This window comes from Candidatus Pantoea multigeneris (assembly GCF_011752615.1).
Classification (GTDB): domain Bacteria; phylum Pseudomonadota; class Gammaproteobacteria; order Enterobacterales; family Enterobacteriaceae; genus Pantoea; species Pantoea multigeneris.
Window position 1 is genome coordinate 1 of the sequence record NZ_VWXF01000007.1, and the last position, 57,170, is coordinate 57,170.

Consider the following 57,170-nt stretch of genomic DNA (forward strand, 5'->3'; position numbering starts at 1 on the left):
TGCCGCAGACGGTGGTGCAGTTCCGCTACGACGCGCTGGGACGCCGGACGGAGAAACAGGTGCACTACGTCAGCCGCAACCGGTCGTGGCATCCGGTGGTGCCGCTGCCGGCGTCTTACCGGGTGCGTTTCGTGTGGGACGGCCTGCGGATGGTGCAGGAGATACGCCGGGACGGGAGTACGACGTACGTTTACAGCGACACGGACAGCTACGTGCCGCTGGCCCGCATCGATACGCCGGACAGGGCGCGGGAGTACACGCGGATTTACTGGTATCACACCCGGCCGGACGGGACGCCGGAGCAGCTGAGCGACAGCAACGGGGAGGAGGTGTGGCGCATCGTAAACGACGCCTGGGGCCGGGTGGACACGGCGTGGGGCGAGATAAACTCGGCGGCGGTGCGGGAAGACAACCTGCGGATGCAGGGCCAGTACCTGGACCGTGAAACGGGGCTGCACTACAATCTGTTCCGGTACTACGACGCGGACAGCATGCACTTTATCAGCCCGGATCCAATCGGACTGGCGGGTGGTCTGAACCTGTATGCGTATGCGCCGGATCCGGTTAACTGGGCGGATCCGTGGGGTCTTTCTAAATGCCCAACAGTAACTTGTGGTCAAAATGGTGAAGTTCTGACAGCGAGAGCAACAGTTTCACCTGCAGATTTAAAAACTGGCACAGGAATTAATGCCAGTGCGCGAGCTGCAGCCAGAGCTATGGGCTTCCAGACAGATGATGCTGGGCATATTTTAGCTAAAGCTCTTGGTGGGCAAGGTGGGAAAAATAATGTATTCCCTCAGTTAGCCTCGATTAATCGTGGTGATTATAGAATGTTTGAAAAATCCGTGAGGGATTATATTGGACAGAAAGGAGCTGTTGACATTGAATGGACATTTAAATATGCAAATGGAGGGACGCGGCCAACAGGTATAAAATACGAAGTTTTCCAAAATGGTAAGAAAGTTCTTGGGCGTGTTTTTAATAACTAATGGTGTATATGATGAATGATATTAACGGAGCAAAAGAAACGCTAACCACCTTTATTTTTGAAATGAATAAATGGGAGGTGGAAAGCTATGGTCTTCTGGCCGAGGGTGGAACGGATGAGATTAAAAATAAAATAAAAATTGAGTTGGACTCTATATTTAATACATATTGTACCTTGAGAGACAGAAAGCAAGGTCGACAAGTATCTCTTTCATGTAGTGAGCCGCCGGAATATTCACTGGATGAAGAAATAACCAGCGCCGCGATTGCTAAAAATAAAGCAATTATTGAAACGCAGCAAAAAACTGGGTTCGAGAATGTTTTTAAATACACTCTTAATCATACAGCTTTAGGATGGCGGATAGATAAAAAGGAGCGGTTCAGTGAATTTGAAAGTAAGTGGGTTAAATATAATATTTGATAAGTTAATTAATCATTAAATTGTAACGTTATTATCAACGACGCCTGGGGCGAGCTGAACTCGGCGGCGGTGCGGGAATACAACCTGCGGATGCAGGGCCAGTACCTGGACCGGGAAACCGGGCTGCACTACAATCTGTTCCGGTACTACGACGCGGACAGCATGCACTTTATCAGCCCGGACCCAATCGGGCTGGCGGGTGGTCTGAACCTGTATGCGTATGCGCCAGATCCGGTTAACTGGGCGGATCCGTGGGGGGTGAGTAAGTGTAACTCTCCAAATGGGTATAAAGCGGGCGATGTAGATCCTCATGGAAATTTATCTCCCGGAGCTAATCGTGCGATGGGACATAAAAATAGTAAAGCAGATGGCTTTGTTCAAAGTCACCACCCTATACAGGATGCATGGGCTAAGAAAAGAATCAGTGGATATCAAAGAAATTCAGCGCCAGCAACGTTGTTAAAATCATCATCTGGAAGTCCTCACGCAATCATTAGTGCAGCCCAGCGAGCCAGAAGAGCTTCAACAGGAGAATGGGATACAACATTGAAGCAAGAATTTAATATAATTTATAAAGAAATGCTTGATGCAGGCGTTCCAGAAGCTCAGGCCCGGAAATCACTTATTGATGCATGTAAGTATTTTGATGGTGTCAGAGAGAGTAATCTTGGTAATTATTTCTTTGATATTTGGTTTTTCAAAAACAAAAGAGGTGGACTATGGTTGGTGTTAATGTCTTAAAAGAGATAGAGGGTTTAGAAGAAAAGTTGAATGTAAAACTCCCTTTTGTTTACAAGAGGTTTTTGTGCGAAGAGGTTAAAGATATTGATTCTTATGAAGTCGAAAGTAAGAAAGGTGATTTTATTTACATATTTAACTTCAAGGACCTTCTTGAAAGGAATGAAACGTATACTATTCAAGATGTTGAACCGGATTGTCTAATGATTGGCCAGGATGGGGATCTTGGTTATTTTATAAGGTTGGATAATGAGAGTGATAAAATTTACAGCTTAGATTTAGGCGCTTTAGGTAGTTTGGCAATGGATGAAGAGGCTAGTGATATATACGATTTAATAAAGTAGTCATTTTCATCTAATAAGGGTCGATTATTATTTGAGCTTGTCGACCTTTATGTTTTTTATTGTGTTTTTATTAATTTTTTTTGAGGTAATTCTACCAATTCACTGATAGTGTTTTGTGTTGAGGTGATATTCAATATCTTTATCATGAACTTCCATCAATTTTTTTAGTACGATTATGATAGAGCCACTGGAATGCAGCGCCATCTGAACGGGTAGAATGGGAACACCGCACACTACCTTGCACTCCCATCCTTCCGCACTCCGCGTTTTATCACATACCTGCATGGCCATTGTGGCCTGCTGTCGCCGGGACGGTGAACTCCACCGTTTTACTGTCGAGTGGCTTGTGGATGGCATTGGCCAGAATCAGCGTCACTTTATGCTTACCGGGCGTCAGTCCGACCAGAATAATCGGTTCGCCGCTGGTGTCAGCCCAGTGCCACGGATTGCCATCAACAATGACATGCAGATGGCCGATGCGTGGTGTCACTTTCAACGCATCTGGGCCAAATACCGGCTCAATGCGCAGGTTTTCGGTGCGGTACTGAATAAAAACGGCCCCTTTGCTTAACGGGCCGGGCAAAGGCGGATCGACAATCAGTTTAGCCGGAGGCTGAGGCTGTGCCAGTGGGGCAACCGCAGCGGGGCCGAGAACATCGGCGGCGCTTAACTGGCTGAGATCGGCTGACGATGCGGCGAAGGTGCTGAGAGAGAGCAAGCTGATGAGCAGGGATTTGTACATGGTCTGGCTCCAGAGAGGTTTGGGTCTGGGGCTATCTCATCAGCTTGATGTATCTGGTATTTGTCTGGCGGTCGCATTTTTGCATCATGCTGTATCTGCCAGCGGCAAGATACAGACAGGTACAAACCCTAGCGGACTGGCGGAGTAAACCAGGCGGATTTAAAGTCAAACCAGCCCAGGGTATTCATTCTTACGCCGCGCATACTGCGCTCTCCTTCCAGCCGCAACCAGTGGTGAAACAGTGGGTGCAGATAGTTATTTTCCACCAGCGTTTTGCTCCACTCTGCCAGGGGCAATTGTTGATGATGCCAGCGCGTCAGATCAGTTTCCCAATCGATGGGCAGGCAGTGGCGCAGCAGCGGCAGTTCATAAAGCTGGGCAAAGACGGAATATTCCAGCGGCAGGGTAAAGTTAACGCTGCCGAGCCAGATATCGCTTTCTGCTTCTCCCGCGTGCCACTCTTCATAACTGATTTCACGGACCTGAAGGCGGACACCATGCTGTGCTAACAGTGGGCGTAGCGCGTCAGCAATGCCCTGATGTTCAACATGATGGCTGTACCAGGTCAGCGTCAGGCTATCCAGCCCAACCGGCTTGCTGACCTCCGCCAGATCGCGCCGATGATGCCAGCGTGGCAGCAGTCCCCAGGCGGGGAACCAGTAACGTTGATAGCCAACACCAGCGTGGTTAAGCATTGAAACCGGGTTGAGCAGATAGCTAATCCAGCGGCGGATAGCCGGATCGCGCCCGACCAACGAACGCTGGTCGAACAGCAGAAAATAGCAGCCCTCTTCGAGCCGGCTCTCCTCTGATTTTTCACTCTGACTCGCCCCTTCCAACCTTACGCCGGAATAGACCAGCTCATCGCTGATTTCAGGCAGCACCCAAAAGCTCACGTCATCAATCAGCGCCCGGTAGCCAAAATAGTCGTCAAATGCCTGAATTTTCAGATGGCTGCGCTGGTTGCTGCTGATGCGATAGGGGCCTGTGCCAATCGGTTCACGGGCAAAATGGCGTTGATCCTGCCACTCTTGCGGCAAGATCATCGCACTGCTGCTGGCCAGCAACCAGGGGAGCCAGGCATCGGGTTCGCTCAGCGTGATATCCAGCGTCCAGGCGGCGGGTGAGTGGATGTGACGAATATGCTGAAACAGCGGCTGCGCCTGAGCACGCGTCAGGCTGCTGATAACATCGGTCATGTCCAGTTCGCGACCATGGTGAAAACGGATCGCCGGGCGTAAATAAAAGCGCCATTCCAGCGGCGAAAGTTGCTGCCAGTGATGGGCAATATCTGGCTCAATTTCCCCCTTTTCCTCATTTACCTGGGTCAGTGTGCTGAAGATTTGCCGCGCCAGATGGGTTTCAGACCGGCGCAGCGGGGAACCCGGTAACAGGTTGAGCATCGGGCGATAGTAAAGAATGCGCAGAATATGTTTGCCCTGGCGAAAGCTGCGGCCAAGGTGGGCCGCAATCATTTGTCGCACCTGCTCTTTATCGCCAACCAGTTTGACCAGCTGATCGATGCGATCCTGCTCCAGCAGATCTTCCGCTCTCTGGTTCTGCAACGCCAGCCCGGTGTAATGGAAGCTCAGTAGCGAACGTTTACCGCGACCCGCTTCGGCTTGCCAGGTGAGCCAGCCCGCTTGCTGCATGCTGTTGAGCAGATTACGCATATGGCGGCGCGAACAGTGCAACAACAGGGCTAAATCGCTGAGTGTGGTTTCCTGAGCTTGTCCATTGCAGCTTTGCCACAGGCGAATAAATTGCTGCTTCAGGCGTGACGAAGGCATAAAAGAGGAACTCCATGTAAATAATTCTCAGTTTTATTTACCCTATATCTGCGGCGCACTCAACGCCACCCGCAGTGTGGGTATTCCGTAAGATGCCCGTCTGGTGCATTTTTCTAGTGTCAATGGTTTCTCAATGCGGGCTTTTTGATTACCCTGAGAAACCCCTATCGGCGGGTTCATGTTTTCCATTTAAGGGACTATTCATGCGTGTGTTACGCGGTATCAATCCGCTCTATCTTGCCTTTATGTTGGTATCTTTCGTCAGCGGCGTGGCCGGGGCTTTACAGGCACCGACGCTGAGTCTGTATTTAACGCGTGAAGTCGCGGTTCCCCCCTTCTGGGTCGGCCTGTTTTTTACCGTTAGCGCGGTGGCGGGCATTGTCGTCAGCATGTTGGTGGCAAAGCGTTCTGACAGCATGAAAGACCGACGCAAGCTAATTTTGTTTTGCTGCGCGATGGCGGTCGCCAATGCGCTGGTGTTTGCGTTTTCACGTCACTACCTGACCCTAATTACCCTCGGCGTGTTGCTCACTTCTTTGGCGAGTGTGGCGATGCCGCAGATTTTTGCTTTGGCGCGCGAGTACTCTGACCGTGAAGCCAAAGAGGCGGTGATGTTCAGTTCCGTAATGCGTGCACAGCTGTCGCTTGCATGGGTTATTGGGCCGCCGCTCTCCTTTATGCTGGCACTGAATTATGGCTTTGTGACGCTTTATTTGGTGGTGGGCGTGATGTTCTTGATCACCATGTTGCTGGTCGGATTCACGCTCCCTTCGATTACGCGTGAACCGGGGCTGATGCAAAGCGGCGGGATGCCCGTTAGCGGCTGGCGCAACCGTGATGTGCGTTTACTGTTTATTGCTTCGGTGATTATGTGGACCTGCAACACCATGTATATCATTGATATGCCCCTGTATATCAGCTCAACGCTGCAACTGCCGGAGAAGCTGGCAGGCGTGTTGATGGGACTGGCTGCGGGCCTGGAAATTCCGGTGATGCTGTTGGCGGGGTACCTGGCAAAGCGTATCGGCAAACGCAATCTGGTGCTGATTGCATTGGCGGCGGCGGTGCTGTTCTACATCGGCATGGTGTCATTGACGTCACGTAACGCACTGCTCTATTTGCAGCTGTTTAATGCGGTGTTTATCGGCATTATTGCCGGGATTGGGATGCTGTGGTTTCAGGATCTTATGCCGGGTCGGCCTGGTGCGGCGACCACCATGTTCACTAACTCTATCTCCACCGGGATGATTTTAGCCGGGGTAATTCAGGGCGTGTTGAGCGAACAGTACGGCCATGTTTCGGTGTACTGGTTAGCGCTAGTGATGGCGATAGTGGCATTTGCGCTTTCGACGCGTGTGCGCAACGCGTAACGGATGTTGCGATGATTCTCTCCCTCGGATAAGGGAGAGAATCAGATGACTCAGCGGAAAAATGCGGGCTGATGTTGCTCGTATTGGGCAATAGCCTCTTCGTGCTGCAAGGTCAGGCCGATGCTGTCCAGCCCGTTTAACATGCAGTGGCGATGGAAGCTGTTAATCTCAAACGGATAGGTCTTATCCCCGGCAATGATCGCCTGAGCTTCGAGATCAACCGTAAAACTCACGCCGGGTTCAGCGGCGGCAAGTTTAAACAACTCATCCACCTGGTCTTCACTCAAACGCACGGGTAGCAGTTGGTTATTGAAACTGTTGTTATAGAAGATGTCGCCAAAGCTCGGGGCAATGACGGTATGGAAACCGTAATCGGTCAGTGCCCAGGGTGCATGTTCGCGCGAGGAGCCACAACCAAAGTTTTCCCGCGCCAGTAAAATGCTGGCACCTTTATAGACCGGCAGATTCAGAATAAAGCTCTCGGTCGAAATGGTGCCTGCGTCATCTTCATACCGCCAGTCGTGAAACAGATGGGTACCAAAGCCGGTGCGTGTCACCTTTTGCAGAAACTGCTTCGGCAGAATCGCATCGGTATCGACGTTGGCTGCATCTAACGGCAGTACTTTGCCGGTCTGACGGACAAATTTGTTAGCCATGGTTTACGCTCCTGTCGTCAAATCACGGATGTCAGCAAAGTGACCCGTGACAGCTGCGGCTGCGGCCATTGCCGGGCTGACCAGATGCGTACGGCCCCCGCGCCCCTGACGTCCTTCAAAATTGCGGTTACTGGTAGAAGCGCAACGCTCGCCAGGTTGCAGGCGGTCGTTATTCATCGCCAGGCACATTGAACAGCCAGGCAAACGCCACTCGAAACCGGCATCGAGGAAAATTTTATCCAGGCCTTCGGCTTCCGCCTGCGCTTTTACCGGACCTGAACCCGGCACCACCATAGCAACGACGCCTGGTGCGACTTTACGCCCTTTCGCCACCGCAGCGGCAGCACGTAAATCTTCAATGCGCGAGTTAGTACAGGAACCGATAAAGACTTTATCAATGCTCACTTCGGTCATACGGATGCCGGGATGCAAATCCATATAAGCCAGCGCTTTCTCTGCTGAGGCACGCTCAATCGGATCGGTAAATGAAGCCGGATCGGGAATCGGTTGATCAACGCCCATCACCTGGCCGGGGTTGGTTCCCCATGTTACCTGCGGCGCAATGTCGGCTGCGTTCAGCGTCACGACCGTATCGAATACCGCATCGGGATCGGAACGCAGCGTACGCCAGTATGCGACGGCCTGCTCCCATTTCTCACCCTGTGGCGCGAACTGACGACCTTTCAGGTAGGCGAAGGTGGTGTCATCCGGTGCAATCAAACCGGCTTTGGCACCCAGCTCAATGGCCATGTTACACACGGTCATACGGCCTTCCATACTCAGCGCTTCAATCACCGGACCACAGAATTCGACTACGTGGCCAGTACCGCCTGCCGCAGTGGTTTTGCCGACAATCGCCAGTACGATATCCTTCGCGGTAATGCCAGGTGCGGCGGTACCTGTGACTTCGATTTTCATCGATTTAGCACGTGTCTGCTTCAGCGTTTGCGTGGCTAATACGTGTTCAACTTCGGAAGTCCCGATGCCAAACGCCAGCGCACCAAAGGCACCGTGGGTCGCAGTGTGTGAATCACCACAGACAATCGTCATGCCGGGCAGGGACAAACCTTGCTCTGGCCCCATCACGTGCACAATGCCTTGATAAGGGTGGTTCAGGTCATACAGCTCGACCCCAAAAGCGGCGCAGTTTTTGATCAGCTCTTGCATCTGAATTCGCGCCATATCACCGGATGCGTTGATATCGCGCGTTTGGGTCGAGACGTTGTGGTCCATGGTCGCAAACGTTTTTGACGGTTGGCGGACCGGACGTCCCTGCGCCCGCAAGCCATCAAAGGCCTGCGGGGACGTTACCTCATGGACCAGGTGGCGATCGATGTACAGCAGTGGTGTTTCTTCTGGAGCTTCGAAAACGACATGTGCATCAAATAACTTCTGGTATAAGGTCTTCATTATTTTATTTTTCCTCAGTGATGAAACGGGCAATGATGCTGCCCATTTCATCGGTACTCACTGCCGGGCCGTTGCCTGCTAAATCGCGGGTGCGGTGACCAGCTTCCAGTGCCTGAGTAATCGCGTGTTCGATGCTATCAGCAGCGGCATCGGCATTCAGGCTGTAACGCAACAGCAGGGCCAGCGAGCGGATCTGGGCAATCGGGTTGGCAATGTTCTGTCCCGCGATATCCGGTGCAGAACCGCCGGCCGGTTCATACAGGCCAAAGCCCTCTTCATTCAGGCTGGCTGATGGCAGCAAGCCCATTGAGCCGGTGATCATCGCGCACTCATCAGAGAGAATGTCACCAAACAGGTTAGAGCACAGCACCACATCAAACTGAGACGGGTCTTTAATAAACTGCATCGTAGCGTTATCGATGTACATATGGCTCAGCTGCACATCAGGATACTCTTGCGCAATTTCCGTCACGATCTGACGCCATAAAATCGAGGTTTGCAGCACATTCGCTTTATCGATAGAGGTTACAATGCCACGGCGTTTGCGGGCAGATTCAAAAGCGATGCGCGCGATGCGTTCAATCTCAAAACGGTGATACACCTCGGTGTCGAAAGCACGCTCGTGTGGGCCGCTGCCTTCACGGCCTTTTGGCTGACCGAAGTAAATACCGCCAGTGAGCTCACGTACCACCAGAATGTCAAAACCACGCGCTGAAATATCGCTGCGCAGCGGTGAGAAAGATTCCAGACCTTTGTATAAAGAGGCTGGACGCAAGTTGCTGAACAGTTTGAAGTGCTTGCGCAGGGGCAGCAGAGCACCACGCTCTGGCTGCTGATCTGCTGGCAGGTGTTCCCACTTCGGGCCACCTACTGAACCGAAGAGAATCGCGTCTGCTTGTTCGCAACCGCTGACGGTTGCTGCTGGCAACGGTTCACCATGACGATCAATGGCGATGCCGCCCGCATCATATTCGCTGGTAGTGATACGCAGGCCAAAGCGTTGACGAATAGCGTCCAGTACTTTGTGCGCCTGCGCCATAACTTCCGGGCCAATGCCGTCACCTGGAACGACCGCGATATGGAATGACTCAGACATGATTACACCGTTTCCTTTTTGTCAGCGTTAGATTTGCGTTGCAGTTCAATCTCAACTTGTTTTGCACGCCAGATGTTGTTCAGGGCGTTGACCATCGCTTTCGCGGAGGACTCGACGATATCCGTCGCCAGACCTACACCGTGGAATTTACGGTTGTTGTAACCGACGACGATGTCCACCTGGCCCAGCGCATTTTCGCCGTGACCTTTGGCCGTGAGTTTGTAGTTCACCAGCTCGGCATCAAAACCAGTGATGCGGTTGATGGCCTGATAAACTGCATCGACCGGGCCGTTGCCGGTGGCCGCTTCAGATTTTGCTTCTTCACCGCAGCCCAAATTGACGGACGCAGTGGCAGTGATGCTGGAACCCGACTGGACGTTGAATTCGTTCAGCTCGAAGTACTCTGGCTCTTCGTTCTGCTTGTTGATAAAGGCCAATGCTTCCAGGTCATAGTCAAAGACCTGACCTTTCTTATCGGCCAGTTTCAGGAAGGCGTCATACAGCGCGTCCATGCTGTATTCCGTCTCTTTGTAACCCATCTCTTCCATGCGGTGTTTCACGGCGGCACGGCCAGAACGGGAGGTCAGATTCAGCTGGATTTTGTGCAGGCCAATCGATTCTGGCGTCAGGATCTCGTAGTTCTCGCGGTTCTTCAGAACGCCATCCTGGTGAATACCGGAAGAGTGTGCGAAGGCACCAGAGCCGACAATCGCCTTGTTAGCCGGGATAGGCATGTTGCAAATCTGGCTGACCAACTGGCTGGTGCGATAGATTTCCTGATGCTTGATGTTGGTATGCAGGTTGATGATCTGCTGGCGGGTTTTGATCGCCATGATCACTTCTTCCAGCGCACAGTTACCGGCACGTTCACCCAGGCCGTTGATGGTGCCTTCGACCTGGCGAGCACCTGCTAAAACACCCGCCAGCGCATTGCCGGTCGCCATGCCGAGGTCATCATGGGTGTGTACGGACAAAATCGCTTTATCGATATTCGGTACGCGGTTCAGTAACTGGGTGAAGATGTTGGCGTATTCGGCTGGCAGGTTATAACCCACGGTGTCCGGGATGTTGATGGTGGTAGCACCGGCATTGATGGCCGCTTCCACGACGCGACACAAGTCATCAATCGGGGTACGACCACCGTCTTCACAGGAGAATTCCACGTCATTGGTATAATTACGTGCACGCTTGATTGAGGCACAAGCGCGGTCAATCACGTCTGGCAGGGTGCTGCGCAGCTTAGTGGCAATGTGGCCCGGTGAAGTGGCGAGGAAAGTGTGAATACGGAACGCTTCAGCGACGCGCAGCGCTTCATATGCTGCATCAATATCTTTGTCCACACAGCGTGCCAGAGCCGCAACGCGACTGTTCTTCACGCTGCGAGCGATGGTCTGAACCGACTCAAAATCGCCAGGCGATGAGATAGGGAAGCCCACTTCCATCACATCCACGCCCATGCGCTCAAGCGCCAGTGCAATTTGCAGTTTTTCTTTGACACTCAGGCTGGCCTGTAAAGCCTGTTCGCCATCGCGCAGAGTGGTATCGAAAATAATGACTTGCTGGCTCATGGTAATCTTCCTTATGCGTTAACTTCACCGTGCAACGAGCATAAAAAAACCCGCGCAAGGCGCGGGTTTCTTAACTTCAGCAGGTCCGAATCAGTGTTTAATTCCGCCCACAAGTCTACCGCGCAAACTAAGTGCGTTTAGTAGTAGAACTAGTAGACGAAATGAATGGAACATTGATTCGGGCCTCGTAAATTTTGTGCTGCCTATATTGGTACTGCAAACGCAGAGTGAAGTCAACCTAAAAACCAGGGTTAATTGTTTTGGCTCACAAGGAAAAAATCCTGTGTTTACCGTGCGGTACAGAGTTATGAAAAGGGGACTAACACGCGTTCAGGAACAGGAAGGAATCACAGCGATAAGTTTATCTTATGTATATGATAATTAAGTTTTTTATAGAGTATGGCTGAGTGGCTGACGCAAGGGTAATTCCCGTGATGATAGAATAATCTCACGCCATTGAATGATTTATCAGAATAATAACTTAAGAAATTAATCGTTTGGTAACATTGTAGTCTGAGCCTCTTCCCGATAACTTTTTGCTAATTCTTATATCACGCTAAAAATAAAATTTTTGGCAGCATTTTATTCTGTGAATATCACTCGTCATTAGTTTAATCCGCGCTCTGTTAGTCAGGGGCGTAGTGGCTTTAAAAGTGATGTTACGCCAGGCCGCGGGTTTGCCGTTTGCCTGCTGAGTTTTCTACGGTTATGGTAATTAACCAGATCTGAAAAGATGGTCTTAGCGTAAAAATTCCCTTTATCCAGGTGGCGGAAACGATTTCTGCCACTTGAGCATAGGCATAAGTTGTTGATCTGAATTGGCGAAATAAGGTGCAACCCGTTGTCGTACGCTGGAGCAGCGTATGAAGTGGACTGCGCCTTTAAGCCGGGAGGCAAAAAATGGAGATGTTGTCAGGAGCCGAAATGCTCATCCGGTCGTTAATCGACCAGGGCGTGAAACAGGTATTCGGTTATCCCGGCGGAGCGGTGTTAGATATCTACGACGCTCTGCAAACGGTAGGTGGTATTGACCATATTTTAGTCCGTCACGAGCAAGGCGCCGTACACATGGCGGATGGCTATGCACGCGCAACCGGTGAAGTGGGCGTGGTGTTGGTTACCTCAGGACCGGGTGCAACCAATGCGGTAACCGGTATTGCCACTGCCTACATGGACTCAATTCCGATGGTTGTATTGTCGGGCCAGGTGCCTTCGTCCCTGATTGGCTACGATGCCTTCCAGGAGTGCGATATGGTCGGGATCTCCCGCCCGGTGGTCAAACACAGCTTCCTGGTGAAAAGCACCGAAGAGATCCCTACGGTACTGAAAAAAGCCTTCTGGCTGGCTTCTACTGGCCGTCCTGGCCCAGTGGTCATTGACCTGCCGAAAGACATTCTGAACCCCGCCAACAAATTGCCTTACGCCTGGCCGGAAACTGTCAGCATGCGTTCCTACAACCCTACGGTGCAGGGGCATAAAGGGCAGATTAAGCGCGCATTACAAACGCTGCTCGCCGCACATAAACCGGTGATCTATGCCGGTGGCGGGGCAATTACTTCGGCTTGCGAAGCAGAGCTGTTACAGCTGGCAGAAACCCTGAATATTCCGGTCACAACCTCGTTGATGGGCCTGGGTGTTTTCCCTGGCACACACCGTCAGTGTGTCGGCATGTTAGGGATGCACGGCACCTACGAAGCCAACATGACGATGCACAATGCCGACGTGATCTTCGGTATTGGCGTCCGTTTTGATGATCGTACGACGAATAACCTTGCCAAGTACTGCCCGAATGCGACCATTCTGCATATTGATATCGATCCGACGTCAATTTCGAAAACCGTCTCAGCAGATGTGCCGATCGTCGGCGATGCAAAGCAGGTACTGGAGCAGATGCTGGAACTGCTGGCGCAAAGCGATACCAAACAACAGTTAGATAGCCTGCGTGACTGGTGGCTGAGCATTGAAGGCTGGCGTAGTCGTCAGTGCCTTGAATTTGATCGCACCAGCGATCAGATCAAACCTCAGGCGGTGATTGAAACCCTGTGTCGCCTGACCAAGGGCGATGCCTATGTCACTTCCGATGTTGGCCAACATCAGATGTTTGCCGCCCTGTATTACCAGTTCGACAAACCACGTCGCTGGATCAACTCCGGCGGCCTCGGCACCATGGGCTTTGGCCTGCCCGCGGCTTTGGGGGTCAAACTGGCGCTGCCAGAAGCTACCGTGGTCTGCGTGACCGGTGACGGCAGTATCCAGATGAACATCCAGGAACTGTCGACAGCGCTGCAATATGGCTTGCCGGTACTGGTACTGAGCCTGAACAACCGCGTGTTGGGCATGGTGAAGCAGTGGCAGGATATGATTTACTCCGGCCGCCATTCGCAATCTTACATGGAGTCCCTGCCGGACTTTGTACGGCTGGCAGAAGCGTATGGCCATGTCGGGATCGCGATTCAGCACCCTTCAGAACTGGAAGCGAAGCTGGCTCAGGCACTGGAGACAGTGGCACAAGGCCGCCTGGTGTTTGTTGACGTTACCGTCGATGGCAGTGAGCACGTCTACCCGATGCATATTCGCGGTGGCGGTATGGATGAGATGTGGCTGAGCAAAACGGAGAGGACCTGATTATGCGGCGTATTTTATCAGTTCTGCTGGAGAATGAATCTGGCGCATTATCCCGCGTGGTTGGTTTGTTCTCCCAGCGTGGCTACAACATTGAGAGCCTGACTGTGGCACCAACGGATGACCCAACGCTGTCCCGGATGACCATCCAGACGGTGGGTGATGAGAAAGTGCTGGAGCAGATCGAGAAGCAGCTGCATAAGCTGGTTGATGTACTGCGCGTGACCGAACTGGGGCAGGGCGCCTACGTCGAGCGTGAAATCATGCTGGTGAAGCTGCAAGCCAGTGGCTATGGCCGTGAAGAGGTGAAGCGCAGCGCTGAAATCTTCCGTGGTCAAATCATTGATGTCACGCCTACGCTTTACACGGTTCAGCTGGCAGGGAGCAGCGATAAGCTCGATGCATTCCTCAACACGGTACGCGAAGTCGCAGAAATCGTTGAAGTCGCACGTTCGGGAGTAGTTGGCGTGTCACGCGGCGACCGCATCATGCGCTGACAGATCTACTGTTTAAGCAGAGAATCACATCCTAACCCGGCGAATTGCCGGGTTTTTTCTTTTCCTCGCGCCAACTCACGGCATGAACAAAAGCGGTTGCTACGCGCCGTTTTCTGCTGTTAGATGTAACAAATGTAGAATTCCCTGGACCTGGCGCGGCTATTATTGCCCCAAACGGTTCAGCGTGCCTGTGGAGTTACCGTGAAACTGGATGAAATCGCGCGTCTGGCGGGTGTGTCACGCACAACGGCCAGCTATGTCATTAATGGCAAAGCGCGGCAGTATCGTGTCAGCGAAAAAACCGTCGAGAAAGTCATGGCGGTAGTGAGAGAACATAATTACCACCCTAATGCGGTGGCTGCGGGTTTACGCGCAGGCCGCACGCGATCGATCGGCTTAGTGATCCCCGACCTGGAAAACACCAGCTATACGCGTATTGCTAATTATCTTGAGCGTCAGGCGCGTCAGCGTGGCTATCAGTTGCTGATCGCCTGCTCGGAAGATCAGCCAGATAATGAAATGCGCTGTGTCGAACACCTGCTACAGCGTCAGGTTGATGCGATCATCGTCTCGACCTCGTTACCCCCGGAGCACCCGTTCTATCAGCGCTGGATTCATGACCCGTTGCCAATAGTTGCGCTGGATCGTGCGTTGGATCGCGAGCACTTCACCAGTGTGGTGGGGGCCGATCAAGACGATGCGTTTGCTTTGGCGAATGAACTGCGCCAGCAGCCGGTGAAAGATGTCTTATTCCTCGGTGCATTGCCGGAGCTTTCCGTCAGTTTCCTGCGTGAAATGGGCTTCCGTGATGCCTGGAAAGAGGATGAAAGGCCAATCAGCTACCTTTACTGCGACAGTTTTGAGCGTAGCGCAGCCGCAGCACGGTTTGAAGAGTACCTTGAAACCCATCCGATGCCGGAAGCGCTGTTCACCACCTCGTTCGGTTTACTTCAAGGGGTAATGGATATTGCGCTGAAGCGCGAAGGGCGTCTGCCAAAAGACCTGGCGATTGCCACTTTCGGCGACCATGAGCTGCTGGATTTCCTCGAATGCCCGGTGCTGGCGGTAGGGCAGCGTCATCGCGATGTTGCTGAACGCGTTTTGGAGTTGGTATTGGCTTCTCTGGATGAACCCAAAAAACCGAAACCGGGATTAACGCGTATTCGACGTAATTTATTCCGCCGCGGTCAACTAGGTCGGAAATCCAAATGAACCACAGGGTGTAAAATTAGCGCCTGTTAAAACTTATCGCTTATGAGATAAAAAAAATTGTTTCATAAGCGGTAAAAAAACGTAAATCTGCTACGCATCAACTGACAAATTAAAAAGCCCACTAAATTTCATCCGCTTAGAACACCCACTTCACCGTTTTCCCCGTGGCAACGGGTTCTGCTGGGCAAAGATTAGGAAATCCCCTAAAATGCCGCCGCCGTCGCAGAAATTGTGATAGCTGATTTTCTCGCCTCGCTGCGTTAATTTTCGCCATTTTTTGGTCGTAGAGAATTTTTATTCCATTATTCATCAGGTTAATTTTATAGAAATCGTCTTCTTCTGATTCATTCCCCTTAAATGGACCTTTTGTCTTAACGGAAATAGTGATTTTCTCCTGTCGTTGCGGCTTGACAATGATTTCATCGGCTCCGTAAACTCTTTTAGTGGTAAAAAGTGGGATAAAGTGGTGAAAAAGGGCGGCTGAGGAGAGGACTGGCATGTTCCGAGGTGCGACATTAGTCAATCTCGACGGCAAAGGGCGACTGGCGGTTCCAACACGCTATCGCGAATTGCTGATCGCTGAGTCTCAAGGTCAGATGGTTTGCACTATCGACCTTCACCAGCCATGTCTGCTGCTTTACACGCTTCCTGAATGGGAAGTTATTGAAAAAAAGTTGTCCCGCTTATCCAGCATGAACCCCGCAGAGCGTCGAGTACAACGCTTACTGCTCGGACATGCCAGTGAGTGCCAGATGGACAACGCAGGCCGTCTGTTATTAGCCAACACGCTAAGACAGCATGCAAGCCTGACAAAAGAAGTGATGCTGGTTGGGCAGTTCAATAAGTTTGAGCTGTGGGATGAACAGACCTGGTATCAACAAGTCAGGGATGATATTGACGCAGAACACGCTGCTCAGGAGCCTTTATCTGAGCGCTTGCAGGATTTGTCGCTATAGCTATGCAGGAAAATTTCAAACACACCACCGTGCTGTTAGATGAAGCCGTAAATGGCCTCAATATCAGGGAAGACGGTATTTATATTGACGGCACTTTTGGCCGTGGCGGGCATTCGCGCCTGATTCTTTCGCAGTTGGGTGCCGCCGGGCAACTGATCGCCATCGATCGCGATCCCCAGGCGATTGCCGCAGCGGCTAAAATTCAGGATGCGCGGTTTTCCATTATTCATGGTCCGTTTTCTGCCTTGGCGGAGTACGTCGAAGAGCGCGGACTGACCGGCAAAATTGACGGTATTTTGCTGGACCTTGGTGTTTCATCGCCGCAGTTGGATGATGCAGAGCGCGGGTTCTCATTCATGCGCGATGGACCGTTGGACATGCGCATGGACCCAACGCGCGGACACTCCGCAGCAGAATGGTTACAGCATGCAGAAGAAGCGGATATCGCTTTTGTCCTGAAGGCCTACGGCGAAGAGCGTTTTGCTAAGCGCATCGCCAGAGCCATTGTTGAGCGTAACCGTCTGGACCCAATGACGCGTACCAAAGAGTTGGCGGACGTCATTGCAGCGGCAACGCCGGTAAAAGATAAGTTCAAGCATCCGGCAACCCGCAGTTTCCAGGCGATCAGAATCTGGATCAACAGTGAACTGGAAGAGATCGAAACCGCCCTGAAAGGCTCGCTGGCAGCGCTGGCACCCCGTGGCCGGTTATCCATCATCAGCTTCCACTCACTGGAAGACCGCCTGGTGAAGCGCTTTATGCGTGACCAGAGCCGGGGTGTTCAGGTTCCACACGGTATTCCGATGACGGAAGCACAGCTCAAAGCGCTGGGCGGCCGGGAGTTAAAAAGTTTAGGTAAGCTGGTGCCGGGGGAAATCGAAGTGGCCGATAACCCGCGTGCACGTAGTTCAGTGTTACGTATTGCGGAGAGAACGGACGCATGATCGGAAATGAGCGGCATAGCCTGCCCGGTGTGATTGGCGGAGATTTACTGCGCTTCGGCAAAATCCCGGTGCTGTTACTGCTGGCCGTTCTGGTTTCGGCGATCATGGTCGTTACTACGACGCATAAAACCCGTCTGCTCACCGCACAGCGCGAGCAGTTGGTGTTGGAGCGTGATTCACTGGACATTGAATGGCGTAACCTGATTCTCGAAGAGAATGCGTTAGGCGATCACAGTAGGGTCGAGCGTATAGCAACGGATAAATTGCATATGCAGCACGTCGATCCTTCACAGGAACACATAGTGGTACAGCAATAAGGAATTCCGTAACGCAATGAACAGCGCTAGCAAAACGCTGAAGTTGAAAAAACAGGAAAACAAAGCCAGCTTTATCAGCTGGCGTTTTGCGTTGCTGTGCGGCGGAATTCTGCTCGCGCTTTGTGGCCTGCTTTCGCGCGTGGCCTGGCTGCAAGTGATCAACCCCGATCGTCTGGTCAAAGAGGGCGACTTGCGCTCTCTGCGTGTGCAGGCGGTGCCTACTGCCCGCGGCATGATCAGCGATCGCGCTGGGCGTCCACTGGCGGTTAGTGTACCGGTTAATGCCGTTTGGGTTGATCCAAAAGAGCTGAATGAACACGGTGGAGTCACGGCAGACACCCGCTGGAAAGCGCTGGCTGATGCCATCAATATGCCGCTGGATCAACTCTCCACGCGCGTTAACGCCAACCCGAAAGGCCGTTTTGTTTATCTCGCCCGCCAGATCAACCCGGCGATTGGCGAATACATCAAGAAACTCCGCCTCCCCGGCGTTTATCTGCGCGAAGAATCCCGACGTTATTACCCGGCAGGCCAGGTGACTTCTCATCTGATCGGCTTCACCAACATTGATGGTCAGGGCATTGAAGGCATTGAGAAAAGCTTCGACAAATGGCTGACCGGCGCGCCGGGTGAACGTACGGTGCGTAAAGACCGTCAGGGCCGCGTGATTGAAGATATCTCCTCGGTGGACAGTCGTGCTGCACATAACCTGACGCTGAGTATTGATGACCGACTACAGGCGCTGGTTTACCGCGAGTTGAATAACGCCGTCGCGTTTAACAAAGCAGAATCGGGCACGGCAGTGCTGGTTGACGTCAACACCGGCGAAGTGCTGGCCATGGCTAACAGCCCAGCCTATAACCCTAACAATCTTGCCAACACGCCAAAAGACGTGATGCGTAACCGCGCGATTACCGACATCTTCGAACCGGGCTCGACCGTCAAGCCAATGGTTGTCATGACGGCGCTACAGCGCGGTGTGGTAAAAGAGGGCAGCGTACTGAATACCGTGCCTTACCGTATCAACGGGCACGAAATCAAAGACGTTGCGCGCTATAGCGAATTGACCCTGACCGGGGTACTACAGAAATCGAGTAACGTCGGTGTTTCACGTCTGGCGTTAGCGATGCCGTCCTCAGCGTTGGTAGAGACTTACGCGCGCTTTGGGCTGGGTAAACCAACCAATTTGGGGTTGGTCGGAGAAAGTAGTGGCATATATCCGCAAAAACAACGGTGGTCTGACATAGAGAGGGCCACCTTCTCTTTCGGCTACGGGCTAATGGTAACGCCGTTACAGTTAGCGCGTGTCTACGCAACCATCGGCAGCTATGGCATCTATCGCCCGCTGTCGATTACCAAAGTTGATCCCCCTGTTGCAGGCGAGCGCGTCTTCCCGGAGCCTCTGGTGAAGACGGTGATGCACATGATGGAAAGCGTGGCGTTGCCTGGCGGCGGCGGTATCAAAGCGGCGATCAAAGGTTATCGCATTGCGATTAAAACCGGTACGGCAAAAAAAGTCGGCCCGGATGGACGTTACGTCAATAAATACATTGCTTATACCGCAGGCGTAGCGCCTGCCAGTCACCCTCGTTTCGCGCTGGTGGTGGTCATTAATGATCCCCAGGCCGGTAAATATTATGGCGGCGCGGTTTCTGCTCCGGTGTTTGGTGCCATCATGGGCGGCGTTTTACGCACCATGAATATTGAGCCGGATGCATTACCCACTAATGAGAAGAACGATCCGGTGAATAACGGAAGTGAGGCAACAAGTGAAAGATCGTAACCTGCGCGACTTACTGGCTCCCTGGGTGCCGGACGCGCCGGCGCGTCCCCTGAGTGACATGACACTGGACAGCCGCACGGCGGCTGCTGGCGATCTTTTCGTGGCGATTGCCGGTCACCATGCTGACGGACGGCGGTTTATTCCACAGGCGATTGCTCAGGGCGTAGCGGCAGTGATTGCCGAAGCAGAAGGCGAAGCCAGCGATGGCGATATCCGTGAAATTCACGGCGTTCCAGTAATCTACCTGGCACAGCTCTCTCAGCGTCTTTCGGCGTTGGCCGGGCGTTTTTACCAACATCCCGCAGAGAAAATGCAGCTGATTGGTGTCACTGGCACCAACGGAAAAACCACGACCACCCAACTGCTGGCCCAATGGGCACAACTGCTCGGGGTCACCAGTGGTGTCATGGGAACCACCGGTAATGGTCTGTTAGGACACCTGGTGGCGACGGAAAATACCACCGGTTCGGCGGTGGATGTTCAGCACGTGTTGCAAGACTTAGCGCAACAGGGTGCTGCGCTGACCGCCATGGAAGTCTCTTCACATGGCCTGGTACAACATCGTGTTGCGGCGCTGCCTTTTGCTGCTGCGGTGTTCACCAACCTGAGTCGCGATCATCTCGATTACCACGGTGATATGCAGAGCTACGAAGCCGCGAAATGGCAGCTGTTCTCTGAGCATCAGGTCGGCGAAATGATCCTGAATGCGGATGATGAAGTCGGGCGTCGCTGGCTGGCACAGTTACCGGATGCGGTAGCCGTGACGATGGAAAATAACCTGCAATCGGGTTGCCATGGCCGCTGGTTAAAAGCCACGGACGTTGATTACCACGACAATGGCGCGCGGATTCGTTTCAGCTCTAGCTGGGGCGAAGGCGAAATTGAGAGCCGCCTGATGGGCGCATTTAACGTCAGCAACTTACTGTTGGCGTTAGCCACCTTGCTGGCGCTGGATTATCCGCTGGCTGAATTGCTTCAGGTTGCGGGCCAACTGCAGCCGGTCTGTGGTCGAATGGAAGTGTTTAACGCGCCGCATAAACCCACCGTAGTGGTGGATTATGCCCATACGCCTGATGCCCTGGAAAAAGCTTTGCTGGCGGCTCGCCTGCACTGTAGCGGGAAATTGTGGTGTGTGTTTGGCTGCGGTGGCGACCGTGATAAAGGCAAACGGCCTCTGATGGGCGCGATTGCTGAACAGTTTGCTGATGTGGTGGTGATCACCGATGACAACCCACGCAGCGAAGAACCTAAGGCAATTGTGGCGGATATCCTCACCGGTTTGCTCGATCCTGGTAAAGCCCACGTGGTGCTGGGACGCGCGCAGGCCGTCACTAATGCCGTGATGCAGGCACAGGAACAGGACATTGTGTTGGTTGCGGGTAAAGGTCACGAAGACTATCAGATCATCGGCCAGAAACGTTTTGACTACTCTGACCGCACCACAGTGGCTGCATTGTTGGGGGTGATGGCATGATTTCTATCACGCTCGATACCCTGGCTCAAATCACCAGCGGTGAGCTTTTAGGCGACAATGGTAGCTTGCAGGATGTGACGACGGATACACGCAAAGTGACGGCGGGTAGCCTGTTTGTCGCCTTGATTGGCGAGCGTTTTGACGCGCATGATTTCGTCAACGATGCGATTGCTAACGGCGCTCAGGCGCTGCTGGTCAGCCGTCGCCTTGACGTCAACGTGCCGCAGGTCGTGGTAGCTGATACCCGCATCGCGTTTGGTAAGCTGGCTGGCTGGGTTCGCCAGCAGTCGAAAGCGCGCGTTGTGGGTCTTACGGGTTCATCCGGTAAAACCTCGGTCAAAGAGATGACCGCAGCGATTCTGCGCCAGTGTGGTGAAACGCTCTACACCGCCGGAAACCTGAATAATGACTTCGGCGTGCCGATGACACTGCTGCGCCTGACGCCGCAACATCAGTATGCCGTGATTGAAATGGGTGCCAACCACCAGGGTGAAATTGCCTACACCACTGAGCTAGTGCGTCCTGAAAGTGCGTTAGTGAATAACCTGGCGGCGGCCCACCTTGAAGGGTTCGGCTCGCTGGCTGGTGTGGCAAAAGCCAAAGGTGAGATCTTCCAGGGATTACCGGCTCAGGGCACCGCCATCCTGAATGCTGACAGCAATGACTGGCCACACTGGCAGGAGAAGCTGCATGGCAAACGCGTCTGGCGGTTCTCTCCACAGGGTGAGCACAACGATTTTTATGCCAGCCAGATCCAAATTAAAGCCGACGGCACGCATTTCATCCTGCATAGCCCGCAGGGTGAAATTGCCATTACGCTGCCGCTGCCGGGGCGACATAACATTGCCAACGCCCTCGCTGCAACAGCGCTGGCGCTCTCTGTTGATGCCCCGCTCAGTGCGGTACAGGCTGGATTAAAAACGCTACAGGCCGTTCCTGGCCGTCTTTATCCCATTCAGCTCGCAGAACACCAGTTGCTGTTAGACGACAGTTACAACGCCAACGTCGGTTCGATGACGGCGGCAGCGCAGGTGTTGGCAGAGATGCCAGGCTACCGCGTGATGGTGGTCGGGGACATGGGCGAGCTTGGCGATGAAGCAGAACAGTGCCATCGCGAAGTGGGTCTGGCAGCAAAAAATGCCGGGGTGGATCGCGTACTCAGTACCGGCCATCTCAGCCATCTCATTAGTGAAAGCAGCGGCGTTGGCGAGCATTTTGCTGACAAGCCTGCTTTAACTGAACGTTTGCGGGCACTGTTGTCCGAGCATCGGGAAATAACCGTTTTGATTAAAGGTTCACGTAGTGCCGCTATGGAGCAGGTAGTACAGAGCTTACAGGAGAAAGGAACATGTTAGTCTGGCTGGCCGAACACCTGGCTACTTTTTATACTGGCTTTAACGTCTTTTCATATCTGACGTTTCGCGCCATTGTCAGCCTGCTGACTGCTCTGTTCCTCTCGCTGTGGATGGGACCGCGTTTAATCGCCTGGTTGCAGAAATTGCAGATTGGCCAGGTTGTGCGTAACGATGGCCCAGAGTCACACTTCAGTAAGCGTGGTACGCCGACCATGGGCGGCATCATGATCCTCTCCTCCATCACGATTTCAGTGCTGATGTGGGCCTATCCTTCCAACCCGTACGTCTGGTGTGTATTAGTGGTGCTGGTCGGCTTTGGCGTGATTGGCTTCGTTGATGACTACCGTAAAGTGGTGCGCAAAGATACTAAGGGACTGATTGCTCGCTGGAAATATTTCTGGATGTCAGTCATTTCCATCGGCGTGGCTTTTGCCCTGTTTGTGGCCGGTAAAGGCACTCCTGCGACACAGTTAGTGGTTCCCTTCTTCAAAGACATCATGCCGCAGTTAGGGCTGTTCTATGTGGTGCTGGCCTACTTCGTGATTGTGGGTACCGGTAACGCGGTGAACCTGACAGATGGTCTTGATGGTTTGGCTATCATGCCGACGGTGTTTGTTTCTGCTGGTTTTGCGCTGGTGGCGTGGGCCACGGGTAACGTTAAGTTCGCTGAGTATCTGCATATTCCTTATCTGCGCCATGCAGGTGAGCTGGTGATTGTCTGCACCGCGATTGTTGGTGCTGGCTTGGGCTTCCTATGGTTCAACACCTATCCGGCTCAGGTCTTTATGGGCGATGTCGGCTCTCTGGCACTCGGTGGCGCGCTGGGAACCATTGCTGTTCTTCTGCGTCAGGAATTTTTACTGCTCATCATGGGCGGCGTATTCGTGGTTGAAACCCTGTCGGTGATCCTGCAAGTGGGATCGTTCAAGCTGCGCGGACAACGTATTTTCCGCATGGCACCGATTCACCACCACTATGAACTGAAAGGCTGGCCGGAGCCGCGCGTTATCGTGCGCTTCTGGATTATTTCACTGATGCTGGTGCTGATTGGCCTGGCAACGCTGAAGGTGCGTTAATTATGGCTGACTATCGGGGCAGAAAAGTCGTCATCATCGGGTTAGGGGTCACGGGCCTCTCCTGTGTTGATTTCTTTTTAGCGCAGGGCGTTACGCCCCGCGTGATGGATACCCGTGTGTCGCCACCGGGCCTGGATCAGCTTCCCGCTGAGGTTGAGCGTTGGGTGGGTGATATCAACATTGACTGGCTGCTGGCGGCGGATCTGATTATCGCCAGCCCAGGCATTGCTCTGGCGCATCCTGCCCTGAGTGAAGCGGCTGACGCAGGCATTGAGATCATCGGTGATATCGAGCTGTTCTGCCGGGAAGCTCAGGCCCCAATTGTCGCGATCACCGGATCTAACGGCAAAAGCACGGTAACGACGCTGGTGGGTGAAATGGCACGTGCTGCCGGTTGGCAGGTGGGGGTAGGGGGCAATATTGGCCTGCCCGCACTGACGCTGCTGAAATCCCCGGCACAACTTTATGTCCTGGAGCTTTCCAGTTTCCAGCTTGAGACCACGCACAGCCTGAAAGCTGCCGCTGCCACGGTGCTCAACGTCACGGAAGATCATATGGATCGCTATCCGTTGGGAATGCAGCAGTACCGTGCGGCTAAACTGCGCATCTATGAAAACGCGCAGGTCTGTGTGGTCAATGCCGATGACGCCTTGACCATGCCGGTGCGTGGCGCAGACAAACGCTGTGTCAGCTTCGGTATCGATTTTGGCGACTATCATCTGAATCAGCAGCAGGGGAGTACCTGGCTGCGCGTTCAGGGTGAGAAAGTCCTGAACACCGCTGAGATGCAGTTAGTCGGTCAGCACAACTACACCAATGCGCTGGCAGCGCTGGCCCTGGCGGATGCCGTGGGCATTCCTCGCGCTTCTGGCCTCGCCGCGTTAACCCATTACAGCGGGCTGCCACATCGCTTCCAGCTGGCTTATCAGCACAAAGGTGTGCGCTGGATTAACGACTCCAAGGCCACCAATGTGGGGAGCACCGAAGCCGCGCTTAATGGGCTTCAGGTAGCCGGAACGTTATGGCTTCTGTTGGGTGGTGATGGCAAATCCGCTGATTTCTCACCGCTGTTGCCGTATCTGCAAGGCGATAATGTGCGTCTGTTCTGCTTCGGCCGTGATGGCGACGAACTGGCTGCGCTGCGTCCTGAAGTGGCGGTACGTACCGAAACCCTACAGCAGGCCATGGAACAGATCGCCGCTCAGGTACAGAGCGGTGACATGGTGGTCTTGTCCCCCGCCTGCGCCAGCCTCGATCAGTTCCGTAATTTTGAGCAGCGTGGCGATATCTTCACGCAACTGGCGAAGGAGTTAGGCTGATGCGTATTCCTGGTTCTGCCATCGCGCTGTGGTTTGGCATTCGCCTGAAAGACTGGGTGATGGGCCCGCGTGAAAGCGAAGACGCACCAACGGTCTTGTATGACCGTACGCTGTTATGGCTGACGCTCGGCCTGGCGATTGTGGGCTTTGTGATGGTGACCTCCGCTTCGATGCCTGTCGGGCAGCGTAACTCGGGCGATCCTTTCTACTTTGCCAAACGTGATGCGTTCTATCTGGCACTGGCGACGGGGATGGCGTTAGTCACGCTGCGCGTGCCAATGGCGTTCTGGCAACGCTACGCCAATGTGATGTTAGTGGCCTCCGTTGTCATGTTGCTGATCGTATTGGTTGTGGGGAGTTCCGTTAACGGGGCATCACGCTGGATTGCCCTTGGACCACTGCGTATTCAGCCTGCGGAACTGTCGAAACTCTCCCTGTTCTGTTACCTCGCCAGCTACCTGGTGCGAAAAGTCGATGAGGTGCGCAACAACTTCTGGGGCTTCTGTAAGCCGATGGGGGTGATGGTTATCCTCGCCGTGCTGCTGCTGGCGCAGCCAGACCTTGGCACCGTGGTTGTATTGTTTGTTACCACGCTAGCGATGCTGTTCCTGGCCGGGGCCAAACTGTGGCAGTTCCTGGCGATTATCGGCTCGGGCGTCTTTGCCGTCGTCTTGCTGATCATGGCGGAACCTTACCGTATGCGCCGCGTGACCTCCTTCTGGAACCCGTGGGAAGATCCCTTCGGGAGTGGCTACCAGTTAACCCAGTCTCTGATGGCCTTTGGGCGCGGTGAATTCTGGGGGCAAGGGCTGGGTAACTCAGTGCAAAAACTCGAGTATTTACCTGAAGCGCACACCGATTTTATTTTCTCAATTATTGGTGAAGAGCTGGGCTATGCCGGTGTGGTTTTAGCGCTGTTAATGGTATTCTTCGTCGCTTTTCGCGCTATGTCGATTGGCCGCCGCGCGCTGGAGCTCGATCAACGCTTTTCCGGCTTTTTAGCCTGCTCAATTGGCGTGTGGTTTAGCTTCCAGGCTCTGGTTAATGTGGGTGCGGCAGCGGGGATGTTGCCGACCAAAGGACTGACATTGCCACTGATCAGTTACGGTGGTTCCAGTCTGATCATCATGTCGACGGCGATAGTGTTTCTTCTGCGTATTGATTTTGAGACGCGCCTGGCGAAAGCGCAGGCGTTTACCCGGAGTGCCCGATGAGTGGTAAGCGACTGATGGTAATGGCCGGTGGCACCGGAGGACATGTGTTCCCTGGGCTGGCGGTTGCTCATCATTTAATGGAACAAGGCTGGCAGGTGCGGTGGCTGGGAACGGCTGACCGTATGGAAGCTGACCTGGTGCCGAAGCACGGCATTGAGATTGAATTTATTCGTATCAGTGGCTTACGTGGCAAAGGCCTGAAGGCGTTGATACAAGCACCGCTGCGCATCTTTAATGCCTGGCGTCAGGCGCGCCGCATTATGAAAAGCTGGCAGCCCGATGTGGTGTTGGGGATGGGCGGCTATGTTTCCGGGCCGGGTGGCCTGGCAGCATGGAGTTGCGGCATTCCGGTGGTACTGCATGAGCAGAACGGGATTGCCGGATTAACCAATAAATGGCTGGCAAAGATTGCCACCAAAGTTATGCAGGCGTTTCCCGGCGCATTTCCCAGCGCGGATGTCGTAGGAAACCCGGTGCGCACCGATGTATTGGCATTACCCCTGCCCGCTGAACGTCTGGCGCACCGCTCCGGCCCGGTTCGGGTACTGGTGGTGGGAGGAAGCCAGGGGGCGCGCATTCTGAACCAGACATTGCCGCAGGTTGCGGCGCTAATGGGCGACAACATTACGCTCTGGCACCAGTCTGGCAAGGGTGCGCAGACAGAAGTGCAGCAGGCTTACCAGCAAGCCGGGCAGCCGCAGCATAAAGTCACCGAGTTTATCGATGACATGGCTGCCGCTTATGCCTGGGCTGACGTCATTGTGTGCCGTTCTGGTGCGTTGACGGTGAGTGAAGTGGCTGCCGCAGGTTTACCGGCGATCTTCGTGCCTTTCCAGCATAAAGATCGTCAACAGTACTGGAACGCACTGCCGCTGGAAAAGGCGGGGGCGGCCCGTATTTTTGAGCAACCGCAGTTTAACGCTGAAACGGTAGCCGACACATTAAGCGGCTGGGACCGCGCAACCTTGCTGGAGATGGCGCAAAAGGCGCGGCAGGTAGCGATTCCAGACGCAACGCAGCGAGTGGCTCAGGAAGTGGTTCGCGTCGCAAAGCCTTAATCCCACCGCATGACGGTGAGTGCCGAACATCGGCACGGTAATGAATGAACAGGTAAGCAGGAAAGATGAATACACAACAACTGGCAAAACTACGCTCAATTGTGCCCGAGATGCGTCGCGTCCGGCACATCCACTTTGTTGGCATCGGTGGTGCTGGCATGGGCGGTATTGCCGAAGTGTTGGCGAATGAAGGCTACCACATCAGCGGTTCAGATCTGGCGCCAAATGCAGTGACTCAGCACCTGACTGACTTAGGTGCCACGGTGTATTTCAATCACCGCCCGGAAAACGTCACAGACGCCAGCGTGGTGGTGGTATCGAGCGCGGTAGCACAAGACAACCCAGAGTTGGTTGCCGCCCGCGAACAGCGTATTCCGGTGATTCGCCGCGCAGAAATGCTGGCCGAACTGATGCGTTTCCGTCACGGCATTGCGGTAGCAGGCACACACGGTAAAACCACGACCACAGCCATGGTCACCAGCATTTATGCGGAAGGCGGACTGGACCCTACGTTCGTCAACGGTGGCTTAGTGAAAGCCGCAGGAACCCATGCGCGTCTGGGCAGCAGCCGTTACTTGATCGCTGAAGCCGATGAGAGTGATGCGTCGTTTTTGCATCTGCAACCGATGGTAGCAATTGTTACCAATATCGAAGCAGATCATATGGATACTTATCAGGGTGATTTTGAAAACCTGAAACAGACGTTCATTAATTTCCTGCACAACCTGCCTTTCTATGGCCGTGCGGTAATGTGTATCGATGATGTGGTGATTCGCGATCTGCTGCCACGCGTTGGCCGTCAGACCACCACCTATGGTTTCAGTGACGATGCCGACGTACGCATCGAAAACTATGAACAGCATGGCGCACAGGGACATTTCACCCTGGTTCGTCAGGATAAACCGCTGTTGCAGGTTACGCTCAATGCACCAGGACGCCACAATGCGTTGAACGCCGCTGCCGCCGTTGCCGTGGCAACGGAAGAGGGCATTGAAGACAGCGCGATCTTAGCTGCGCTGGAAAGCTTCCAGGGAACCGGACGCCGCTTCGATGTGCTAGGTGAATTTGACACTGCTGCGGTGAATGGCACTGCCGGTGTGGCAATGCTGGTGGACGACTATGGCCACCACCCGACGGAAGTGGAAGCGACAATTCGCGCTGCCCGTGCAGGCTGGCCGGATAAGAATTTAGTGATGGTGTTTCAGCCGCACCGCTACACCCGTACGCGCGATCTGTTTGATGATTTTGCGAACGTCCTGTGTCAGGTCGATGTGCTGCTGATGCTGGATGTTTATGCCGCGGGTGAAGCCGCGATTCCAGGTGCAGATAGCCGGGCTCTGTGCCGCGCTATCCGTAGCCGTGGCAAAGTCGATCCGATTCTGGTGCCAGATCACGACGACCTACAGCAGATGCTGGCACCGCAGCTCACCGGTAACGATCTGATTCTGGTGCAGGGTGCAGGCAACGTGGGTCGTGTCGCACGCAAACTGGCGGATAACCGTCTGCAAGCACCACGCAAAGCGGAGGAGCGTCATGGCTGATAAAGTTGCCGTCCTGATGGGCGGAACCTCAGCAGAGCGTGAAGTCTCTCTGGCGTCAGGAGCAGCAGTGCTGGCCGGTCTGCGTGAAGCAGGCATTGATGCCCATGCGGTTGATACGCGTGATAGCTCGGTGCTGGAATTGAAGCAACAGGGTTTCACCAAAGCGTTTATTGCGCTGCATGGTCGCGGTGGCGAAGATGGCACGTTGCAGGCTATCCTGGATTTCCTGCATATCCCTTACACCGGCAGTGGCGTCATGGCCTCAGCCATCAGTATGGATAAAGTGCGTACCAAACTGTTGTGGCAGGGCAGGGGACTTCCTTCTGGTCGCTTTGTCTGGCTAACCCAGCAGCAATATGCGGCGGGACTGGATGCCGCCACAACGCATGCCATTGAAGCATTGGGTATGCCGGTGTTTGTGAAACCGGGCAGTGAAGGCTCTAGCGTGGGCATCAGTCGGGTTAACAGCCCGGAAGCACTGCCTGCGGCACTGGCAGAAGCTTTCCGCCATGATGAGGATGTGCTGATAGAAGCCTTTCTCAGCGGTGGTGAGTATACGGTCGCGATTGTTGGTGATGAAATCATGCCATCGATCCGGATTCAGACCGCCAGTGAGTTTTATGACTATGAAGCAAAATACATTTCGGACGATACCCAGTACTTCTGTCCGAGTGGTTTAAGTGACGAACGTGAGGCTGAACTGAAATCGCTGGTGGCGGAAGCGTGGCGAGCGCTGGGTTGCAGCGGTTGGGGCCGCGTGGATGTCATGATGGATGGCAACGGAGAGTTCCAGTTGCTTGAAGTGAATACGTCGCCAGGGATGACCAGCCACAGTCTGGTACCGATGGCCGCAAAACAGGCCGGTCTGCCGTTTGCACAACTGGCGGCGAGAATTCTGGAGCTGGCTAACTGATATGTCTCAGGCTGCGCTGAACGTTCGCAACAACCGAGAGCCACAGGAGCGTGCCAGCTCGGGCCGTAGTAATGGCGCCAGGCTGTTTGGCATGGTGTTCCTGTTGCTGGTGCTAGGGGTAATGGCCGCAGGCGGTGTGGTGGTGGTGAAGTGGATGAACGATGCTTCACGCTTACCGCTGTCGAAGCTGGTAGTAACCGGGGAAACCCATTACACCACTAACGACGATATCCGCCAGGCGATCCTGTCACTGGGACCACCGGGCACATTTATGTCACAGGATGTGAATGTGCTGTTGCAGCAAATTGAGCGTTTGCCATGGATTAAACAGGTAAGCGTGCGCAAACAGTGGCCAGATGAACTGAAGATCAATCTGGTGGAGTATGTTGCTGTTGCGCGCTGGAATGACCAGAAAATGGTGGATGCCGATGGCACCTCCTTCGGGATTCCAGCCAGTCAGATGGGCAAAGGAAACTTGCCCATGCTCTATGGGCCAGAAGGCAGCGAGAGCGAAGTTCTGGCGGGCTATCACCAGATGAGTGATGTGCTAAAAGCCGGAAAGTACTCATTGAAGGCGGCGTCCATGACGGCACGACGTTCATGGCAGCTGATCACCAGTGACGATGTGCGTATCGAACTGGGGCGAACGGATGTGATGAAACGCCTGAACCGATTTATTGTCCTTTATCCTGATTTGCTGCAGGAAGGGCAAAATGAGCATAAGCATGTCAGCTATGTCGATCTGCGTTATGACTCCGGTGCGGCAGTGGGTTGGATTCAAGACCCGATTGAGCCACAAGACAGTAAACAGCATCAAAACCAGGCACAGGTTAAACAACAATGATCAAGGCAACGGACAGAAAACTGGTAGTTGGACTCGAAATTGGCACCGCCAAGGTTTCTGCCCTGGTTGGGGAAATTCTGCCCGATGGTATGGTCAATATTATTGGGGTAGGCAGTTGCCCTTCCCGTGGTATGGATAAAGGCGGCGTAAACGATCTGGAATCGGTGGTGAAATGCGTGCAGCGTGCCATCGATCAGGCGGAGTTAATGGCAGATTGCCAAATCTCCTCGGTTTATCTGGCGCTGTCAGGTAAACATATTAGCTGTCAGAACGAAATCGGGATGGTTCCGATTTCCGAAGAGGAAGTAACACAGGATGATGTGGAAAACGTGGTACACACAGCCAAGTCTGTGCGTGTGCGTGACGAGCACCGCATCCTGCATGTTATTCCCCAGGAATACGCAATTGACTATCAGGAAGGCATCAAAAACCCTGTAGGGTTATCTGGCGTGCGCATGCAGGCCAAAGTGCACCTGATAACCTGTCATAATGATATGGCGAAGAATATCGTTAAAGCGGTTGAACGCTGCGGGTTAAAAGTCGATCAGCTGATTTTTGCCGGTCTGGCATCAAGCTTTGCGGTGCTGACTGAAGACGAACGTGAGTTAGGCGTTTGTGTGGTTGATATTGGCGGCGGCACCATGGATATCGCGGTGTACACTGGCGGCGCACTGCGCCATACCAAAGTTATCCCTTACGCGGGAAATGTGGTCACCAGTGATATCGCCTATGCGTTTGGCACACCGCCAACCGACGCGGAAGCCATTAAAGTCCGCCATGGTTGTGCGCTGGGTTCCATCGTAGGTAAAGATGAGAACGTAGAGGTGCCAAGTGTAGGAGGCCGTCCACCGCGCAGCCTGCAACGTCAGACGTTGGCTGAAGTTATTGAGCCGCGTTACACAGAATTGTTGAATCTGGTCAATGACGAGATTCTGCAGCTGCAGGAGCAGCTGCGCCAGCAGGGTGTGAAGCATCACTTAGCGGCGGGCATCGTCCTGACCGGCGGTGCTGCACAGATTGAAGGCCTGGCGGCTTGCGCACAGCGCGTTTTCCATACGCAGGTGCGTATCGGACAGCCGCTGAACATCACAGGCCTGACCGATTATGCTCAGGAGCCTTACTACTCTACAGCGGTTGGGTTACTGCATTACGGTAAAGAGTCACACCTTAATGGTGACACAGACACGGAAAAGCGCGCATCAGTAGGCAACTGGTTTAAACGCGTGAATAGCTGGTTGAAAAAAGAGTTTTAATTTTTGTGAAAGGAGATCATGCTGGCCTTATTTATGGTCTCCAGGCGACAGGCACATAACGGAGAGAAATCATGTTTGAACCGATGGAATTAACCAACGACGCGGTGATTAAAGTCATCGGTGTCGGCGGCGGCGGTGGCAACGCCGTAGAGCACATGGTACGCGAGCGTATCGAAGGTGTTGAATTCTTCGCTGTGAACACAGATGCCCAGGCACTGCGTAAAACAGCGGTTGGCCAGACCATCCAGATCGGGACCAACATCACTAAAGGTCTCGGTGCAGGTGCGAACCCAGAAGTGGGCCGTACCTCAGCGGAAGAAGATCGCGAAGCACTGCGGTCTGCGCTCGATGGTGCTGACATGGTGTTTATTGCCGCAGGTATGGGTGGTGGTACCGGTACTGGTGCGGCACCAGTCGTAGCTGAAGTGGCTAAAGATCTCGGGATTTTGACGGTAGCCGTTGTCACTAAACCGTTTAACTTCGAAGGCAAGAAGCGTATGGCCTTCGCTGAGCAGGGTATCGCAGAGCTGTCTAAGCATGTCGATTCTCTGATCACTATCCCAAATGACAAATTACTGAAAGTGTTGGGCCGTGGTATCTCTTTACTGGATGCTTTTGGCGCAGCCAACGACGTACTTAAAGGCGCTGTACAGGGTATCGCTGAATTGATTACCCGCCCAGGTCTGATGAACGTTGACTTCGCGGACGTTCGTACCGTGATGTCTGAAATGGGTTACGCCATGATGGGTTCTGGTGTAGCTTGTGGCGAAGACCGTGCGGAAGAAGCCGCTGAAATGGCGATTTCCAGCCCACTGCTGGAAGACATCGACCTGTCAGGCGCACGTGGTGTGTTGGTTAACATCACCGCTGGCTTTGACCTGCGTCTGGATGAGTTCGAAACTGTCGGTAACACCATCCGTGCGTTTGCTTCTGACAACGCAACCGTGGTTATCGGTACTTCACTTGATCCAGAAATGAACGATGAACTGCGTGTTACCGTTGTTGCTACGGGTATCGGCATGGATAAACGTCCAGAAATCACTCTGGTCACTAACAAGCCTGGTGCACAGCAGCCGGTTGATCATCGTTATCAGCAGCATGGGATGTCGCCACTGCCACAGGAACAGAAACCAGCGGCTAAAGTTGTGAATGATCCCGCTGCTGCGCAGTCTGGCAAAGAGCCTGATTACCTTGATATTCCAGCGTTCCTGCGTAAACAAGCAGATTAAGATTACGCTGAGAATTGGGTTTCCCCGCTCTTTGTGCTAAAGTGTTCGCCCGCTGGTAAAGTATACTGGCGGTCGGATGGGTGATATTGCGAGATACTAACGATGATCAAACAAAGGACATTAAAACGTATTGTTCAGGCGACAGGTGTCGGTTTACATACCGGCAAGAAAGTGTCGCTGACCTTGCGCCCTGCGCCGGCTAATACCGGGGTCATCTATCGTCGCACTGACTTGAATCCACCGGTTGATTTCCCGGCTGATGCAAAATACGTGCGCGACACCATGCTAAGTACTTGTCTGGTGAATGATGCAGGCGTGCGTATTTCTACGGTTGAGCACCTGAACTCAGCGCTGGCTGGCTTGGGCATCGACAACATTATTGTTGAAGTTGATGCACCTGAGATTCCAATCATGGACGGTAGCGCCGCACCTTTTGTCTATCTGTTGATGGATGCAGGTATTGAGTTGCTGAACAGCGCGAAAAAGTTCGTGCGCGTCAAACAAGCTGTGCGCGTGGAAGATGGCGACAAGTGGGCAGAGATCAAACCTTACAACGGTTTCTCTCTTGATTTCACTATCGAATTCAACCACCCAGCCATTGATGCAAGCTCTAATCGCTATCAGCTGGAATTCTCAGCGGAATCCTTCGTACGGCAGATCAGCCGTGCACGCACCTTCGGATTTATGCGTGAAATCGAATACCTGCAGTCTAAAGGCCTGTGCCTGGGCGGTAGTTTAGATTGCGCGATTGGTCTTGACGATTTCCGCGTGCTTAATGAAGACGGATTACGCTTTGAGGATGAATTCGTTCGTCACAAAATGCTGGACTCTATCGGCGACTTGTTTATGTGCGGTCACAACATTATCGGTGCTTTCAGTGCCTTTAAATCTGGCCACGCGTTGAACAACAAATTGCTGCAGGCAGTACTGGCGAAGCAGGAAGCCTGGGAATGGGCGACCTTCGAAGACGAAGCTGAATTGCCGGTGACCTTCAGAGCACCAAATCTCGTTCTGGCATAACTACCCCAGAACAACAAAAACGGTTGGTTCGACTGACACCCTCTCCGGTCAGTTATGCCAGCCGTTTTTTTATGGGTTTTCCCCACCCTGGATAATCTCTGTTCATTGTCGAAACCCTGAGCAATAAAGCGAGTTTTATTCAGCTCACGCTTTAAAGGCTGGTGTGGAAGCCCCACAATAGTGGTACTATCAGGCGCTCTGACGGGCATAATGCCGCCAGTTATGGTGGTAAATTAAACCGAAAATGGCCCGCAATATTAACGCGATGGATATTTTGTGATCGGAATTTTTCTACGCTGGCGACAATTAGGCAGACGCTATTTCTGGCCTCACATCCTGTTAGGGATGGTGGCAGCCAGTTTTGGGATGCCGGCCTGCGCGCAAAATTCTGAACCTGCTTCTGCGGCTGAACCCGCCTCCAGCAGCTTGTTTGTCGGTCGTGTACTCCAGTTTGATTATCTGATCCGCTTGCAGGAAACGGCGCGTCGACCGAATTTCTCGGTTGATTACTGGCATCAGCATGCTATCCGCACCGTTATCCGCCACCTCTCTTTTACGCTGTCTCCCGCTACGGAAATTCAGCCTGAGCATCAACTGCCGCTCGCCGCACAAAAGCTGGCGCTGATTGATTCTCTGCAAGCGCTACTGACTGTGCATCACCAGCCGTGGCCAGAAGCGACGACCTTCACTGCATTCTCAGCACCTGCTGTCAGCCATACCGTGGTTGGTTGGCATGCAAAAGTACATGGCATTCGTGCCGGGCCTGCTGCCACCCTCGTTTAACTGAACACTTCTTCCTTTATTGAATTTGCAGGCCGTAATGTACGGCTGAATTGAGAACGTATTTATCATGTTAATCAAATTGTTAACTAAAGTATTTGGCAGCAGCAATGATCGTACCCTGCGTCGTATGCGTAAAGTGGTCGATGTTATCAACAAAATGGAGCCTGACTTCGTCAAGCTTTCTGATGATGAGTTGAAAGCAAAAACCGATCTGTTCCGCGAGCGCCTGAAAAAGGGTGAGACGGTCGAAAGCCTGATTCCAGAAGCCTTTGCTACCGTACGTGAAGCGAGTAAGCGCGTATTCGGCATGCGTCACTTTGATGTCCAGCTGATTGGCGGCATGGTGCTGAACGATCGCTGCATCGCAGAGATGCGTACCGGTGAAGGTAAAACCCTGACCGCAACGCTGCCAGCTTACCTGAATGCGTTAAGCGGCAAAGGCGTACACGTTGTTACCGTCAACGACTACCTGGCTCAGCGTGATGCGGAAAACAACCGTGCCCTGTTCGAGTTCCTGGGTCTCTCCATTGGTATCAACTTGCCGAACATGCCAGCCCCGGCGAAGCGTGAAGCCTATGCTGCTGACATCACCTACGGCACCAACAATGAATACGGCTTCGACTACCTGCGCGACAACATGGCGTTCAGCCCGGAAGAGCGTGTGCAGCGTAAACTGCACTATGCCCTGGTGGATGAAGTGGACTCCATCCTGATCGATGAAGCGCGTACGCCGCTGATCATCTCTGGACCGGCAGAAGACAGCTCAGAGCTCTATATCAAAGTTAACAAAATCATTCCCCACCTGAATCGTCAGGAAAAAGAAGATTCAGATACTTTCCAGGGTGAAGGTGACTTCTGGGTGGATGAAAAAGCCCGTCAGGCACACATGACTGAGCGCGGCCTGGTCAAGGTAGAAGAACTGCTGGTCAGCCAAGGCATTATGGAAGAAGGTGAGTCACTTTATTCACCTACCAACATCATGCTGATGCACCATGTAACTGCGGCATTGCGTGCCCATGCGCTGTTCACCCGTGACGTTGACTACATCGTTAAAGATGGCGAAGTGGTGATTGTCGATGAACATACCGGTCGTACCATGCAGGGCCGCCGCTGGTCTGATGGTCTGCACCAGGCTGTAGAAGCCAAAGAAGGCGTAGAAATTCAGAACGAAAACCAGACGCTGGCGTCGATCACCTTCCAGAACTACTTCCGTATTTACGAGAAGCTGGCTGGGATGACCGGTACTGCGGATACCGAAGCGTTTGAATTTAGCTCTATCTATAAGCTGGATACCATCGTCGTACCGACTAACCGTCCAATGGTACGTAAAGATCTCTCTGACCTCGTCTACATGAGTGAAGCAGAGAAGATTGATGCCATTATTGAAGATATTCGTGAACGTACCACTAACGGCCAGCCCGTGCTGGTGGGTACGATCTCTATCGAAAAATCAGAAGTGGTTTCCGATGCGTTGACGCGTGCAGGTATCAAACACAACGTTCTGAACGCCAAATTCCACGCCCGCGAAGCAGATATCGTTGCGCAGGCGGGCCAGCCAGGTGCGGTTACCATCGCAACCAACATGGCCGGTCGTGGTACTGACATCATGCTGGGCGGTAGCTGGCATGCAGAAGTTGCCGAGCTGGTTGAGCCAACCGAAGCACAGATTGAGGCGATCAAAGAGGCCTGGAAACTGCGTCATGACGCGGTACTGGCTTCAGGCGGCTTACACATCATTGGTACTGAGCGTCACGAATCACGCCGTATCGATAACCAGCTGCGTGGTCGTGCGGGTCGCCAGGGTGATGCCGGTTCATCCCGCTTCTACCTGTCAATGGAAGATCAGCTGATGCGTATCTTCGCCTCAGACCGCGTATCTAACATGATGCGCAAACTGGGGATGAAGCCAGGCGAAGCGATTGAACACCCATGGGTGACTAAGGCGATCGCGAACGCACAGCGTAAAGTCGAAAGCCGTAACTTTGATATCCGTAAACAGCTGCTGGAATACGATGATGTAGCGAACGATCAACGTCGCGCCATCTACAGTCAGCGTAACGAACTGCTGGATGTTTCTGACGTCTCTGAAACCATTAACAGCATTCGCGAAGATGTATTCAAAGCCACCATCGACACCTATATCCCGCCGCAGTCGCTGGAAGAGATGTGGGATGTGCCAGGCCTGGAAGAGCGTCTGCGCGCCGACTTTGATCTCGATCTGCCGATCAGCCAGTGGCTGGACAAAGAGCCAGATCTGCATGAAGAGACACTGCGCGAACGTATCCTGAATGAAGCACAGCAGGCTTACGCAGCGAAAGAAGAAGTGGTTGGCGTAGAAATGATGCGCAACTTCGAGAAAGGCGTAATGCTGCAAACGCTGGATTCACTGTGGAAAGAGCACCTGGCTGCCATGGATTATCTGCGTCAGGGTATTCACCTGCGTGGTTATGCGCAGAAAGATCCTAAGCAGGAATATAAGCGCGAATCCTTCTCTATGTTTGCTGCAATGCTGGAGTCACTGAAATATGAAGTGATCAGCACGCTGAGCAAAGTACAGGTGCGGATGCCAGAAGAAGTTGCAGCCATGGAGCAGCAGCGTCGTGAAGAAGCTGAGCGCCTGGCACAGCAACAGCAACTGAGCCACGTTGATGATGAAACCGCCGCAGCCGCTGAACTGGCTGAACAGACGGGTGAGCGCAAAGTAGGACGTAACGATCCTTGCCCATGCGGTTCCGGCAAGAAATTCAAACAGTGCCACGGTCGTCTGGCCTAATTACTTCGCTGTCATGAAAAAGCCAGTCCGCTTGCGGGCTGGCTTTTTTGTTTCCGAAGAGGGGAAGGGTTGAACTGCCATTATTCTGTGAACACTTATGTTGGCTAAATAGCTCATTTACCCGGAGTGGACATGCCTGAATTTAACCCTTATCAACATCACTTTACCCCGTTTAATTCTCAGCCGCCTTTCCAGCAACAGAATCCGCAAAATGCCACTGCTGGCGGATTTCCTCAGTTTAGTTTTCCTTCGATGTCTGCCGAGTCTATTGCGGCTGAAACTGAAAAAATGGTCAGGCAGCTGTCGACCATGTATATGCAAATAGTGAAATCAGTGTATGAGGAAATAAAAAAATGGTATGCGACAATGCCAGAAGAATCAAAACAGGCATTCAGTAAGATGATGGAGGCCTTTTTACCTGGCTTCAGCAAGATGCTCTCGTCAGATATGAAGCAACAGCAGAATCAATACCATAAACTTTTTAATCAGTTTGATCATACTTTCACATCATCCCCGCCACACGCAGCAAAGACGAATAAACTTACCGAATACTTTTCCTTTGATGTAGAGGGAAATAACCGATTTTGGCAGTCAGAAAAAGAGAGCTGGACCGCAATGGCGCGAGGAGAATGCGTTATTCAGGCAAGGCAGGCAACCACCGTTGGAGATCTAACCGCAAAGGGATATCGCACGGTAATGAGGGCTGTTTTACCTCATGCCGCTCCTGATGCGCCTTTGTCGTTGAACGATGTGAAAAAAACCAACCTACCGGGTAACGGCACGCAGGCCAGTTTAGTGGATATCGGAGGCTATCTCGCCACGGATATCCTGCATTTCTCTGCCGATGATGGCAGTCAGGTGCTCTATATTCCGGGTGAGAAACCTTCTTTCATGGAGTTCACCAGCGTAACCGAACTCAATAAGGGGCTGAAAGCCATGCTTCAGGATGACATACGGCGGGATAGCCTACTGCAACATTTTCCCGCCAAAGATATGGGCAGTGGAAAAATCATGAAGGGGATCGGGGATTTTGTGCAGAAAATCTGACATGAATCAGGCGGTGAGCGTTATTTTAATACCCATAAAAAAACGGTCGGAAAAGATATTTTTTCTACTGTCGCGGATAAAGTCGCGCAACAAAGCAGTGAAGAAATTCGCGAATTAGCCAAAGTCACGGCGCAGAATACAGGGCGGATTAATCTTCACCAGCGTGTTCCGGCTGAGACGATTTTACGCGCCATTGGCGGATTGAACCATGGACTGGCCATGCATTTAATGCCAGATCAAAACGAAGCTGATATGACCGATGAAATGAAAATACAATCAGCCAGCTATATTTCTCTGTTAACCAGCCAGTTCGATCTGCCGGTTAAACCAGTATCTCAAAATGCGATCCCGACGAGCCGATATGCGCAATTTGCTGGCTACGCGCCCAATGTCACTAAGGAGGCGGAGAGTGAACTCTTTTTTGATGCCGTATCGGATCATCCCGATACTCAGCATGAAACGCCAGATGTGGAGTTGGCTGAGCCGCTACACCGCGCTTGAGAGGAAAGCGGTTAACTTTTGCGGGTGGCTACTTTAAAATCGGCTTTTACCGTTTCCAGGACTAAGCAATGAAACACCTTCAGGTTGCCGTTGGCATCATCCGCAATGCCGAAAAACAGATCTTTCTCACGCAGCGTGCTGCGACCTCGCATATGGCGAACAAGTGGGAGTTCCCTGGGGGGAAAATCGAAGCGGGTGAAAGTGCAAAACAGGCACTGCAACGTGAACTGCAAGAGGAAACCGGTATTGAGGTAACCAGTGCGAAAGCCATTGGTTCTGCCGATCACACCTACGCAGATGTACGGGTTACGCTGCATTTCTTCCTGGTGGAAGCGTGGCAGGGCGAGCCTTGGGGACGTGAAGGGCAGCCACAGCGCTGGGTTGAACAGCGAGACCTGGTTGCCGAGGAGTTTCCACCGGCAAACCATGAGCTGATAGCGCGTTTGCTTAACGACGAGCTGTAATACTCCTCGCCAGAGATGCTCAGTATTGACTGATGTCTCTGGCGCTTTACGCGTTAAAACGCGTCTTCACTCCAGTTTTCGCTGTCTGACTGGTCGCCCGCGCTAGGAATACGTTTCTCTTCTGCTGCCCATTCGCCTAAATCAATCAATTGGCAACGCTTACTGCAAAATGGACGCCAGAGGCTCAGTTCATCCCACATGACATCTTTACCGCAGTTTGGACAGGCTACGGTAATCACTTCTTCCTGCATACTTACCTCTAACAACAAGCTAATTCAAAATCGAGACGTGCCGGGACTTCGCCATTTTCGCTGTCAAATGGCAGGAAACGGATGGCGTAACGGCTCTTATGCCCTGAAATCTGTGGATAGAGCTGATCTTCCAGCACCAGCTGTAATCGCAGCAGATCGGCACCTTCGGCGTTGTCCTGGTAAAACCCATTAAGGCTGGTTTGCTTACGGAACGGGCCAGCCTGGCGAATCAGTTCCAGCACCATGGTCAGGCTGGTATTCAATGGCTCTAAGGTTGCCAGCCAGCCTGCAACCTGAACATCTCTCTGCTCTTGAGGTTGATGTAGCCAGATATGTAAGCCGGGCAGGTCAAAGCTGCAACAGCCACCGGGAATACTCAGACGCTGGCGTACCAGACCAATTAAACGATCTTCACGCAGTTGTTGCCCCATACGAGGTGCGTTTAACAGCAGCGGTGACTGGTTTTTTAACTGGTTGCGCAGCTCGTTAACACGTTCACTATCTACGCCGGGGACTTCTGCCCAGGCGCGTAATTTTTGCTGTTGGCGTTCCAGCTCTTTCAGTAACTCGGTACGCATGTCACCGCGTTCGAAAATATCCAGTAATTCGCTGAGGACACGAAACAGGGACAACGCTGAAACCGACTGGGTGACCGGCAGGCAGTCTTGCAACTGGTTAATCAGAAACTCGACGCGTAGCCAGGTACGCATTTTTTCATTCAATGGATGTTCAAACAGCACAACTGTACTCATGATCTTAATCCTGCTTCGCTGCCGCCAGCTTGAGATACTGCTGGTGCAGAGCCCTCACCTGAGGCAAAACCTCTTGCGATGACCCATTGTTATTAATGACATCATCAGCACAGGCCAGACGCTGAGCGCGCGTAGCCTGTGCTGCGAGAATACTTTTGGCCTGTTCTAAGGTCACGCCATCGCGTTGCTGTGTGCGGCTTAACTGCATATTTTCATCCACGTCCACCACCAGCACGCGATCGGCCTGGGTTTGCAGCCCGTTTTCCACTAAAAGGGGCACAACCCACAGCACATAAGGCCCGGCAGCCTGCTGTTTCAACTGTTGTGTACGGGCCTGAATTTGTGGGTGGAGTAACGCGTTAAGCCAGGTCTTCTCTGCGGGATCGGCAAAAATGATCTCCCGTAAGCGTGAACGTAGTAGAGCCCCTTGAGTATCCAGAATGTCTGCACCATAGCGATGGGCAATCGCCTCGAGGGCTGGAGCACCCGGTTGAACCACTTCACGGGCAATCACATCTGCATCGATTACGGCCACTCCAAGGGTAGCAAACGCAGTGGAGACGGTTGTTTTACCACTGCCAATTCCACCGGTTAGCGCAACGGTATAAGGCATATCACTCTCTCAAAGGGCTTATCACAGCAACGAACCAGCAATAAAGCATAGGGCCTGTTTACAAGCCTGATTAATCGGATTGTAGCGTAAATAAAGGCAAATTCGCACTCCCGTTGCTGAGATAGCCGCAGCTGAAGTGTAATTTCGTCGCAGTCAGGAGAGTAACGCAGAGACGGCGATCAGTGTAAGACGTCACCGAGGCCAAAGACGGGCAAATACATAGCAATCACAAGGGCGCCAACAATCCCCCCGATGACCACCATCATCGCCGGTTCCAGAGCGGCCGCCAGGTTGTCGGCCAAGCCTGCGGCCTGAGTTTCATGCCAATGGGCAAGGCGGTTGAGCATCTCATCCAGTGCGCCAGCTTCCTCCCCGACACGAATCAGCTGGTGGCAGAGCGGGGTGAATAGCGCACTGGACGCCATGCTCTGGTGCAGGGTGTTCCCCTCGGCAAGGGTATTTTGCAGGGTGCTGATGGCATCTCGCCAGGGAGGACTGGTCAGGGTTTTTTCGACGGCGGCCAGGCCCGTCAACAGCGTCAATCCCGACTGTTGTGTCAGTTGCAGAATCGCATAAATTTGGCTGAGCTGGCTGCCCCGCCAAAGCGGGCCAACCAGCGGCATTCGCAGCAATAACCGGTGTAGCCCCGTTTGCCAGCGCGACGAACGCCGATAGAGTTGCAAACCACCCACCGAGAGGCAAGTGAGTGACAGCAGCAGAGCCGATCCCCACTGCTGTAACCACGTCGAGAGCGATAGCACTGTCGCGGTAAAGGCGGGAAGTGGCGCGTTGAACGAGGCATACACGGCGACAAACTCTGGCAGAACAAACAGCAGCATACCGCAGCTCACGGCCAGGGCAACCAGCAGGATAAACAGCGGATAGCGCAGGGCCTTGGTGACTTTGAGCTGCAATTCACGTTGGCGTAGCTGCTGTTGTGCCAACTGCATACAGCAGTGTTCGAGCTGGCCGGTAAGCTCGCCGGTTTCAACCAGAGCGGCGTAAAGCGGCGGAAATACCATGGGCCAGCGACGCAGCGCCTCCGAGAGTGGCATTCCCGCGAGGATGCGCAGACGTAAATCCTGCAACAACGCCTGCCACCCAGGATGTTTTTCCCCCTCGCTGAGCAAGGTAAGCGCCTGCGAGAGTGGTAAACCGGCTTTAAGCAGAGTGGCAAGCTGTCGCATAACGTCAATGCGCTTTACACCTTGCCACTCCTGTTTACGCCAGCTCTTTTTACGCTGGAGCCTAACGGGCAACAGGTCTTGCCCGGCTAAGCGCTGGAGTACTTCGTGCCGGGTTGCTGCCAACAGGGTGCCGCACTGGAGCGCGCCGCGGCAATCGGCAGCCTGCCAGTGGTACAGCGCCAACCGGCTCATGCTGCTCGCCCGTTACAGGGTTTCTGGCGCATCGTTTTCCAACCCGGTGATGCGCTGCATCTCCTCAAACGAGGTTTCTCCCCGGCTCACAGCCTCCAGCCCGGACTGGATCAGGCTGTGCATCCCTTGCTGCTTTGCCAGTTGCAGCACGGACTCCAACGGCAGATCGGCATTAATGGCGTTCTGAATGCGCGGTGTTACCACCAGCACCTCAAATAGCGCAATACGGCCAAAATAACCGGAAAAGCAGTGATCGCAACCCGCGGCTCGCCAGGTCTGGAGGGTGCCCGGCCATTGTTCCGTGGGCAGATGAGCCAGAGCTTGTGCGGGCTGGCGGCAGTGCGGACACAGCCTGCGCACCAGGCGCTGAGCGATGATTAAACGCAGCGCGGAGCCAATCAAATAGCCTGGAATCCCCATTTGACGCAGGCGGGTGAGGGTTTCTCCCGTGGAGTTGGTGTGAAGGGTTGAGAGCACCAGATGCCCGGTTTGTGCCGCTTTTACGGCGATTTCAGCGGTTTCGATATCGCGAATTTCCCCAATCATGATGACATCAGGATCCTGTCGCAGTAGCGCACGTAGCACACGGTTAAAATCGAGGCCGCTCTTGGGATTGACCTGGGTCTGATTCACACCCGCAAGGGGGATCTCAACCGGATCCTCTACGCTACACAAATTTTTGCCATTCTGGTTCAACGCACTCAGGCTGCTATATAGCGTAAAGGTTTTGCCGCTACCTGTGGGGCCCGTCACCAGAATCAGCCCCTGCGGTTGCTGGAGTGCCATGTTTAACTGGCGCAGCTGGCGAGCCGGCAGGCCCAGCTTCTCCAGCGACAAGCCGCTGGACTGGCTTTGAAGCAGTCGAATCACCGCTTTTTCTCCCCCCATGACGGGGAGAGTTGCAAGGCGAAAAGAGGCGGTTTGCTGATCTATTTCACGGGTAAACTGTCCATCCTGCGGCAAGCGACGCTCGGCAATATCCAGACCAGCCAGCACCTTCAGCCGGGCAAGTAACCCACATGAAGAGACTTCTGGCATCCTCGCTACTCCTTGCAGTACACCGTCAATGCGTAGACGAATGCGTAAGCCGCTGGTCTGGGGCTCAAGGTGAATGTCTGAGGCACGACGCTGGATGGCAAGCCGCAGCAGCTGATCTAAGGCGGCGCTGGCCGTTTCGCCATGCGCCTCAGAGACGGCATCATTCGTGGTTTGGTTTTGTTGCTGGAGTTGATCAATACGCGCCTGCGGCCAGCACTCCACTTCAATCAGACGCTGGCAGGCAAAGCGCAGTGTTTCGCTCATCTCCTCCGGGACGGTATCGGCGACCGCTACACGTAAGACACGTTCATCCAGATGCAGGACCACAGCATTAAAACGCTGGCAGAGTTGATGCACTACCGTGTGGGGTTCTCTCATGGCGCACCGCCGACATCAGCAAAGCGGAACTGCTCTTCACACTGTTTACGCAGGCTTTGATTGCTGCTTTCACACCGCCGCTGCCAGTCGAGGGTCCCCTCGGTATCACTCCACTGTGGACGCATTTCGACGGTGAGCCCCTGCAGGCTCTCCTGGCCAGTGAGTTTAATATTCCCTTTCAGTACAGTAAGAGCAGAGACATACCTCGACGTCCGGGCCGCCGGGATGCCTTTATCGCCCGCCTGGCACTGATCGGGCCCACCGCTTTCGATAGCGCACAGTTCAACAGCCGTTTTGTAGGGCAGCATGGTCTGGAGCATGTCGGTCAACGCGGCGCGTTGCAGGTAGTTCTGATAGGCGGGTAGGCCAATTGCGCTGAGAATCGCGACGATCCCCACCACAATCATCAGTTCGACCAGAGTAAATCCTTGTTGATAACGCATATGTTTGCCTCCTTGTGATGAAGGCTGTCATCCTGGGGAGGAAAGGGGGCATTGAACAGGGCGTAAGGATGAAGTTGGAAAGCCGTGCGTAGAGAAAATGGGCGTGTTGCAGCAGGCCAGCATCAGGTTGCGAGCACGCACGCAGAAAAGCGCGTACTCGCAGCGGGCATTAAATAAAGCGCATGGAGAGGTCCAGCGCGCGAAGATGCTTGGTTAGCGCCCCCACCGAGATATAGTCCACCCCCGTCTGGGCGATGGCAGCCAGCGTCTCTACGGTGACATTGCCGGAAACTTCCAGCTGTGCACGGTCATCGGTGAGTTGCACGGCTTGCTGCATGTCTGCCAGAGAGAAGTTATCCAACATGATGATATCTGCACCGGCATCCAGTGCCTGCTGAAGCTCTTGCATGCTCTCAACTTCCACTTCAACCGGAACATCAGGGTGCATCCACATCGCACGTTCCACCGCCTGCTGAATCGAACCGCTGGCAATGATGTGATTCTCTTTAATCAGAAACGCGTCCGATAATCCCAGACGATGATTACTACCACCGCCGCACAGCACGGCATATTTCAGCGCAGTACGCAGTCCTGGGATGGTTTTACGGGTATCCAGTAGCTGTGCTCTGGTGCCTTCCAGCAAGGCCACATACTCCTGCACCTGAGTGGCGACACCGGAGAGTGTCTGGACGAAATTCAGCGCGGTGCGTTCTGCGGTAAGCAGCAGGCGTGCTGGCCCCTGAATTTCAAATAGCAGCTGATCGGCCACCAGCGTATCGCCATCATCGACATGCCATGTCAACGTCGTGCGCTGCCCAAGCTGAATAAACACTTCTTCCACCCAGCGTTTACCACAGAAAACACCGGCCTCGCGGGTAATGACGCGAGCATGGGCTTGCGCTTCCTCTGGCAGCAACTGAGCAGTGATGTCACCATTGGCATCAACGCTCCCGCCTAAATCTTCTGCCAGGGCGCGCTCCACCGCTTCAGGGATATCTTCTTCAATCCGGTGAATCAAGGCAGTACGACGATTGTCCGGGTCATAGCGACGCGTAGACATAGCTGGTTTACTCCGGTTATCTAAGGAATTAAGTCTGTCACCTTAGCCTGGGCTGGGCCAGGATGCTACAGGTTATGTGATTAATGTTTAGTATACTGAACATTGCCGGTGTGATGCGTGAGCCGGACAACACAAACTCTCAAGACCCTGATGTGATTCATGCTATTCTCAGCCGGGCCAGAAGGAGATAACTCATATGAAACTGGAACAGGGCTGGCTTAGCGCCGCACGCAGAGTACCGTCCCCGCATTTTAATCAACGTCCTGATGACGAAGTGCCGTCACTGTTGGTGATCCATAATATCAGTCTACCGCCCGGCGAGTTTGGCGGCCCCTGGATTGATCGGCTGTTTAGCGGCACGTTGCCTGCTGAGGCCCACCCCTATTTTGCTGAGATTGCTCATCTGCGCGTGGCTGCGCACTGCTTGATTCGCCGTGATGGCGAAGTGGTGCAGTATGTGCCATTCGATCAGCGCGCCTGGCACGCGGGTGTTTCGCAGTTTGAAGGGCGTGAAAACTGCAACGATTTCTCTATCGGCATCGAGCTGGAAGGCACCGATGACCTGCCTTACACCGAAGCGCAATACCAGGCGCTGGGTGAAGTCACCCGTTTGCTAATGCTGCACTATCCGGTTACGCCACAGCGCATTACCGGGCACAGCGATATTGCTCCGGGGCGTAAAACCGATCCGGGTCCTGCTTTTAACTGGGAGATGTATCAGCAATTATTGCAGCAACCCTTGCCGTAATTTCACTGGAGTAAGTATGACGCTGTTTACTTTATTACTGGTTTTAGGTTGGGAACGTCTGTTCAAACTGGGGGAACACTGGCAGCTAGAGCACCGCCTGGAGCCGCTGTTCCGCCGCCGTCACCATTTTTCACTCACGCGTACTCTGCTGTTATTGGTGATGGCGATGGTGGTTACCGGGGTACTTATCTGGTGCCTGAAAGGGCTGTTGTTCGGCGCAGCACAACTGGCTTTCTGGATAATCACCGGACTACTCTGTATTGGTGCCGGCTCTGTCCGCCTTCACTACCATGCCTATCTCAAAGCCGCGACTCACAATGATGAAGCGGCCCATCAGGCGATGGCGCAAGAGCTGACGTTGATTCACGGTGTGGCGGTAGAGTGCAGTGAGAGTGAATTTCTGCGTGAGCTACAAAATGCGCTGATCTGGATTAACTTCCGTTTTTATCTTGGCCCGCTGTTTTGGTTTGTGGTTGGCGGCCCGGTGGGCCCGGTATTACTGGTGGGATATAGCGTGATACGCGCCTGGCAGGGATACCTGGCAAAGCATGAGACGCCGCTTAATCGCGCTCAGTCCGGTGTGGACCGTCTGCTGCATGTCCTGGACTGGATCCCGGTACGTTTGGCTGGCGTTGCCTACGCGCTGCTGGGCCACGGTGAGAAAGCCTTGCCTGCGTGGTTTGCCTCACTGGCCGACTTCCGTCGTTCTCAGTACCAGGTGTTGACCAGCCTTGCGCAGTTCTCCCTGGAACGCGATCCCCATATGGATAAAATCGAAACGCCACGTGTTGCGGTGGCGCTCGCCAAACGGATTTCGTTGGTACTGGTCGTGGTGGTCGCGCTGCTGACGATTTACGGCACACTGGTGTAAAGCAGTAATGAGAGCATGCCTGTATCCCCGGAGATATTGCAGGAGGATACAGGCACTGGCGTGCAAACCCGTTAATCTGCCAGCAGGTGGCTGTACATACTCATCAGACGGCGCGTCACACCGTTGGTCCAGCCGAAGCCATCCTGTAATGGGTATTCACCACCGCCACCGGGGCGCGCCCGATCGCCACTGATGTCATATTTTTCGACCAGCTTGTGGTGCAATTGATAGAAGTTGTTCACGGTCGTCAGCCAGTTAACCGCAATTTCAGTTGCGAGCCGCTCTTCACCGTATTGGTTCAGCCCCTGAACGGCCATCCACTGCAACGGTGCCCAACCGTTAGGCTTATCCCATTGCTCGCCGCTCTCGACCATTGAACTGACCAATCCGCCTGGCGTTAACAGCAGGTGGCGGAGGGCAATTGCCTGCAAGTGTGCTTGTTTAGGGCTGGCAAGACCGACAAACAGCGGCACCACGGCGGCTGCGGTGAAGGCACCAAAACGTTCCCGACGCCAGTCGTAATCACGGAAGACACCCGCAGTCTTGTCCCACAGGTAGTGATTGATGGCTTTTTTACGCGTTTCCGCTTTGTTCTGCCACGCCAGCGCCGTCAGCTCTTCCCCTTTGGCGCGCGAGAGTGCGGCAATCATCACTTCCAGCTTGTACAAGAAGGCGTTGAGATCCACCGGGATAAACTGCGTGGTGCGAATGCTGGCCAGCCGTTTTGGATCGCGCAGCCAGCGGGAAGAGTAATCCCAGCCGGAAGCCGCCCCAGCGCGTAGGTCACGATAGACTTCATTGGCAGGTCGACGAGATTGCTTCGCGGTTTCCACATCTTCCAGCCAGGATTCATCACGGGGTGTATCGCGATCGTCCCAATAGCGATTGAGTAACGACCCGTTCGGCATTCTCACCACGTGGCGATAAGCCTGGTGCGGCATGAGCTCACCCGCACCGTCCATCCAGAACTGATACTCTTTCATCAACTGGTCGAGATAACGTTTCGCACCGCGAATGCCGTCCTCCTCAAACAGTTCAACCATCAGTGCAAAGACCGGCGGTTGTGAACGGCTAAGATAGTAGGTGCGGTTCCCGTTGGGCACGTGGCCATAGTTATCAATCAACCAGGCAAAGTTATCTGCCATGTGGCGCAGGAGATCGTCTCGTCCACTGTCCGCCAGGCCGAGCATGGTGAAGTAAGAGTCCCAGTAATAGGTCTCGCCAAAACGACCGCCGGGTACCACATAGGGTTTCGGCAACGGCAGTAGCGAGGAAAAGGGCATATGCTGCTGTGGCATCTTGGTTAAAACCGGCCAGAGATCGTCAATGTGTTCATTGAGGCTCTTATCGGGGTTCGAAACGTAAAAGCTTTCATTTACCCCAGGCAGGTAGAAGTGATCGTGTACAAAGCGTTTGAGATCAAACTCACTGTTTTTGCGCTGACGGCGGTAGTGAATCAGCACATCCAGCGGATCATATTTGGGTGAGCAGTCGGGAAACGTTTTGCTATCCGGGAAGATACGCGCCATCTGCACATCTTCAAACAGCTCCAGATAACGGTCGGCAGGCGTCAAGGCGTCCGGTGCGGGCAGGCCTTCGATGAGCTCGGGTTCCGGCTCTGAATCCTGCATGCCTTCTCGTTTCAGTTCGTGGGGATCGAATTGATACTCAACTTCCGCCTCACTACGAACCGGATCGACGGCTTTGTTTTCCTGGCGATAAGTATTAATGGCGGCCTCCTGAACAGTCCTGGTTGCGCAAAGCACAAATTATAGTCTGCTGATTCCCGCCGTTAACAATGCAGTTTGTCTATGAACGTAATAAAAATTGTCTATTGATCACGATTTTGCAGAAAAAACGCCGCAAAACAACGTACTGAGTGAGTTAAGAAAAAAAAGAGGTATCGGACTATTCTTGCGTGCTGTAACAGATACCGAGGCGGGTTGAAGAAAAAAAGCATTTCCTGACATAACCCTGCGTGCGTCAGGTGATCATTTTGTGCTCAGGAACCTGGGTGTTGGCAGGAAAGAGGCGTCTTTCTGTCAGAAAGCAGGCATCAATAGAAATTCTTATCGTCTACGCTTGAATTGTTAATTGCATGGCGAAAAGTTATCGTATTTTTTAACAACTCACGTTTTATCCTGTGGGAAGGTATTCATCCATGGCGCATTCATTTCCACAGGTATATTTTTAACTCAGTGAAATGCTGAATAAATTTCTGTTTCTAATCTCTCAGTAAATAACCTGCATGTTTACCCATTGCCCTGCGTCAGGCTCATAACTTTTAACATACTCATTTGTCATCAGAAAAAATCGCGAAATTAATTCTGACTGTTATAGTTTTTATACATCTGACTGTTTATGTTTCCAGTCTCGTGTTTTTCCTAAAATCTACAGTGAGCTTTTAATTAAAACGCAGTGCGTCTCGGCTGCAATTTATTGATTTTTTAGTGAAACACTTGGTGTTGCTGCTGGCAACGAGGTAAGCAATGTTTGGATTAGATGCCTTCCACCTGGCAAGGATACAGTTCGCCTTTACTGTCTCTTTCCACATCATATTTCCGGCCATCACCATCGGTCTTGCCAGCTTTCTGGCAGTGCTTGAAGGGATGTGGCTGAAAACACGCAACACAACCTACCGTGATTTGTACCATTTCTGGTCCAAAGTCTTCGCGGTCAACTTTGGTATGGGGGTAGTCTCGGGCCTGGTGATGGCCTATCAGTTCGGTACTAACTGGAGTGGTTTTTCTCAGTTTGCCGGGAGTATTACCGGCCCGCTGTTAACGTATGAAGTCCTGACGGCCTTCTTCCTTGAGGCCGGGTTCCTGGGTGTGATGCTGTTTGGCTGGAATCGCGTTGGCCCTGGGCTGCACTTCTTTGCCACCTGCATGGTGGCGCTGGGAACGATTTTCTCGACGTTCTGGATCCTCGCTTCCAACAGTTGGATGCATACCCCGCAGGGCTACATTATTGAGAATGGCGTGGTGGTTCCCGTCGACTGGTTGAAGGTGATCTTTAACCCCTCCTTCCCGTTCCGCTTGCTGCATATGTCTACGGGGGCTTTCCTTGCCAGTGCCTTTTTTGTGGGGGCTTCTGCCGCCTGGCATCTGTTGCGCGGTAATAACAACCCCGCAGTACGTAAGATGTTCTCGATGGCGCTGTGGATGGCGCTGATTGTCTCGCCGATTCAGGCGTTTCTCGGTGATGCGCATGGGCTCAATACCCTTGAGTATCAGCCCGCCAAAATCGCTGCCATTGAAGGACATTGGGAAAATCCTCCTGGAGAAGCCACGCCATTGATTCTGTTTGGTATTCCGGATATGGAACAGGAGCGCACCAAATATGCCATTGAAATTCCTTATCTTGGCAGCCTGATTTTGACCCACAGCCTGCACAAGCAGATTCCGGCGCTCAAAACCTTCCCAAAAGAAGATCGGCCAAATTCGACCGTGATCTTTTGGTCCTTCCGCGTGATGGTGGCGCTGGGGCTGCTGATGATTGGCATGGGGCTGATTAGCCTGTGGCTGCGCTTTAGAAAACGCCTCTATGAATCGCGGCCTTTCCTCTGGTTCTGCCTGTTAATGGGCCCCTCAGGATTGATTGCGATACTCGCCGGGTGGATCACCACAGAAATGGGCCGTCAGCCTTGGGTGGTATACGGGGTTCAACGGACGATTGATGCGGTGTCACTGCACAGTGGTCTGCACATGAGTATCAGTTTGCTGGCCTTTATTCTCGTGTACTGCTCGGTGTTTGGCGTGGGGTATCACTACATGATGCGCCTGATTAAAGCTGGCCCAGTGACGGGCGAAGGGAGTGAAGTTGAGCACGGTGGTCCGGGGCAACATAAAACCCCGGCACGCCCGCTTTCTGCTGCTCATCTCAACAACCGTCAGGATGAGGAACGCTAACATGGTCGACTTTTCTGTTATCTGGTTTGCCATCATTGTCTTCAGTACCCTGATGTACATCGTTATGGATGGGTTTGACCTTGGCATTGGGTTACTGCTGCCGTTCAACAAAGATCCGGTTGAGCGCGACATGATGGTCAACACGGTGGCACCGGTCTGGGATGGCAATGAAACCTGGCTGGTGCTTGGCGGTGCAGGGCTGTACGGTGCTTTTCCACTGGCTTACTCCGTGCTGCTTGACGCACTTTCAATTCCCCTGACGGCCATGCTGATTGGGCTGATTTTCCGTGGCGTCGCGTTTGAGTTTCGCTTTAAAGCCACGGAAGAGCACCGGCCGTTCTGGGATAAATCGTTTATTGCCGGTTCTCTGTTGGCGACTTTTAGCCAGGGGGTTGCCGTTGGGGCGATTCTGAACGGATTTCCGGTGGTGGGGCGGGCTTATGCTGGATCGGCGATGAGCTGGTTAGCACCTTTCCCTCTGTTTTGTGGCGTGGGGCTGGTGATTGCTTATGCACTGCTGGGCAGTACCTGGTTGATTATGAAAACCGAACATCAACTGCACCGCAAAATGACGACTCTGGCCCTGCCACTGACGCTGGCGCTGCTGGTTGTGGTGGGGATTATTAGCCTGTGGACGCCGCTCACGCACAACGACATTGCCCATCGTTGGTTCTCACTGCCCAATCTGTTCTGGTTCCTGCCGGTGCCCTTGTTGGTGCTGCTCTGTTCATGGGGGCTTATCCGTGCGCTGAAACGTGAGGCTCACTATGCTCCCTTCATGCTCACGCTGGCGCTGATATTCCTTGGCTTCTCCGGTTTGGGCATCAGTATCTGGCCGAACATTATTCCGCCTTCTATCAGTATCTGGCAGGCGGCTTCTCCGGCAAACAGTCAGGCCTTTATGCTGATTGGCGGTTTGCTGATTATCCCGGTGATTCTGGGCTACACCTTCTGGAGCTACTACGTATTCCGGGGGAAAATCAAAGCGGATGAAGGATATCACTGAGATGCAATTTAAAGTCGGCATGATGAAAACAGAAACGCAGCCCAAAAGTCCGTGGTGGCAGCGAATACTGTGGCTGATGGTGATTTACAGCGCCAGTGTGTTAGCCCTTGCAGGCGTTGCATGGATATTTCGCCTGATGATGTCTGCGGCGGGTATGCGCACACATTAAAGTTAGTGTTATCTCGGCCCCCGTTGCTCTGGTGATGGGGGCATCAATCCCTGCACAAATAGTGCTGTTTTTGCCGCTTCGCATTTACCATTCCTTACATAGCTAATACGTTTTTGTTATATTTTGATGACGATTTCATCAGTTTTCTTCACATAAGATCCGCACGGAAATGCTTAGTCTTCAGGTAAAACAACAGTACATCCACGATCTGGTGGACTGGATTGAAGCGAATCTGACCGACGATCTCAACATCGAGTCGATCACGGCGAAATCCGGCTATTCCAGATGGCATATGCAGCGTATGTTCAAAGAGATCACCGGACAGACCCTGGCCTCTTATACCAGAAAAAGACGCCTGACCATTGCCGCTATGGCTTTGCGCCTGACTCGCCTCTCTTTGATCGATATCGCTGTGCGTTTTGGTTTTGAAAACCAACAAAATTTCACCCGCGTATTCAAAAGTCATTTCATGATCACGCCCGGTGTCTTTCGCCGCATTCCTGAGCTGCACTTTAGAGGCTTTCACGGACGCATCAGCACGGAACACGGCAGTGGCGTGGCGCAGCTGATCACGCGTGATGAACTGCACTTGTGCGGTGAAGTGGCGGAGTGGGAGTGCGCATTTGGCGAATTTGTTCCCCAACAGGCAAACATCGTAGCGGAACATGCCAGGCGCTTTGTGAACTTTGCCGGTCAGCACAGCTCACGCGGCTGGCTGGGGTTCCAGTATGGGCCGGGGCAGTCAGGGGCTGAACAGCAGCAGATTAGCCTGTATCAGGCGCTGGAGAGCCATCATCAAGATAAGCTCACCAACCATGCTGTTGGCTGGACGGCACCTGCGGGACTTTATGCCACTATCCAGTGGCAGGGGACGCCGGAACAGATCAACCCGTTTATTGCTGAGATGTACTACAACCACTTGCCGGAACTGGGAGTGGCGCGGCGTGAGGGGAAAGATCTGCTGCGTCTGGAGATGCAACAATCGTCCAGTGAGTGGCTCACCGGCATGTTCTCTATTCCGGTGACTCGCGTCGACTAAGCGGAATGTGCTGGAGGCGCCTGCTTTCAGCACAATTTTATAATCCCTCTCCTCACAGTGGCGTAAAATAGATCTTGATGACAGAGTAGACGATGACGCCTGCTCTGACTGCAATCTGTATGGCACTCCGGCCTACTCTGGCCACAACACGACAAAAACCATGAAACGTTCAATTCTGATGATGCTGGCTGTGCTGGTCATCATGCCTTTCACTACCCAGGCCCATGCGCAACTCGCAGGGGGATTACATCCGCAGCAAAATAACTGCCAGGCGCAGGAAATTTTTGGTGATGCACGTTACGGCGGTGACGGTGGCGCAGCGGCGGGTTGTGATGGCACTGTGAATTAATGCTGCGTAGCGGCACTCTTCTTTCTGTAACACCCCGTTAACAATTTTGCGTGAGACGCGCCGCCTCTCTCTGCGTTTCACGCTGCCCCTGAACAGCCGGTAAAAACCCTCAATCCTTTACGCCCTCCTTAACATTTAGCCAGAAGCGCTATTTTCATCAGTACCGATCGGTATAGCATTTTATGACATTGCGAATAAGATATATCATGAGTAGGGTGTGGGAAGTTGAGAATGAGTTTCGATTTCACCCACTATCTACATGCGCGGATTCGCGAGAGGCACATTATGGCAGCACAATCTGATTCCAGCGTGGCGCTGAGCCATCGCACCATTTCTCATACCGCTGCCCGTAAAGTGGCAGCGGCTGCATTACAGGTTGCGGCACAGCATGGCTGGAACATCAGCGTGGCAGTTGTCGATCGGGCTGGTGAGTTAGTCACTCTGGATCGCGCAGACCATGCGATTGGTATCAGCCCCGCGGTGGCGCAAGGGAAAGCCCGCACGGCAGCACTGTTGCAGGCACCGTCAAAAGAGTTTGAAACCTTTATCAACAGCGGCAAGCCGAGTTTCCTGGCCACGCCAGGGGTGACGCCACTGGAAGGTGGCGTACCTATCTGGTTACACGGTGAAGTGATTGGCGCGGTGGGGATCAGTGGCGCGCACGGTGAGAATGACTCTCTGGTGGCCATCGAGGCCGCGTTGGCATTAGGCGAGTAAGGAAAAGCCATGTCTGACTTAAACAACAAACATCTGGTGGTGGTGGGTGGAAGTTCAGGGATTGGTTTCCGTGTTGCTGAGCGAGCGGCGCAGCAAGGCGCAGTGCTGACGCTGGTCGGACGCAATGAGCAACGTTTAGCGCAAGCCAGTGAAGCGCTGTCACAGCAAGGGGCGGAAATTCGCGCTACGCTGGCAGTGGATGCACACGATCACGAGGCATTACGCGCGGCGTTTGCGCAGATTACGCCTTGTGATCATCTGGTGTCGATGGTGGGTGATGCCATGGGCGGTGGTTTTCTTGCCGCAGATATGGCGCTGATTGAGCGGGTTATCCACTCTAAATTCCTGACGAATGTTTTGATTGGCAAGCTGGCGGCGGAGAAAGTCCGTCCCGGCGGGTCACTGATTTTTACCGCAGGCACCGGCGGGAAACCGCAGCACGCCTGCGCCAGTTTAGTTGGCAACCAGGGCATTGTGATGCTGGTTCAGGGGCTGGCCGCCGAAGTGGCACCAAAGCTACGCGTCAACTGCGTTGCGCCTACCTGGACCGTTACGCCGTTCTGGCGTGACCAGCCAACAGAACAGGTTGAACAGACGAGACAGCATTTCGCCTCTGTCATTCCGCTTGCGCGCACCGCAGAGATTGATGAACTGGCCGATGCCTATCTGTTCCTGATGAAAAATGATTTTATTACCGGACAACAAATTGCAGTCGATGGCGGCGTAATGCTGGGCTAATTGCCGCCACAGCTGACCACAGGAGTTATCTTTTGGCTAAAAAACAGAATGAAACCGTAAGCCGTGCACCACAGCGGGTACGTAATGAATTACGCTTTCGCCACGTTACCGTTGCAAGCAAAGAAAAAATCGCCAACGCTTTCTGGCGCGTGACCTTTAGTGGTGAAGATCTGGCGGGCTTCAACTCCCCCAGCTTTGAAGACCACATCAAAGTCTTTATCCCGGCGGAAGGCAGTACTGAACTGCAACTGCCTACCATGACGGAAGAAGGCATCGTCTGGCCGGACGGCGTCCGTCCACCCGCGCGTGACTATACGCCACTGGCTTTTGATGGCGAGTCCAGCCTGACGCTGGATTTCTACATTCACGAGGGCGGGGTGGCCAGCGGTTGGGCCGATCGGGCTAAAGTAGGCGATAAACTGGCGGTGGGGGGCCCACGTGGTTCACTGATTATCCCGGCAGACTATGCGGTACAGTTGTATGTACTGGATGAGAGTGGTTTGCCCGCGTTCAAACGCCGTAAGGACGATTTGCAGGCAGAGCAGGTCCATGTCTTTGCGTATGCTGATGAAGCCACTGGCCGTGAATACCTTGGCGACCTCAGCGGTATCAATGTGACCTGGCTGGGCAGTGGTAATATGCACAGCGATAACCTGGGACAACTGATTGCAGAGATCAGCAAAGTCTCCATCCCCACCGAAGAGTATTTCGTCTGGCTCACCGGAGAAGGCGAGTTTGTGAAAACCCTCAGTGACTATTTCACTGAACGCTGTGGCCTGGACAGCGATTACGTGCGCGCTGTGGCTTACTGGCATCTTAAGAAATAACTGCATTGCCGCCACCCGTGTTGAATTTTGCCGGGTGGCACACTACTATCTACCTCCCTTGAATTCTCCCCTGGATAAGTAATGAAACAGCCTCCGGCACACGTCTGTCCTACTGATACTTCTGCTCGCGGTAGCTGTTCGGGACGCCGCAAACGGCGTGAAAAAATGCTGGATGCCAGCGATATTCGTTTGCTGATGTTGCACTTCCTTGCGCAAAGTCCGGCCCACGGTTATGAACTGATTAAGTCCGTGGAAGAGCTTTCAAAAGGGGAATACTCACCCAGCCCAGGGATTATTTATCCTAATCTGACGTTGTTAGAAGAGACGGATGCCATCTCCGTGGTGGATGCACAGGCTTCCCGTAAAGCCTATAGCTTGAATAAAGCAGGCAGTGAAATCCTTGCTGAAAGCAGCGAACAGATCGCGAGCCTGATTCAGCGTTTGTCTTCCATGGCCGTTCTGGTGAATAACCGCAATATTCCCGATGTCGAAAAGTCTATTCATAATTTGCGCAGTGCGCTGAATTTACGACTGTCGCAGGAAAATATCTCTCAGGCATCACTGGATAAAGTGATTGCGGCGATGAACGAAGCGGCTGAAAAAATTGCATCATCCTGAGAATAAAACAAAATAATCCCATTAATCTATTTCTGAATGTTGCGCCATGAGGCTAATGGCGCACTTCTCTTTTCTTTAATTTACGTAAACCAAAAAGGTTTATTAGCCAGATGTAAACGGTAGTTTTATTTATTAATCTCAGGCGCTATTTTTCTCCCTGTTGCATTATTTTAATACCAGGAGAAAAACATGTCGCAAAATAATAAGTCCCCCGTTCACGATCTGCGCTCGGCAATTGCCCGCTTGCAAACCATCCCCGGTGAATATGTCTCAACCGATACCGAAGTGAATCCTGAAGCCGAACTGTCTGGGGTTTATCGCTATGTCGGGGCAGGCGGCACCTGTGAACGTCCAACCCGAAAGGGTCCGGCAATGATGTTTAACCAGGTGAAAGGCTTCCCCGGTGTGCGCGTAGTGACCGGAATGATGGCCACCCGCGAGCGTGTCGGGCATCTGCTGGATTGCCCACCAGAGAAGCTAGGCTTTTTGCTGCGTGAATCCGTGCATCACGCCGTGGACCCTGTCCTCACATCGGGCGGCGGCAAGCTGCTGGCAGTGATTCAGTTTAAAAAGGCCTCTCCCGTGGATGAAGGCCGCCAGCGCCAGGCGGCGATCATTGCCTTTGCGGCATTCCCTGAGCTGAAAAACGTCATTCTGGTGGATGAGGATGTCGATATCTTCGATACCGATGACATCTTGTGGGCGATGCAAACCCGCTATCAAGGGGATATCGACACCATCACGATCCCTGGCGTCCGCTGTCACCCGCTGGACCCTTCACAAATGCCGGAGTACAGCGCGAGCAACCTGGAACCGGGAATGACCACGAAAACCGTGTTCGACTGCACCGTGCCGTTTCACCTGAAACATCATTTCGAACGTTCGAAGTTCATGCATGTCGATGTGAAACGTTTTCTACCCGATTTTGAGTAATTGACATCCTCCC

At 53.3% G+C, this 57,170-nt stretch carries 57 protein-coding genes; 41 read left to right on the forward strand and 16 right to left on the reverse strand.

What is annotated here, in order from left to right:
• Positions 1-149: 149 nt before the first annotated feature.
• Genes F3J40_RS24940 through F3J40_RS16080 form a run of 4 tightly spaced genes read left to right on the forward strand, consistent with a single transcriptional unit; the run spans position 150 to position 2,490 of the window.
• Positions 150-989 (forward strand): RHS repeat-associated core domain-containing protein, encoded by an 840-nt coding sequence (locus tag F3J40_RS24940; RefSeq protein WP_167016530.1) that lies wholly within the window; start codon positions 150-152, stop codon positions 987-989.
• An 8-nt stretch (positions 990-997) separates the two neighbouring features.
• Positions 998-1,408: an NTF2 fold immunity protein gene (locus F3J40_RS16070; RefSeq protein WP_167016199.1), complete on the forward strand. Its 411-nt coding sequence runs from the start codon at positions 998-1,000 to the stop codon at positions 1,406-1,408.
• A gap of 33 nt (positions 1,409-1,441) precedes the next feature.
• Complete coding sequence (locus F3J40_RS16075) at positions 1,442-2,149, forward strand: RHS repeat-associated core domain-containing protein (RefSeq protein ID WP_370659867.1); 708 nt, start codon at positions 1,442-1,444, stop codon at positions 2,147-2,149.
• Positions 2,128-2,490 (forward strand): SMI1/KNR4 family protein, encoded by a 363-nt coding sequence (locus F3J40_RS16080; RefSeq protein ID WP_167016203.1) that lies wholly within the window; start codon positions 2,128-2,130, stop codon positions 2,488-2,490. Before F3J40_RS16075 ends, F3J40_RS16080 begins: the two co-directional genes overlap by 22 nt.
• Before the next feature lie 271 nt (positions 2,491-2,761).
• Here the strand turns inward: F3J40_RS16080 and F3J40_RS16085 are convergent, their stop codons facing one another.
• On the reverse strand, positions 2,762-3,232 hold the full coding sequence (locus F3J40_RS16085; RefSeq protein ID WP_167016205.1) for a DUF6130 family protein: 471 nt from the start codon (positions 3,230-3,232) through the stop codon (positions 2,762-2,764).
• 128 nt (positions 3,233-3,360) lie between these two features.
• Positions 3,361-5,022: an HTH-type transcriptional regulator SgrR gene (sgrR, locus tag F3J40_RS16090; RefSeq protein ID WP_167016207.1), complete on the reverse strand. Its 1,662-nt coding sequence runs from the start codon at positions 5,020-5,022 to the stop codon at positions 3,361-3,363.
• Between the two features lie 203 nt (positions 5,023-5,225).
• Between sgrR and F3J40_RS16095 the strand changes: the two genes are divergently transcribed.
• Positions 5,226-6,392, forward strand: a complete 1,167-nt coding sequence (locus F3J40_RS16095) for an MFS transporter (protein WP_167016210.1) — start codon at positions 5,226-5,228, stop codon at positions 6,390-6,392.
• A 50-nt stretch (positions 6,393-6,442) separates the two neighbouring features.
• Here F3J40_RS16095 and leuD read toward each other — a convergent pair whose 3' ends face one another.
• The 5 genes from leuD to leuL all read right to left on the reverse strand — a co-directional run bounded on the left by leuD (position 6,443) and on the right by leuL (position 11,296).
• A complete protein-coding gene (gene leuD, locus F3J40_RS16100; RefSeq protein ID WP_167016212.1) occupies positions 6,443-7,048 on the reverse strand; it encodes a 3-isopropylmalate dehydratase small subunit in 606 nt (201 codons plus the stop codon).
• 3 nt (positions 7,049-7,051) lie between these two features.
• Positions 7,052-8,458 carry a 3-isopropylmalate dehydratase large subunit gene (leuC, locus tag F3J40_RS16105; RefSeq protein WP_167016214.1) on the reverse strand — a complete coding sequence of 469 codons (1,407 nt, stop codon included), beginning with the start codon at positions 8,456-8,458 and terminating at the stop codon, positions 7,052-7,054.
• A gap of 4 nt (positions 8,459-8,462) precedes the next feature.
• Entirely contained in the window at positions 8,463-9,554 is a 1,092-nt protein-coding gene (gene leuB / locus F3J40_RS16110) for a 3-isopropylmalate dehydrogenase (RefSeq protein WP_167016216.1), read from the reverse strand.
• Positions 9,555-9,556: 2 nt separating this feature from the next.
• Positions 9,557-11,122 (reverse strand): 2-isopropylmalate synthase, encoded by a 1,566-nt coding sequence (gene leuA / locus F3J40_RS16115; protein ID WP_167016218.1) that lies wholly within the window; start codon positions 11,120-11,122, stop codon positions 9,557-9,559.
• Between the two features lie 90 nt (positions 11,123-11,212).
• Positions 11,213-11,296 carry a leu operon leader peptide gene (gene leuL / locus F3J40_RS25225; RefSeq protein WP_369410951.1) on the reverse strand — a complete coding sequence of 28 codons (84 nt, stop codon included), beginning with the start codon at positions 11,294-11,296 and terminating at the stop codon, positions 11,213-11,215.
• A gap of 726 nt (positions 11,297-12,022) precedes the next feature.
• Here leuL and ilvI point away from each other — a divergent pair.
• The 3 genes from ilvI to cra all read left to right on the forward strand — a co-directional run bounded on the left by ilvI (position 12,023) and on the right by cra (position 15,453).
• Complete coding sequence (gene ilvI / locus F3J40_RS16125; protein WP_026042690.1) at positions 12,023-13,747, forward strand: acetolactate synthase 3 large subunit; 1,725 nt, start codon at positions 12,023-12,025, stop codon at positions 13,745-13,747.
• 2 nt (positions 13,748-13,749) lie between these two features.
• Positions 13,750-14,241 carry an acetolactate synthase small subunit gene (gene ilvN, locus F3J40_RS16130; protein WP_026042689.1) on the forward strand — a complete coding sequence of 164 codons (492 nt, stop codon included), beginning with the start codon at positions 13,750-13,752 and terminating at the stop codon, positions 14,239-14,241.
• A 201-nt stretch (positions 14,242-14,442) separates the two neighbouring features.
• Entirely contained in the window at positions 14,443-15,453 is a 1,011-nt protein-coding gene (gene cra, locus F3J40_RS16135; RefSeq protein WP_017348334.1) for a catabolite repressor/activator, read from the forward strand.
• Between the two features lie 136 nt (positions 15,454-15,589).
• On the opposite strand, the gene F3J40_RS16140 is transcribed toward cra, so the two are convergent.
• Positions 15,590-15,952 carry a hypothetical protein gene (locus F3J40_RS16140; protein WP_167016223.1) on the reverse strand — a complete coding sequence of 121 codons (363 nt, stop codon included), beginning with the start codon at positions 15,950-15,952 and terminating at the stop codon, positions 15,590-15,592.
• On the opposite strand from F3J40_RS16140, the gene mraZ reads away from it, so the two are divergent.
• From mraZ to mutT, 21 genes are all read left to right on the forward strand, one after another.
• Positions 15,951-16,409 carry a division/cell wall cluster transcriptional repressor MraZ gene (gene mraZ, locus F3J40_RS16145; RefSeq protein WP_167016224.1) on the forward strand — a complete coding sequence of 153 codons (459 nt, stop codon included), beginning with the start codon at positions 15,951-15,953 and terminating at the stop codon, positions 16,407-16,409. The genes F3J40_RS16140 and mraZ overlap by 2 nt on opposite strands.
• A 2-nt stretch (positions 16,410-16,411) precedes the next feature.
• The gene (gene rsmH, locus F3J40_RS16150; RefSeq protein WP_167016226.1) at positions 16,412-17,353 is read left to right on the forward strand and encodes a 16S rRNA (cytosine(1402)-N(4))-methyltransferase RsmH; all 942 of its coding nucleotides are present in this window, start codon (positions 16,412-16,414) and stop codon (positions 17,351-17,353) included.
• Complete coding sequence (gene ftsL, locus F3J40_RS16155; protein WP_017348330.1) at positions 17,350-17,670, forward strand: cell division protein FtsL; 321 nt, start codon at positions 17,350-17,352, stop codon at positions 17,668-17,670. Before rsmH ends, ftsL begins: the two co-directional genes overlap by 4 nt.
• Positions 17,671-17,686: 16 nt before the next feature.
• Positions 17,687-19,453: a peptidoglycan DD-transpeptidase PBP3 gene (gene ftsI, locus F3J40_RS16160; RefSeq protein WP_167016228.1), complete on the forward strand. Its 1,767-nt coding sequence runs from the start codon at positions 17,687-17,689 to the stop codon at positions 19,451-19,453.
• On the forward strand, positions 19,440-20,927 hold the full coding sequence (gene murE, locus F3J40_RS16165) for a UDP-N-acetylmuramoyl-L-alanyl-D-glutamate--2,6-diaminopimelate ligase (RefSeq protein ID WP_167016230.1): 1,488 nt from the start codon (positions 19,440-19,442) through the stop codon (positions 20,925-20,927). The genes ftsI and murE overlap by 14 nt, the downstream gene beginning before the upstream one ends.
• Positions 20,924-22,282: a UDP-N-acetylmuramoyl-tripeptide--D-alanyl-D-alanine ligase gene (murF, locus tag F3J40_RS16170; RefSeq protein WP_017348327.1), complete on the forward strand. Its 1,359-nt coding sequence runs from the start codon at positions 20,924-20,926 to the stop codon at positions 22,280-22,282. The genes murE and murF overlap by 4 nt, the downstream gene beginning before the upstream one ends.
• Complete coding sequence (gene mraY, locus F3J40_RS16175) at positions 22,276-23,358, forward strand: phospho-N-acetylmuramoyl-pentapeptide-transferase (protein ID WP_017348326.1); 1,083 nt, start codon at positions 22,276-22,278, stop codon at positions 23,356-23,358. The genes murF and mraY overlap by 7 nt, the downstream gene beginning before the upstream one ends.
• A 2-nt stretch (positions 23,359-23,360) precedes the next feature.
• Entirely contained in the window at positions 23,361-24,677 is a 1,317-nt protein-coding gene (murD, locus tag F3J40_RS16180) for a UDP-N-acetylmuramoyl-L-alanine--D-glutamate ligase (protein ID WP_167016232.1), read from the forward strand.
• Positions 24,677-25,891 (forward strand): cell division protein FtsW, encoded by a 1,215-nt coding sequence (gene ftsW, locus F3J40_RS16185; protein ID WP_017348324.1) that lies wholly within the window; start codon positions 24,677-24,679, stop codon positions 25,889-25,891. Before murD ends, ftsW begins: the two co-directional genes overlap by 1 nt.
• Positions 25,888-26,949 (forward strand): undecaprenyldiphospho-muramoylpentapeptide beta-N-acetylglucosaminyltransferase, encoded by a 1,062-nt coding sequence (gene murG, locus F3J40_RS16190; protein ID WP_167016234.1) that lies wholly within the window; start codon positions 25,888-25,890, stop codon positions 26,947-26,949. Before ftsW ends, murG begins: the two co-directional genes overlap by 4 nt.
• A 65-nt stretch (positions 26,950-27,014) precedes the next feature.
• Positions 27,015-28,490 (forward strand): UDP-N-acetylmuramate--L-alanine ligase, encoded by a 1,476-nt coding sequence (murC, locus tag F3J40_RS16195; RefSeq protein ID WP_167016235.1) that lies wholly within the window; start codon positions 27,015-27,017, stop codon positions 28,488-28,490.
• The gene (locus F3J40_RS16200; protein ID WP_167016237.1) at positions 28,483-29,403 is read left to right on the forward strand and encodes a D-alanine--D-alanine ligase; all 921 of its coding nucleotides are present in this window, start codon (positions 28,483-28,485) and stop codon (positions 29,401-29,403) included. The genes murC and F3J40_RS16200 overlap by 8 nt, the downstream gene beginning before the upstream one ends.
• Position 29,404: 1 nt before the next feature.
• Entirely contained in the window at positions 29,405-30,247 is an 843-nt protein-coding gene (gene ftsQ, locus F3J40_RS16205) for a cell division protein FtsQ (protein WP_017348320.1), read from the forward strand.
• Positions 30,244-31,500, forward strand: coding sequence for a cell division protein FtsA (ftsA, locus tag F3J40_RS16210; protein WP_017348319.1), 1,257 nt, complete (start codon positions 30,244-30,246; stop codon positions 31,498-31,500). Before ftsQ ends, ftsA begins: the two co-directional genes overlap by 4 nt.
• 71 nt (positions 31,501-31,571) lie before the next feature.
• The gene (gene ftsZ, locus F3J40_RS16215) at positions 31,572-32,729 is read left to right on the forward strand and encodes a cell division protein FtsZ (RefSeq protein ID WP_017348318.1); all 1,158 of its coding nucleotides are present in this window, start codon (positions 31,572-31,574) and stop codon (positions 32,727-32,729) included.
• 102 nt (positions 32,730-32,831) lie between these two features.
• Positions 32,832-33,749, forward strand: coding sequence for a UDP-3-O-acyl-N-acetylglucosamine deacetylase (gene lpxC, locus F3J40_RS16220; RefSeq protein ID WP_017348317.1), 918 nt, complete (start codon positions 32,832-32,834; stop codon positions 33,747-33,749).
• A gap of 276 nt (positions 33,750-34,025) precedes the next feature.
• Complete coding sequence (gene secM, locus F3J40_RS16225; protein ID WP_167016239.1) at positions 34,026-34,532, forward strand: secA translation cis-regulator SecM; 507 nt, start codon at positions 34,026-34,028, stop codon at positions 34,530-34,532.
• Positions 34,533-34,599: 67 nt separating this feature from the next.
• The gene (secA, locus tag F3J40_RS16230) at positions 34,600-37,305 is read left to right on the forward strand and encodes a preprotein translocase subunit SecA (protein WP_017348315.1); all 2,706 of its coding nucleotides are present in this window, start codon (positions 34,600-34,602) and stop codon (positions 37,303-37,305) included.
• A 132-nt stretch (positions 37,306-37,437) separates the two neighbouring features.
• Positions 37,438-38,352 (forward strand): dermonecrotic toxin domain-containing protein, encoded by a 915-nt coding sequence (locus tag F3J40_RS16235; protein ID WP_167016241.1) that lies wholly within the window; start codon positions 37,438-37,440, stop codon positions 38,350-38,352.
• A 219-nt stretch (positions 38,353-38,571) separates the two neighbouring features.
• Positions 38,572-38,853: a hypothetical protein gene (locus F3J40_RS16240; protein ID WP_167016243.1), complete on the forward strand. Its 282-nt coding sequence runs from the start codon at positions 38,572-38,574 to the stop codon at positions 38,851-38,853.
• 68 nt (positions 38,854-38,921) lie between these two features.
• Entirely contained in the window at positions 38,922-39,317 is a 396-nt protein-coding gene (mutT, locus tag F3J40_RS16245; RefSeq protein WP_167016245.1) for an 8-oxo-dGTP diphosphatase MutT, read from the forward strand.
• A gap of 53 nt (positions 39,318-39,370) precedes the next feature.
• Here mutT and yacG read toward each other — a convergent pair whose 3' ends face one another.
• The 7 genes from yacG to nadC form a co-directional block, all read right to left on the reverse strand.
• Entirely contained in the window at positions 39,371-39,568 is a 198-nt protein-coding gene (gene yacG / locus F3J40_RS16250; protein ID WP_167016247.1) for a DNA gyrase inhibitor YacG, read from the reverse strand.
• A gap of 8 nt (positions 39,569-39,576) precedes the next feature.
• Positions 39,577-40,320 (reverse strand): cell division protein ZapD, encoded by a 744-nt coding sequence (gene zapD, locus F3J40_RS16255; protein WP_167016249.1) that lies wholly within the window; start codon positions 40,318-40,320, stop codon positions 39,577-39,579.
• Between the two features lie 4 nt (positions 40,321-40,324).
• Positions 40,325-40,933, reverse strand: a complete 609-nt coding sequence (gene coaE / locus F3J40_RS16260) for a dephospho-CoA kinase (protein ID WP_167016251.1) — start codon at positions 40,931-40,933, stop codon at positions 40,325-40,327.
• Positions 40,934-41,112: 179 nt separating this feature from the next.
• On the reverse strand, positions 41,113-42,312 hold the full coding sequence (hofC, locus tag F3J40_RS16265; protein WP_167016253.1) for a protein transport protein HofC: 1,200 nt from the start codon (positions 42,310-42,312) through the stop codon (positions 41,113-41,115).
• A gap of 12 nt (positions 42,313-42,324) precedes the next feature.
• Positions 42,325-43,728, reverse strand: coding sequence for a type II secretion system protein GspE (gene gspE / locus F3J40_RS16270; RefSeq protein ID WP_167016255.1), 1,404 nt, complete (start codon positions 43,726-43,728; stop codon positions 42,325-42,327).
• Positions 43,725-44,171 carry a prepilin peptidase-dependent pilin gene (gene ppdD / locus F3J40_RS16275; protein WP_167016257.1) on the reverse strand — a complete coding sequence of 149 codons (447 nt, stop codon included), beginning with the start codon at positions 44,169-44,171 and terminating at the stop codon, positions 43,725-43,727. Before ppdD ends, gspE begins: the two co-directional genes overlap by 4 nt.
• A gap of 169 nt (positions 44,172-44,340) precedes the next feature.
• On the reverse strand, positions 44,341-45,231 hold the full coding sequence (nadC, locus tag F3J40_RS16280) for a carboxylating nicotinate-nucleotide diphosphorylase (protein WP_167016259.1): 891 nt from the start codon (positions 45,229-45,231) through the stop codon (positions 44,341-44,343).
• Between the two features lie 196 nt (positions 45,232-45,427).
• Here nadC and ampD point away from each other — a divergent pair, with 196 nt between their 5' ends.
• Together ampD and ampE are read left to right on the forward strand one after the other, a co-directional pair.
• Entirely contained in the window at positions 45,428-45,979 is a 552-nt protein-coding gene (gene ampD, locus F3J40_RS16285; RefSeq protein ID WP_167016261.1) for a 1,6-anhydro-N-acetylmuramyl-L-alanine amidase AmpD, read from the forward strand.
• 16 nt (positions 45,980-45,995) lie between these two features.
• Complete coding sequence (ampE, locus tag F3J40_RS16290; RefSeq protein ID WP_167016263.1) at positions 45,996-46,850, forward strand: beta-lactamase regulator AmpE; 855 nt, start codon at positions 45,996-45,998, stop codon at positions 46,848-46,850.
• Positions 46,851-46,921: 71 nt separating this feature from the next.
• Here ampE and treF read toward each other — a convergent pair whose 3' ends face one another.
• Positions 46,922-48,580 carry an alpha,alpha-trehalase TreF gene (gene treF / locus F3J40_RS16295; RefSeq protein ID WP_369410952.1) on the reverse strand — a complete coding sequence of 553 codons (1,659 nt, stop codon included), beginning with the start codon at positions 48,578-48,580 and terminating at the stop codon, positions 46,922-46,924.
• Between the two features lie 759 nt (positions 48,581-49,339).
• On the opposite strand from treF, the gene F3J40_RS16300 reads away from it, so the two are divergent.
• The 10 genes from F3J40_RS16300 to F3J40_RS16345 all read left to right on the forward strand — a co-directional run bounded on the left by F3J40_RS16300 (position 49,340) and on the right by F3J40_RS16345 (position 57,157).
• A complete protein-coding gene (locus tag F3J40_RS16300; RefSeq protein ID WP_017348302.1) occupies positions 49,340-50,761 on the forward strand; it encodes a cytochrome ubiquinol oxidase subunit I in 1,422 nt (473 codons plus the stop codon).
• 1 nt (position 50,762) lies between these two features.
• Positions 50,763-51,767, forward strand: a complete 1,005-nt coding sequence (cydB, locus tag F3J40_RS16305) for a cytochrome d ubiquinol oxidase subunit II (RefSeq protein ID WP_017348301.1) — start codon at positions 50,763-50,765, stop codon at positions 51,765-51,767.
• Between the two features lies 1 nt (position 51,768).
• Complete coding sequence (locus F3J40_RS16310) at positions 51,769-51,936, forward strand: DUF2474 domain-containing protein (RefSeq protein ID WP_017348300.1); 168 nt, start codon at positions 51,769-51,771, stop codon at positions 51,934-51,936.
• A 169-nt stretch (positions 51,937-52,105) separates the two neighbouring features.
• Positions 52,106-52,975 (forward strand): helix-turn-helix domain-containing protein, encoded by an 870-nt coding sequence (locus tag F3J40_RS16315; RefSeq protein ID WP_167016267.1) that lies wholly within the window; start codon positions 52,106-52,108, stop codon positions 52,973-52,975.
• Between the two features lie 160 nt (positions 52,976-53,135).
• Positions 53,136-53,324: a hypothetical protein gene (locus F3J40_RS16320; protein ID WP_017348298.1), complete on the forward strand. Its 189-nt coding sequence runs from the start codon at positions 53,136-53,138 to the stop codon at positions 53,322-53,324.
• A 285-nt stretch (positions 53,325-53,609) separates the two neighbouring features.
• Positions 53,610-54,041, forward strand: a complete 432-nt coding sequence (locus F3J40_RS16325) for a GlcG/HbpS family heme-binding protein (RefSeq protein ID WP_167016269.1) — start codon at positions 53,610-53,612, stop codon at positions 54,039-54,041.
• Positions 54,042-54,050: 9 nt separating this feature from the next.
• Positions 54,051-54,779, forward strand: a complete 729-nt coding sequence (locus F3J40_RS16330) for an SDR family NAD(P)-dependent oxidoreductase (protein ID WP_167016271.1) — start codon at positions 54,051-54,053, stop codon at positions 54,777-54,779.
• Positions 54,780-54,811: 32 nt separating this feature from the next.
• Positions 54,812-55,606 (forward strand): siderophore-interacting protein, encoded by a 795-nt coding sequence (locus F3J40_RS16335; protein ID WP_167016273.1) that lies wholly within the window; start codon positions 54,812-54,814, stop codon positions 55,604-55,606.
• Positions 55,607-55,687: 81 nt separating this feature from the next.
• Positions 55,688-56,224: a PadR family transcriptional regulator gene (locus tag F3J40_RS16340; protein WP_240155496.1), complete on the forward strand. Its 537-nt coding sequence runs from the start codon at positions 55,688-55,690 to the stop codon at positions 56,222-56,224.
• Positions 56,225-56,413: 189 nt separating this feature from the next.
• Positions 56,414-57,157, forward strand: coding sequence for a UbiD family decarboxylase (locus F3J40_RS16345; RefSeq protein WP_167016275.1), 744 nt, complete (start codon positions 56,414-56,416; stop codon positions 57,155-57,157).
• The last annotated feature ends 13 nt before the right edge of the window (positions 57,158-57,170 follow it).

Excerpts from the sequence above, each read along its gene's own strand:
- F3J40_RS24940 (WP_167016530.1), top strand. The coding sequence starts at position 150 with ATGGTGCAGGAGATACGCCGGGACGGGAGTACGACGTACGTTTACAGC.
- F3J40_RS16070 (WP_167016199.1), top strand. The coding sequence starts at position 998 with ATGATGAATGATATTAACGGAGCAAAAGAAACGCTAACCACCTTTATT.
- F3J40_RS16080 (WP_167016203.1), top strand. The coding sequence starts at position 2,128 with ATGGTTGGTGTTAATGTCTTAAAAGAGATAGAGGGTTTAGAAGAAAAG.
- F3J40_RS16085 (WP_167016205.1), bottom strand. The coding sequence starts at position 3,232 with ATGTACAAATCCCTGCTCATCAGCTTGCTCTCTCTCAGCACCTTCGCC.
- sgrR (WP_167016207.1), bottom strand. The coding sequence starts at position 5,022 with ATGCCTTCGTCACGCCTGAAGCAGCAATTTATTCGCCTGTGGCAAAGC.
- F3J40_RS16095 (WP_167016210.1), top strand. The coding sequence starts at position 5,226 with ATGCGTGTGTTACGCGGTATCAATCCGCTCTATCTTGCCTTTATGTTG.
- leuD (WP_167016212.1), bottom strand. The coding sequence starts at position 7,048 with ATGGCTAACAAATTTGTCCGTCAGACCGGCAAAGTACTGCCGTTAGAT.
- leuC (WP_167016214.1), bottom strand. The coding sequence starts at position 8,458 with ATGAAGACCTTATACCAGAAGTTATTTGATGCACATGTCGTTTTCGAA.
- leuB (WP_167016216.1), bottom strand. The coding sequence starts at position 9,554 with ATGTCTGAGTCATTCCATATCGCGGTCGTTCCAGGTGACGGCATTGGC.
- leuA (WP_167016218.1), bottom strand. The coding sequence starts at position 11,122 with ATGAGCCAGCAAGTCATTATTTTCGATACCACTCTGCGCGATGGCGAA.
- leuL (WP_369410951.1), bottom strand. The coding sequence starts at position 11,296 with ATGTTCCATTCATTTCGTCTACTAGTTCTACTACTAAACGCACTTAGT.
- ilvI (WP_026042690.1), top strand. The coding sequence starts at position 12,023 with ATGGAGATGTTGTCAGGAGCCGAAATGCTCATCCGGTCGTTAATCGAC.
- ilvN (WP_026042689.1), top strand. The coding sequence starts at position 13,750 with ATGCGGCGTATTTTATCAGTTCTGCTGGAGAATGAATCTGGCGCATTA.
- mraZ (WP_167016224.1), top strand. The coding sequence starts at position 15,951 with ATGTTCCGAGGTGCGACATTAGTCAATCTCGACGGCAAAGGGCGACTG.
- F3J40_RS16140 (WP_167016223.1), bottom strand. The coding sequence starts at position 15,952 with ATGCCAGTCCTCTCCTCAGCCGCCCTTTTTCACCACTTTATCCCACTT.
- rsmH (WP_167016226.1), top strand. The coding sequence starts at position 16,412 with ATGCAGGAAAATTTCAAACACACCACCGTGCTGTTAGATGAAGCCGTA.
- ftsL (WP_017348330.1), top strand. The coding sequence starts at position 17,350 with ATGATCGGAAATGAGCGGCATAGCCTGCCCGGTGTGATTGGCGGAGAT.
- ftsI (WP_167016228.1), top strand. The coding sequence starts at position 17,687 with ATGAACAGCGCTAGCAAAACGCTGAAGTTGAAAAAACAGGAAAACAAA.
- murF (WP_017348327.1), top strand. The coding sequence starts at position 20,924 with ATGATTTCTATCACGCTCGATACCCTGGCTCAAATCACCAGCGGTGAG.
- mraY (WP_017348326.1), top strand. The coding sequence starts at position 22,276 with ATGTTAGTCTGGCTGGCCGAACACCTGGCTACTTTTTATACTGGCTTT.
- murD (WP_167016232.1), top strand. The coding sequence starts at position 23,361 with ATGGCTGACTATCGGGGCAGAAAAGTCGTCATCATCGGGTTAGGGGTC.
- ftsW (WP_017348324.1), top strand. The coding sequence starts at position 24,677 with ATGCGTATTCCTGGTTCTGCCATCGCGCTGTGGTTTGGCATTCGCCTG.
- murG (WP_167016234.1), top strand. The coding sequence starts at position 25,888 with ATGAGTGGTAAGCGACTGATGGTAATGGCCGGTGGCACCGGAGGACAT.
- murC (WP_167016235.1), top strand. The coding sequence starts at position 27,015 with ATGAATACACAACAACTGGCAAAACTACGCTCAATTGTGCCCGAGATG.
- F3J40_RS16200 (WP_167016237.1), top strand. The coding sequence starts at position 28,483 with ATGGCTGATAAAGTTGCCGTCCTGATGGGCGGAACCTCAGCAGAGCGT.
- ftsQ (WP_017348320.1), top strand. The coding sequence starts at position 29,405 with ATGTCTCAGGCTGCGCTGAACGTTCGCAACAACCGAGAGCCACAGGAG.
- ftsA (WP_017348319.1), top strand. The coding sequence starts at position 30,244 with ATGATCAAGGCAACGGACAGAAAACTGGTAGTTGGACTCGAAATTGGC.
- ftsZ (WP_017348318.1), top strand. The coding sequence starts at position 31,572 with ATGTTTGAACCGATGGAATTAACCAACGACGCGGTGATTAAAGTCATC.
- lpxC (WP_017348317.1), top strand. The coding sequence starts at position 32,832 with ATGATCAAACAAAGGACATTAAAACGTATTGTTCAGGCGACAGGTGTC.
- secA (WP_017348315.1), top strand. The coding sequence starts at position 34,600 with ATGTTAATCAAATTGTTAACTAAAGTATTTGGCAGCAGCAATGATCGT.
- F3J40_RS16235 (WP_167016241.1), top strand. The coding sequence starts at position 37,438 with ATGCCTGAATTTAACCCTTATCAACATCACTTTACCCCGTTTAATTCT.
- F3J40_RS16240 (WP_167016243.1), top strand. The coding sequence starts at position 38,572 with ATGCATTTAATGCCAGATCAAAACGAAGCTGATATGACCGATGAAATG.
- mutT (WP_167016245.1), top strand. The coding sequence starts at position 38,922 with ATGAAACACCTTCAGGTTGCCGTTGGCATCATCCGCAATGCCGAAAAA.
- yacG (WP_167016247.1), bottom strand. The coding sequence starts at position 39,568 with ATGCAGGAAGAAGTGATTACCGTAGCCTGTCCAAACTGCGGTAAAGAT.
- zapD (WP_167016249.1), bottom strand. The coding sequence starts at position 40,320 with ATGAGTACAGTTGTGCTGTTTGAACATCCATTGAATGAAAAAATGCGT.
- coaE (WP_167016251.1), bottom strand. The coding sequence starts at position 40,933 with ATGCCTTATACCGTTGCGCTAACCGGTGGAATTGGCAGTGGTAAAACA.
- hofC (WP_167016253.1), bottom strand. The coding sequence starts at position 42,312 with ATGAGCCGGTTGGCGCTGTACCACTGGCAGGCTGCCGATTGCCGCGGC.
- gspE (WP_167016255.1), bottom strand. The coding sequence starts at position 43,728 with ATGAGAGAACCCCACACGGTAGTGCATCAACTCTGCCAGCGTTTTAAT.
- ppdD (WP_167016257.1), bottom strand. The coding sequence starts at position 44,171 with ATGCGTTATCAACAAGGATTTACTCTGGTCGAACTGATGATTGTGGTG.
- nadC (WP_167016259.1), bottom strand. The coding sequence starts at position 45,231 with ATGTCTACGCGTCGCTATGACCCGGACAATCGTCGTACTGCCTTGATT.
- ampD (WP_167016261.1), top strand. The coding sequence starts at position 45,428 with ATGAAACTGGAACAGGGCTGGCTTAGCGCCGCACGCAGAGTACCGTCC.
- ampE (WP_167016263.1), top strand. The coding sequence starts at position 45,996 with ATGACGCTGTTTACTTTATTACTGGTTTTAGGTTGGGAACGTCTGTTC.
- F3J40_RS16300 (WP_017348302.1), top strand. The coding sequence starts at position 49,340 with ATGTTTGGATTAGATGCCTTCCACCTGGCAAGGATACAGTTCGCCTTT.
- cydB (WP_017348301.1), top strand. The coding sequence starts at position 50,763 with ATGGTCGACTTTTCTGTTATCTGGTTTGCCATCATTGTCTTCAGTACC.
- F3J40_RS16310 (WP_017348300.1), top strand. The coding sequence starts at position 51,769 with ATGCAATTTAAAGTCGGCATGATGAAAACAGAAACGCAGCCCAAAAGT.
- F3J40_RS16315 (WP_167016267.1), top strand. The coding sequence starts at position 52,106 with ATGCTTAGTCTTCAGGTAAAACAACAGTACATCCACGATCTGGTGGAC.
- F3J40_RS16320 (WP_017348298.1), top strand. The coding sequence starts at position 53,136 with ATGAAACGTTCAATTCTGATGATGCTGGCTGTGCTGGTCATCATGCCT.
- F3J40_RS16325 (WP_167016269.1), top strand. The coding sequence starts at position 53,610 with ATGGCAGCACAATCTGATTCCAGCGTGGCGCTGAGCCATCGCACCATT.
- F3J40_RS16330 (WP_167016271.1), top strand. The coding sequence starts at position 54,051 with ATGTCTGACTTAAACAACAAACATCTGGTGGTGGTGGGTGGAAGTTCA.
- F3J40_RS16340 (WP_240155496.1), top strand. The coding sequence starts at position 55,688 with ATGAAACAGCCTCCGGCACACGTCTGTCCTACTGATACTTCTGCTCGC.
- F3J40_RS16345 (WP_167016275.1), top strand. The coding sequence starts at position 56,414 with ATGTCGCAAAATAATAAGTCCCCCGTTCACGATCTGCGCTCGGCAATT.